Raw genomic sequence first — 44,161 nt, forward strand, 5'->3', positions numbered from 1 at the left:
CGGAGGACCAGTCGACGTGCGGCGACGGGTCGTCCGCGTGCAGGGAGGCAGGCAGCACCCCGTGCCGCAACGCCTCAACCATCTTGATCACGCCGCAGACACCGGCCGCCGCCTGGGTGTGCCCGACGTTGGACTTCACCGAACCCAGCCACAGGGGCCGCTCCGGGGCCCGTTCCTGTCCGTACGTCGCCAGCAGCGCCTCCGCCTCGATCGGGTCGCCCAGCCGGGTCCCCGTGCCGTGAGCCTCCACCACGTCCACGTCGGAGGACCTGAGCCCCGCGTCGGCCAACGCGGCGCGGATCAGGCGCTGTTGGGCCAGGCCGCTCGGGGCCGACAGACCGTTGGACGCGCCGTCCTGGTTGACCGCGCTGCCCCGTACCACCGCGAGCACCCGGTGGCCGTTGCGGCGGGCGTCCGACAGCCGCTCCAGCACCAGGACGCCCACACCCTCGGACCATCCGGTGCCGTCGGCGTCGGCGGAGAACGGCTTGCACCGGCCGTCCGCCGCCAGTCCGCCCTGCCGGCCGAACTCCCGGAACATGCCGGGCGTCGCCATGACGCTCACGCCGCCGGCCAGCGCGAGGTCACACTCCCCCGACCGCAGCGCCCGGCCGGCCAGATGCACCGCCACCAGCGACGACGAACACGCCGTGTCCACCGTCACCGCCGGCCCCTCGAACCCGAACGTGTAAGCCACCCGGCCGGAGATCACACTCGGGGTGCTGCCCGTCAGGAGGTGGCCGGTGACGTGGTCCGGGGCGTGGTGCGCACGGGGGCCGTAGTCGTGCGTGGTGGCACCGACGTAGACACCGGTGGCAGAGTTCCGCAGTCCTGCCGGATCCAGTCCGGCCTGTTCCAGTGCCTCCCAGGAGGTCTCCAGCAGCAGCCGCTGCTGCGGGTCCATCGCCAGCGCCTCACGCGGCGAGATGCCGAAGAAGTCCGCGTCGAAGTCCGCGGCTCCTGCCAGGAACCCGCCACCGGGAGCGGGCGTGCCCGCATCCGTTCCGTACCGGTCCGCGGGTGCCCAGTCCCGGTCGGTGGGCCAGGTGACGGCGGCGTGGGCGCCGTCGGCGACCATGCGCCACAGGTCGTCCGCCGAGGCGACGCCCCCGGGGTAACGGCAGGCCATGCCGACGACGGCGAGGGGTTCGTCCGCGTCGTGCCGCGGGCGGGTGCCGTGGTCCCGGCCGGTGCCGGCCGGTTCGTCGGCGAGGTGCGCGGCGGGCGCCTCCGGCGCCGGACGGTCGGTCTCCGGGTGCGCGGCGAGCGGCGGCGGCGTGCGCACCGCGAGGCCCGTGGCGGGCTGGCCGTCCGGGGCGGGTTCGGCGCCGGAGGCGTGGGGCCGCGAGCCGGTGGCCCGCCCGTGGACGGCGTTCATCAGCGCGTCGAGGTGGGCGGCGAGCGCCGTGGAAGTCGGGTGGTCGAACACCGTGCTCACCCGGAGCGCCAGTCCGGTGCGGGCGGCGAGCCTCTTGGCGAGTTCCTCGATCATGACCGAGTCGAAGCCGAGGTCTTTGAAGGTGAGCGCCGGGTCGACCGGACCGCTGTCCCGTGCGACGGCGGCGGCCTGCTCGCCCACCAGGGCGCGGAGCGCGGCGGCCCGCTTGGGGCCGGTGAGCGCGGTCAGCCGGGCGGTGTCCTCGTGCTCGCCGTCCTGCGCGGCGGAGGTGCCGGTACGGGCGGGCTCCGCTTCGGTACCGGCGGGTTCGGCAGGCGGCGCGGTGGGTTCCGCGCCCGTACCGGTGGGCAGGCCGTCGAGCCAGAACCGGCGGCGCTGGAACGGGTAGGTGGGCAGGTCCACACGCCGGGCCCCGCCCAGCAGGGGAGCCCAGTCCACGTCCGCGCCCGCCACCCAAAGCTCCGCCAGCGCCCTGACCGCGCCGTGTCCTTCGTCCTCCCCCTCACCGACCAGCGCCACGGCGACGGGTCGGGGCCTCGCGTCCCCGTCCGACACGTCCCCGTCCGACGCGCCCCCGTCCGACACGTCCCCGTACGACACGTCCCCGTCCGACGCGTCCCCGTCCGACGCGTGCGCCGCCTGCTCGACGGCGCGGGTGAGGAAGGCATCCGGGCCGATCTCCAGGAAGGCCGACACGCCGTGGTCGCGCATCACGCCGATGGCATCGGAGAACCGGACGGTCCCACAGGCCTGCCGCACCCAGTACGCCGCGTCCTGGAGGAGCCCCGGCTCCGCCGGTTCTCCCGTCACGGTCGACGTCAACAGCAAGCGCTGGACGCCGAATTCGACCGAGGACAGGACCCTGCGGTACGCCGCCGCGCCGGATTCGCTCAGGGGCAGGTGGGATCCGTGCGACCGCTCCAACCTGCGCGTGCGCACACCGGCGCGGGTCAGCCGCTCGGCCTCGGCGGACACGGCGTCGGAGGGCCCGGTGATCAGCACCGAGCCGGGCGCGTTCCGTGCGGCCACCACGACGCCGTCGTCCGTGCGGACGGTGTCCGCCGCGGCGTCCACCGCGACCGTCGCCCCGGCGGCCGGCGCCGTCTCCATCAGCCAGCCCCGTGCGAGCACCACCCGTGCGGCGTCCCGCAGCGACCAGACGCCCGCGGCGTGGGCCGCGGTCAGTTCCCCGACCGAGTGTCCCGCCACCGCCGACGGCTCGACACCCCACGACGACATCAGACGCCACGCGGCCACGCCGAAGGCGAACACCCCCGCCTGCGCGCAGCCGGTGCCGTCCGCGCCGTCGGGGTCGTCGGCCCCCGCCTCCGTCGTGCGCCGCAGGACCGCACCGAACTCCCCTCGGTCCACACCGAGCCGGTCGCGGAGCTCCGCCGGCAGGTCCACCGTGTCGGCGACCTCCACGGCCACCGCGTCGAACGCGTCGTACACCTCCGCCAGTGCCGCGGTGAACTCCGCGAAGGCGGCCAGTCCCCGGCCGGCGCCTCCGCGCTCCGGGCCGTGGCCGGAGAACACCACGCCCACGTCACCCGTCGTGGCCGAGCCGGACACCAGGACGCCGGGTGGCGGCGTTCCGTCGGCGAGTGCGCGCACTCCGGCCAGCAGCTCCTCGTGCGAGGTCGCCAGGACCGCCGCACGCCGTTCGAAGGCGTTCCGTGACGACGCGAGGGACCAGGCGACGTCCGCCGGGTCCGCCGTCCCGTGTGCCGCGTCACTGGTCGCCAGGCGGGACGCGGCGTCGCGCAGCGCGGCCTCGCCGCGTCCGGAGAGCAGCCACGGCACCGAGGGGAGTGCCGCGGTCGGGGCGGTCGGGGCGGTCGGCGAGGCGGTGGGCTCCGTCGGCCGCGGGTCCCAGTCGGACAGCACCACATGGCAGTTGGTGCCGCCCATGCCGAAGGAGCTGACGCCCGCGACGAGTTCCCCGTTCACGCGGTCGGAGGACACCGGGCCGTCGGGCCACGGGCCGAGTTCCCGCTGGACGCGCAGGTTCAGTTCTCCGAGGGGGATGCGGGGGTTGGGGTTCTCGAAGTTGAGGCTGGCGGGCAGTTGCCGGTGCTTGAGGGCGAGGACGACCTTGATGAGCCCCGCGATACCGGCGGCACCGGCGAGGTGACCGATGTTGGTCTTGACGGAGCCGACGGCGAGAGGGCGGTCGGCGGAGCGGTGACGGCCGATGGCCCGGCCGAGCGCGGCGGCCTCGACGGGGTCGCCGGTGGGGGTGCCGGTGCCGTGCAGTTCTACGTAGCCGACCGCCTCCGGGGAGATGCCTGCGCTGCGGCAGGCCCGGGTGACGACGTCGGCCTGCGAGTCGGCGGTCGGGGTGGTGAGCGTCGCACCGTCCGGGTCGTTGTTGGTCGCGCTGCCGCGGATCAGGCACAGGATCTCGTCGCCGTCGGCGAGCGCGGACTCCAGACGCTTCAGGACGACGGCGCCGCCGCCCTCGCCCGGTACGTAGCCGTCGGCGCGCTCGTCGAACGTGAAGCAGCGGCCCTGGGGGGACAGGGCGCCGAGGCGGGCGGCGAGCAGCACGCTCTGCGGGAGCAGGTGGAGGTTCACCCCGCAGACGAGCGCGGCGTCGGACTCTCCCGTGCGCAGGCTCTCGCCCGCCAGGTGAAGGGCCACGAGAGAGGAGGACTGGGAGGAGTCGACGGTGATGCTGGGGCCGCGGGTGCCCAGGAAGGCGGCCAGGCGGTTGGCGATGACACCGCGCTGCACGCCGAGCATCGCGTGCTGTGTGGCGAGGGCGTGGACGTGCGGGGAGAGCAGCTGGCCGTAGTCGTCCCCGGTGACGCCGACGAACGTGCCCAGCCGGCTCCCGCGCACCCGCTCCGGAACGATGCGGGCGTTCTCCAGCGCCTCCCATCCCAGTTCCAGGGCGAGCCTCTGCTGCGGGTCGACGAACGGCGCCTCGCGGGGCGAGATCCCGAAGAACGCGGCGTCGAACTCCGCCACGTCCTCCAGGAAGGCGCCCCGGCGGGGCGTCTGCTCGGCGGCGGGTCCCGTCCACCGGTCGGCGGGCACCTCGCCGACGCTGCTCCCGCCGGCGGCCAGCAGCCGCCACAGCGCGTCGGGGTTCTCGGCTCCGGGGAAGCGACACGAGACGCCGACGATGGCGAGTGCCGGGTCCTGGCCGTCCGATGCCCTCATGAGTGCGACTCCCTAGATCCCTGCGAGAGAAAAGCGGAAGAATGGCGGTCGATCTGCCCCGCGGCCTTCCGGAAACGCGCTTTCCAGAAACGCGCTTTCCGGAATCAGGCGATCAGCACGCCATATGAATCCCTCACGCTTCCACGGGCACGCGCGAAAGGTATCCGCGAACGCCGACGTTACGTCTCCGGAAAGGGGCGCGCCGTCGACTTCGCGGCACACGCCCTCCCGGCACCGTTTTCCTGTTCCGGGCGTCTGTTCCGGGCGGCTGTTCCCGGGCCTGACGTGAATTCCGTCGAACCGCTCCGCGCTCACTTCGGGAGGTGCGGGTGAGGGCCGGGCAGCGGGACCGCCGCCCGGGGCACGGACACCGGGGCACGCGAGGTGGGCCCTCGGGTCACGTGAGGTAGTCCTCGGGCCCGCCGTCCCGGACGGTGTCGAGGGTGAAGCAGTGGAAACCCCCGCCGAACAGCCGCCGGTGCCGGTGGCGTACGGGGACCACGGTGAACTTCGCGGCCTCCAGGGTCCGGACGAGTTCGGGGCTCGCCTCGTTGACCAGGACGGTGTCCGGGTCGACGGACAGCACGTTGAGGTCGATGAAGGGGCTCGTCAGAATGAGCGCGTCGTCCTTGTAACGCGGGAAGTTGTTCCGCTCCGGCGTCGGCGCGACGATGCGGTCCCAGCGGCGCAGTTCGGGGGGCAGCGCGTCGGCGACCTCATCGGAGCGCACCAGCAGCAGGCCGGGCCGTAGAGCCAGCACCATGCTGTCGATGTGGCTGTCGCTCAGCCGGTGGACCCGGTGGATGCGGAAGCGTCCTTCGAGGTGGCGCTCCAGCCAGGTGACCGCGAGCGCGTGGTTCTCGGTCGAGACGTTGGCGACGATGTCCCGGCCGAGCCGCAGGCACTGGGCGGCGTCGAACATCATCTCCACACCGACGTCCCACGGCGAGGGCCGGGGGTCGCCGACGGGTTCGGTCGGGCCGCCGACGGTCGCGGTGCGCACGTAGGACAGGTCGAAGGAGGCGTCCGTCATCAGCGGGCGCGGCATGGTGGTCCAGCGGGCCCCGGCGCGGAAGTACTCCTGGAAGAGCGGCTTGAGGAGCTGCGTCTCGAAGTAGCGGGAGCGGATCATCGGGGGGGTCTCGATGATCTCGTCGCCGACGACGAGCGTGTTGTCGCGGATGTTGAGCGGTGGCACGACGGACGCGGACCAGGCCGGAGTGGTGACCTCCGCGGTCTCCGTCGGCAGGGCGAGGGGCCGGTGGACGGTGACGCCGAGGCCGCGCAGGGTGTCGGCCAGGCCCTCCAGGTCCTCGTTGAGCTCGTCGACATAGGCCCGTGCGACCGGCAGCCGCCGCCGGTCGGCCCCTTCGCGCCGGGCCGTCAGCCGCGGGTAATACCACTCGGAGCGGGTGGGGTTGTCCTGGGCGAGGTTGTCGTGGAAGAAGAGGTCGAAGGAGAGTTCCCGCTCGTGCGAGACATAGTTCTCCGCGGAGCCGACGACGACCTCACGCAGTCGCGACCACTCGTCATAACTGTTCAGACGCACGCAGCGAACCGCCTACTCATCGGGGTGACCGGTGTACGGGTCCGGATCCGCCCCGGCATGCCGACCGCCCCGGTCAGGCGTGTCGGCCGCGGGTCGGCCCGGTGCTCCTCGGTGCGCACGGGGGCGGTCCGCGCGGCCACGGCCGGGGGCGGGCCGCCCCCGTGCGAGCACCTCGACGAGTGTCGGCCGCGGAGCGGGCTGCCCGGCGTCGGCCGGCACCGGGATCGTGGCGCCCGGGCCTCCGTACGGGGTCACCCCGCTCACCGCCTTCCGCGTTCTGCTTGGGACACGACAGCTCGTCCGAGCACTCGCCATCGTCATGACGGCCCGTCCCGGCGGGCATCGGCGAGGGCCGCCGTTACGGCACGGTGCCCCTTGCCGTCTCCCCGGAGCGGCAGAGGCCGACGCCGGGCGCCGGGACGCGGAGGACTCGGATACGTTCCCGCGTGCGGGCGGGGAGGAAGCGACGGGCGAAGCCGGACATGTCCGTGACGGACGGAGGAAAGAACCTCTCGCACGAGTCCGTCGAGGCTGTTCCCTTTTCCGGAATTCATTCCGTCGGGAACTGTCCGAGTCCGTTACGTCGTGAGGCCGACCGTCATCGTGTAATTGACAGCCATTCTCCGCGCACCGTAGCTTCGGCCATTACCGAACTCGTTCTATCGCGAGATGAGGAAGGGCCATGGGTGTCCCTTTGCACACCATCACGACTCTGCCGACAACGCGTCGGCCCGGCCGCCCCTTCGACCCGCCGACGGAACTCCTGGAGGCCCGCCGGCACGGACCCATCAGCCGGTACACCTTCCCCGGCGGCGTACCCGGCTGGCTCGTCACCGGGTACGACCTCCTGAAGACGGTGCTGGCCGACTCGCGGTTCAGCTCACGGCGGGACCTCATGGTCCACCCGACCGTCGACTACGGGGGTATCCGGTTCCCTCCGGTGCCGCCGGGCGAGTTCCTGCTGATGGACGAGCCCGAACACGGCCGCTACCGCAAGCCGTTGATGGGCAAGTTCACCGTGCGGCGGATGCGGCTGCTCACCGAGCGCGTCGAGCGGATCACCGCCGAGCACCTGGACGCCATGGAGCAGGCGGGCCCGCCGACCGACCTGGTGACCGCCTTCGCCAAGCCCATCCCCGCCATCATGATCTGTGAGCTGCTGGGGGTTCCTCAGCAGGACCAGGCCTCCTTCCAGCGGCAGTTCGAGTCGTTCATGGACGCCGAGGCGAACGACGAGGACACGGTCGCCGCTTACACCACCACCCAGCAGCGCCTCGCGGAGCTGGTCGCCGTCAAGCGGGCGCATCCCACGGACGATGTCCTCAGCGACCTCGCCGACAGCGATCTCACCGACGAGGAGCTGAAGGGGATGGCGCTGGTGCTGCTGGCGGCCGGACTCGACACCACCGCGAACATGCTGGCGCTGGGCGCCTTCGCGCTGCTGCGCAGCCCCGAGCAGCTCGCCGCGCTGCGGGCCGATCCCTCGCTCACCGACCCGGCCGTGGAGGAACTGCTGCGCTATCTGAGCGTCGGCAAGACGTTCATGCGGACCGCGCTGGAGGACGTCGAACTGGGCGGCCACACCATCAAGGCGGGTTCACCGCTGATCCTCTCCTACAACACGGCCAACCGTGACCCCGACCAGTTCGCCGACCCCCACGTGCTCGACCTGCACCGGCAGGAGGGCCGGCACGTGGCTTTCGGACACGGCATCCACCAGTGCCTGGGGCAACAGCTCGCCCGGGTGGAGATGCGCGTCGCGTTCCCCGCGCTGATCAACCGCTTCCCCACGCTGCGTCTGGCCGTGCCCGCCGAGGAGATCGCCCTGCGCCCGGAGATCTCGGACATCCACGGTGTCAAGAGTCTGCCGGTCGCCTGGGACGCGTGAGCGACGGGGAGTGGCCGCGTACGCCGGGCGCCGCATCGGCGTCAGGTGCGCGTTGACGGTCGACGAGGTCCTCGGCCGGCGTGAGGACGACGGCGGGGTGGCCACCCTGCGCCCCGTACCGTCCGTACCGTCCCCCGGAGACCGTGGGACGGTGGTACGGGCAGCCGTCGCGCTGTGTCCTGCCGCAGCGATCACCGTGACTGCCGAACACCGCTCCTGACGAGTTCACGCGTGGCCGCCCGTCGAGGCGTCGACACCTCGGCGGGCGTGACCCCGCCCCCGGCGTCGGACAGCGCCGCGAGGATGACGTCCTTCCTGTCGGAGAGCGGATGCCCGGCGCGTCCGTCGCCGCGGAGCCGGGACCGGCGAGTGCCCCGCCCTCAGTGGGCGGCGCTGCCGGGGCGGGCGGTGGCCCGCAGGGTCTCGGTGACGAGCGTGGCGATCTCGGGCTCGTCGTCGGCGAGGAAGAAGTGGCCGCCGGAGAACACCTTCAGGTCGAAGGCGCCCGTGGTGTGGCCACGCCAGGCGGCCGCGTCGTCGAGCGGGACATGTGGGTCCTGGTCCCCCGTGAGCACGATCACGTCACACCGTACGACGGCGTCGGGGCCGGGGGCGTAGGTCTCCGCGACGGCGTAGTCCGCGCGGACCGACGGCAGGGCGAGGCTCAGCAGTTCGGGTTCGTCGAGGATGCCGACGTCCGTGCCTCCCAGGGCCCTCATCTCCGCCACAATGCCCTCGTCGTCGCGGAGGTGTACGCCCCGGTCGCTCTTGATCGACGGAGCTCGGCGGCCGGAGACGAACAGGGTGCCCGGCGCGGCCGGCCCCTCCCGTTCGAGGAGCCGGGTCAGTTCGAAGGCGACGGCGGCGCCCATGCTGTGCCCGAACACCGCGAACGAACGTCCCGCGATCTCCGGCCCCAGGTCCTCGAAGGCACCGCGGGCGAGTTCCTGGGCGGATCCCAGACAGGTTTCGCGCAACCGGTTCTGGCGTCCGGGGTACTGGGTCGCCAGTACCTCGATGTCGTCGGGGAGCCGTTGCGACAGGGAGAAGTAGGCGTTCGCAGAGCCTCCGGCGTGCGGTAGGCACACCAGGGCGGTCCGTGCGTCCGGGCGCGGATGGAACCGCCGGAACCACGGGCTCTCGGGCGGGACGGTTGGTGCCATGGGGCTGTTCCCTTCGGCTCGGTCGGACGGGCCCGGCAGTGGCCCTTCCCCGGAGCGCCTGCCCGCACCAGCACGCACAGCCGCGGTGACCGCTGAGTGTGCCGGGTCCGACCGGGTGCGACCTCCGTACTTGCCACCGTTACGCGCTCGTCCCGACTCCCCCACCGTCCTTGTCCCGCCACCGGCGCGACAGCGGCGGGCGGGCGCGGCAGGCGGGGCAGGGCGGGGCGGCCGTGGAGACGCGCTGTCGTCGGTCGCGTCGCCGGTCACATGGTCGCCGGCCGAGGCTGCGGCTCCTCGGCGGCAAGGCCCCGGTACGGGGTGCCGCAGCGGTATCCCTCGCCGGAGAGCCACGGTCCGTCCCGGGCCGCCGCGAGGACGCGGCAGGCGTCGCGCGACCACCGCCTCGTCGATCGCGCGGCAGGACGCGTCCTGTTCGAGCGCGACGGTGGAGCGGCGCAGGGCGTCGGGAGCGGGGAAGCCGGTGCCGACCGGGCCGAGCCGGGTGTCGCACGCCAGGCCCCGCCCGCCAGTGTGAACTGGGCTCCCGGCCACGGCAGTTCCCCTGTCCTGGCCGGGTACGGTCCCCGGTCGGCAATTGATGCTGCAACGGTACTTGCCAAGGCGGGCCACCCCGTTCATCGTTGATCGGAACATGGGTGGTGACCAAGCTGACGCCTTCTGGTGGACAGGCGAGTTGGATCGGCTCCACGCGCGGTTCACACATCGCTTCGCACGCAGCGAGCCGCGCGAGTCGGCGCTCGCCTACATTCAGGGACTGCTCGCCCCGCTGGCGCGCAAGAACGGCTGGACGCTGGCCGAACAGGCCGGCCATGCCGCGCCCGACCGTATCCACCGGCTGCTGAACCGGATCGAGTGGGACGCCGACGAAGTCCTCGACGACGTACGGGGGTACATCGTCGACCACCTCGGCGACCGGGACGCCGTGCTCGTCGTGGACGACACCGACTTCCTCAAGAAGGGCGCCCGGTCGGCCGGTGTGCAGCGTCAGCACTCCGGCGCCACGGGACGGACGGAGAACTGTCAGATAGGCATCTTCCTGGCCTACGTCTGCCGACACGGCCGCACGCTGATCGACCGACGGCTGTACCTGCCGACCGCTTGGACGGACGACCGGCAGCGGTGCCGCCGGGCAGGCATCAGCGACGACACCCTCTTCCAGACCAAGCCGGCCCTCGCGCGGGCGATGGTCTGGCGCGCGATCACGGACGGCGTCCCTTTCCTGTGGGTGACCGCGGACGCCGACTACGGGTTCAGCAGGAGCTGGCGGCTGGAACTGGAGGAGGCCGATGTCTTTCACATCATGGCCACCACCCGGCACGAGACCGTCGTCACCCGCTGGGCCGTCGACCATCCCGTCCATGACCTCTTCGACGAACTGCCGCGCGACCAGTGGGAACGCCGCCCGTACGAGGACGAGGCCTGCGGCAGACGGATGGCCGACTGGGCCCGGGTCGAGATCCGTCCCTGGCACCGCGCCGACCGGACGCACTGGGCCCTGGCCCGGCGCGCGGTGGGCAGACCGGAGAACATCGTCTACTACATCGTCTACTGCCAGACCCGCACCGGCCTGGACGAGCTGATCCGCGTGGTCGACAGCCGGGGAGCGCTGGAGGAGTGCTTCCGGACCGCCCGGCAGGAATGCGGGCTGGACGACTACCAGGTGCGCCGCTATCCCGGCTGGCACCGCCACATGACGTTGGCCATGGCCGCCCATGCCTGCCTGGCCGTGCTGCGGGCCCGGGAACAGAACGCCAAGAGATCGCAAAGAATTGCCGCGTCACCGACCGACCCGGACCCACGAGAATCAGATAACTGAGCGAACTCCGTGCGTTCTCGGCACACGGTCCGGAAAAGACCCCGCCCTGCTCACACCGCCACGGCGGCCGTCGGCACCGGGGCCGCGGCCGCCCCCGGCAACAACACCGGAATAATTCTCGGCAGCCCGCGCACACACGACAAGGACCGTTGCAGTACCAAGTACTCGGCTGATGTCCGCTAGAGCGGTCGCCTCGAAGGGTATGAGAGCCTCATGCCACAACAGCACCAGCCGCAACACAGTCATCCTGACTCACGGCTCTCCCCCACAATGTGCGAAACCTGTGGCGAACCGATACCCGGCCCCAAACGGTCCGGCTCGGCAACGCCCCGCGCCCGGTACTGTTCCAACGCGTGTCGGCAGCGCTCCTACCGGCTGCGACAACGTTCCGGAAGTATGGACACCTCGTTCGGCTGCGAGCCGCTCACCCAGTTGAGCAGCTTCGTGGGCCGGACCGAAGAACTGGTCGAACTGGCGCAGATGCTGCCCAAAGTAAGGCTGCTGACCCTGACGGGGCCGGCCGGCGCGGGCAAGACCAGGCTGGCCCTGGAGTTCGCCAGCCAGCAGTCCCGCAGCCGGCGCTACGACGTCGTGGTGGTCAGGCTCAGCCCGCTCGGCGACCCCGGCGCGATACGCCGGCAGGTACTGTCCGCCCTGGACGAGACGACGGACGGGGCGGAGACGACGGACCGGGACCAGCTGCTCGTCCTCGACGACTGCGAACACGTCCTGGAGGCCTGCGGCTCGTTACTCACCACACTCCTGCCAGGTCGGCCGGGACTGCGCGTCCTGGCCACCAGCCGTGAGTCGCTGCGGCTGCCGGGCGAGGCGGTCTTCTCCGTGACCGGGCTGCCCCTGCCCGACCCGGACTCGGAGAACGTACTCGCCGAATGCCACCACTCCGAAGCCGTCACGCTCTTCATCGACCGGGCCAGGGCCCTGGCCCGCGACTTCCAGCTCACCCAGACCAACGCCCCCCACCTGAGCGAGATCTGCACCCGGCTCGACGGGCTCCCCCTGTCCATAGAGATGGCCGCCCGGCTGATCCGGGTCTTCCCTCCGGCCGAGGTACGGGGCAGGCTCGACGACCAGCTCGCCCTGCTCAGGAACGGCTGGCGCCTGGCCGACGCACGGCACCAGAGTCTGCACGCCTCCCTGAAATGGGGCTACGACCTGCTGACCCCCATGGAACAAGGCCTGCTGCGCAAACTCTCGGTGCTGCCGGGTGGCTTCGGGCCGGACGCGGCCGCCACGATCGCCGCCGACGACCCCGAGGTCGCAGCCGCGGTGCCCGAGATCCTCATCAGACTGGAGGCGAAATCCCTCATCGAACCGGTCGGTACGGGCGGCACGGCCCGGTTCCGGATCCTGGAGTCGACGCGCCGCTTCGGCCACGAACAGCTCCTGGCCGAGCACGAGGACACCGACGCCTACGAGCGGCTGGTGGCGTGGCTGACCACGACGTGTCTGCCGCTGCACGCCGATTCGGTGGTCCCCGCCGGGACGCTGACCCGCTGGGAGGAGGAACGCGTCAACCTGCGGCACGCGGTGCAGCGGCTGGCCGCCGGCGCCGACGAGCGGCAACTCCTGCTGGTCGGGGCGCTGGCGGCGGTGGAGACCGGGGAAGTGACCGAGCAGCCCCGCACTGCCGACCTCGTGGCGCGCGCTCTGACAGGCACCGCGCCCACCTCCGTGTACCGGAGCGTCGCCCTGGCGGCCGCGGCCTCCCTGGCCCGGCGGGACGCGCACGGCGAGGCGGCGGCCCGGCGCGCGGACGAGGCGGTGGAACTGGAGCGCGGCCGCGGCCGCTCCCCGCTGCTGGGCCGGCTGCTCCTGCTCCGGGGAATGATCCGGCTGACACGGGACGAAGCGGAGGCCGCCCGCACCGACGTGCGCGAGGCCCTCGACATCGGTGTCAGACTGCGCCAGGACTGGTTGACGGCACTGTGCCGGGGCATGATCGCCGGGCACCAGGTGCGCGGCGGCGAGCTGGGCGAGGCAGAGCGTGAGATCGGCCGGGCTCTTCCGGTACTGCGCCGTGCCGTTCCCCGGTGGCTGCATCCCGTGCTGGTGACGGCGGGTTCTCTGGCCCTGGAGAAGAACGACCTGCCGGCCGCGGAGGCGTACTTCGCCGAGACGCTGCGCACGCCCGCGTTCCACTGGGACGACACCGTGCAGGCGATCGAGGGCGCGGCCGTGGTCGCGGCCCGTACCGGACGCTTCGACCGGGAGCTGAGGCTGCTGGGTGCCGCGGAACGGATGCGTATCGGTCTGCGGGGAATCCGGCAGGGCGACGCGTGGTGGCGACAGCGGGTCCGCGAGGCGCGCGACATCGCGTACCAGGCCCTTCCGGCGGCCCGGGCCACCGCGTGGCTGGAGGCCGGTTACGCGCTGTCCCACCAGCAGGCGCTCGCTCTCGCGCTCGGCGACGAGGTGAGCGGGCCGAAGACCAGTCAGCCCGGTCATCCGCTGAGCAGACGCGAGCAGGATGTGGCGGCGCTGATCGTGGAGGGCCTCACCAACCGCCAGATCGCGGCCCGTATGCATGTGTCGGTGCGCACCGTCGAGACCCACATCCGGCACATCCGCACCACGCTCGGGCTGCGCTCCCGGGCCCACGTCGCGGCGTGGTCGGCGCAGCAGCAGTTGGACGCTCCCGCCGCTCCCCCGCCCACCGACTCCGTCACGCTCGCGGCCAAGCCGCTGCGGCACCGGGTGCCGGAGCCTCGTCGAGCGGGCATGGCCGTGCGCTTCCCCAGCGGGAGCACCGCCCGCGAGGTCCGCTCCACCGCGGACGGGTGAGCGAGTGCCCGTGTACGCGCCGATGCGGGATCCGGCTGGTCTCGCGACGGGTGCGTGCGTTCCGGGACCGGAAGGTGGACCAGCGCCATGACTGCGAGAAAGGGCGCGTCGGCCTCGGCATCACTGGGAGACGGAAAGGGAGTTGCGCGGCGACACCAGGTCATCACCGGCCGGAACGGCGTGGGAGGAAACGTCTTCCTCCGGGCGCCGTCGTGGGGCGGCCGGCACGCCGATGAGACAGCACGCCTCGCGTGAACCGCGCCGCATCCGCCCTGTGGGCGTGACGGCGCGCACGCGCCACGGAAGAGCGCACTGCCCCCGTACGGCGCCATCCCGCGCCCTCCACGGTGAGGGGCGCGTAGTCGCGCCGGGTGCCGTCCCGGGTCCGGCGCGCGGCGACCGTGCCGGGTGCGAGGCCCGGCCGAGGGCTCGAACCGGTGTCGGGACGGGGAGACGGCGCCCCTACTCGAAGGGTGTCGGGTCGCCCGCGCCGCGCCGCACGATCTCGACGTCGCCGCCCGAGAAGTCGATCACCGTGGTGGGTTCGGTGCCGCAGTCGCCCGAGTCGATCACGGCATCCACCACGTGGTCGAGCCGTTCCTTGATCTCCCAGCCCTGCGTCAGCGGTTCCTCCTCGCCCGGCAGCAGCAGGGTGCTGGAGAGCAGCGGCTCCGCCAGCTCGGTGAGCAGCGCCTGCGTGACGACGTGGTCGGGAATCCGGACGCCGACCGTCTTCTTCTTCGGGTGCAGCAGTTGGCGCGGCACCTCCTTGGTCGCCGGGAGGATGAACGTGTAACTGCCGGGCGTCGCCGCCCTGATCGTCCGGAACACGTCGTTGTCGATCTGCACGAACCGCCCGAGCTGCGCGAAGTTCTGGCACACCAGGGTGAAGTGGTGGCGACCGTCGAGGTCGCGGATCGACCTGATCCGGTCGATGCCGTCGCGGCTGCCGAGCCGGCACCCCAGGGCGTAACAGGAGTCCGTCGGATACGCGACGAGCGCGCCGGAACGGATATCGTCGGCCACGCTGCTGATGGCGCGCCGCTGGGGACTCTCGGGGTGCACGTCGAAGTACTTGGCCATCAGCTGAGCGTACGTCACGGCAACCGCATTCCTCACGAGGCCGCCCGGCCCTCCCCGCCGATGGCTCTGCGAACTCCCTGTCCGCTGTGGTGGCTCGGGAAGTACTCGGTGACGCCCCGGGCGATCGGGGTGACGGTGATCGAGGCCGGACAGATCTGCTGGGCCGAGGGCGCGGGCGACCGAAAGCTCCAGCAGCGTGCGGCCCGGCCCCGAGCCTTCGCCGGACGCCGGACGGTGGTCGTGTCGCTGATGAAGGACATCGGGCTGGACACCGGCCGAGCCGGAGTTCACGTACGCCCTCGGCGGGCACCGGACAGGTACACGGCGCCGTGGGAGGTCACGCGACGTCATTCGCAGCCGCTCGGCGAGGCGCGAGGTGTCCAGCCCGTCGAGTGCACGGGCGAGAAGGGCTTCGTCGGCGGAACGCAGGACCCGACGGACCTCACCCACCTCGACGAACGCACACCGGCGAACCAGCATCACGCCGGACCGGCGTCATTCAGACCGAGCGGGTCAGCTTCCGGGCCGTAGTGCAGTGAACACTCCTCTGATACCGCCACAGCTGAACCAGCGCCAGCCCGAGCAGCACGGTGAACACCGCCACCAGCACGGCGGCGATCTCCGACTGTCGGCCACCGCCCTCCCTGCCCGACTGCAGGACGAGGCCCAGTACGGACAACATCATCCCGACCAGATACACCGAACGGACTCGGCGCAGTTGCCGCACCGCACGGGGAGCAAGAGAAATACGCACACGCTTCATCGAGGCCATACCCGCCCGCTACCCCCACCCGCCCGGAACAGACATCGGGTCGACCAAGGCCTATCCGGTAATTGAGCTCGTGGCAGGCCGAGATGAGTCGGCGGATACGGCATGGGAGCGGACAGAGGCATCACCGGACGGGACTGAGACGAGTGCGCCGTGAAGGAGTCGCCGCCCTGGCAGGGATCGGTGTCGAGTACTGCATCCGCCTCGAACGCGGCGATGCGCGCGGAGTGTCCGAGAGCGTCCTGCAGAGTGTCGGCCACGCCCTGCGTCTTGACGAAGACGAACACGCCCACCTGCTGGATCTCATCCGGTCCGGCGGGGGAATACGGCCGTGCCGCCGGACCGGTGCGGCAGGGATACGCCCCTCCGTACAGCGCATCCTCGGCTCCATGACGACCACACCCGCCCTGATTCCTCAACGGGCGCCTGAACGTCATCGGCGCCAACACTTTGGGACGAGCCCTGTACCAGCCGATGTACGGCGCCTACGGGAACGCCCATACGGCCCGCTTCGTCTTCACCGACCCATCCGCACAGACCTTCTGGCGCGACGGGGACGTGATCGCGGACGATACCGCGCATGCCCTGCGGGCAGAGTCCGGGAGCACCCCCTGCGACCGGGAACTCACCGATTTGACCGATGAACTAAAGGATCTTCAGACGCTCGCGGCCAAGGCCTGCCCTCGCATCATCAGCGACGAGGCCGGGCCGGCCTCGAACCGGGTCGTTCCAGAAGACTGGAAGCAGTGGCGAGCCGACCTCAACCGCCTTCGCACAGTCCTTGCTTCGCCGTCACTGCCCAGTGCACTTTTCGATGTCGAGCTATGACAGGGCGTCACCCCCCGGAAGACCTGAGCCAGAACCACTTCATGTGCCCCGTCGCCCGGCGGCTTCACACGTCCCCCGGCCCGGTCATCTCACTTGCCGGGCAGTCGCTCCGCAATGTTCCGCGTGATGGTCGCCGCGAGAGCCTTGGCGCTGTTGCAGAGCTGGTCGATGGGTTGAGGGGAGTACACGGTCAAATGCAGCAGCTCGATGGTGCGGTCGCCGGTGGAGTTCGTGTACGTACGGTGCGGGGTTCGTACGTCGCAACTGTCGTCGCTGGACTCCTGCGGCCACAGATACCCTTTCGTCCCTGCGATGTCCGTCGGCGTGCCCTCGTCCCCCATGGAGCTGTCCCGGCTGTACTCCACCCGGACCTCGCTGTCGCCGTCGTCGCTGGTCCATCCGCAGCTCCAGGAGCCGAAGCCGCGCCGCTGGTTACGTGCGTCGACGCCGGGGATCTGCCGGAGCGTGGCGGGGTCGAGCAGTGCGCAGGCGTCGACCCGGGCCAGCGAGTTGGCGGCCGGTTGTGACGAGCGCCGGGGCACCGGGGCGTCGTCCAGCACACCGACCGCATGGTCGGTGGCGGCGTCGGCCAGTGCACACAGGTCGGGCGCCGGGGTGTCGAGCTGTTTCCCGATGACCTGGATCTGTCTGTGGTCGGCGGTCGCGAGGACGCGTACGCAGGCGTCCTCCTCCCGCTCGAACGAGGCGACCGTGATGTTGCCGACCCTGCGCGTGGGCACGGCGCTGTCGAACTCGGCCGGCTCCGCGTCCAAGTAGACCTGAGCGTCGGCGACTTCGTCGCCTCCGTCATTCCGTACCAGGACGTCGCATCTGTTGAACTCCCCGTAGTCCGAGACCAGTCGCGTGTCTCCGAAGCGGCTCAGGGAGGCGGAGTCGAGAAGCGTGCATGGGTCCGCGCCACGGGTGTCGCCGATGGTGCCGGCCAGCCCCGCGGTCGCCGGGGGCTTCTGGTCCGAGGAGGTCGTGTCGCTCCCGCTGCCGTCGCCCGCACGGACGAGGAGGCCGGCCGTGATGGCGCTCGCCAGGACCAGCACCCCCCATACGACCGCCAGCGGACGGCGCCGGCGCCGCACGGACCTCGGCAGCCGGCCCACGAGAGACTGGAGGGGAAGAGTCAGGGCCAGTGTGCGGCCGTCGTGCAGCTTCGCCCGGACCTGCGGGGGCGGTGGGGCGGCCCGCGTCAACAGCCGGTGGGCCTCGGCGGCGTTCGGGCGGCGCCGGGGGTCCACCTCCAGCAACGCCGTCAGCGGAGCGGTCAGCGGCCCCGCCCGCTCCGCCGGCTCGATGTGCTCCTCGACCGCCCGGGCCAGATACTCAAGGGCGTTCCCGGCCTCCCCGTAGGGCGAGCGGCCCTCGACGGCCGCGAACAGGCTCGCCCCCAGGGAGAACACGTCGGCCTTCTCGTCCGCCGTCCGCCCCCTGGCCAGCTCGGGTGCCAGGTACTTGGGCTTGCCGCGCACCGTGCCCGACACCGTCTGTGTCTCTGTGACGTCGCTCCACAGGGCTCGCGCGATCCCGAAGTCCATCAGCCGGGCGACACCGTCATCCGTGACGAGGATGTTCTCCGGTGTGACATCACCGTGCACCACACCCTCGGCATGGGACTTCGCCAGCGCCGCCGCGATCTGGCACCCCACGGACCCGGCTGCTTCGGGCGTGAGCAATCCGTCCTCGGTCACGACCTGCGCGAGACTGCGCGAGGGCACGAACTCCATCACGATCCAGCAGGCCTCCTCCTCGACGAAATCGAAGACCGGCACGATGTTCGCGTGATGCAGCCGCGCCGCGAGCTGTGCCTCCTTCTCAAGCCGTTTCGCGGCCTCGTTGTCGCCCGGGCGGGCGCACTTGACCGCGACGCGCCGCCTCAGCTTCTCGTCCCACGCCTGCCAGACGACCCCCATCCCGCCTTTGCCGACGAGTTCCCGCAGAAGGTAGCGGTCGGCGACCTTGTACCCGGCTTCGGGCGTCACCGGCACCCCCTCCCCCGCTCCGTTCCCCATACCGCTCCCCACTCCACGCATGGTCGCCGGACAGTTACGGAGTGTACTCATGGCGGGCCGGGCCGTGAGCTGTTTCCCGGGACTCCTTACGCCTGACCGGAGTTGCACCACCCCGTGCGGCGCAGGAGAAGGCCGGTCACTATACCGAGGAGCGGAGCGAGCGGTGAGGCGCGTGCCCATCCGCAGATGACCGGCGAGGAACAGTTCCGCGCGCACCGGGGTGTCCTGTACGACGGAACCGACCCGCCGAGGGCGCGTCACGGCCTGTCGTTCCAACGGGATCCGCCGCGCGACCGGACGCCCGCACCGGACGGAAAGCGCACCGTCCGGCAGAGGCGCACGCACTTTCAGCGGATCCTGCTTCCCCTCACGCTCTCGCTCAGGGTGGACGCCTCGCATCGGTCCCCTGGATGGGCGCAGACGGAGTCGACCTCCGGGCGGAGGGTCCCAGGGGTGGCGGCGAGCAGCTGCGCGATGCGCTCCCATACGTCGGCTTCGGCGGGGCGGTGTTCGTCGTCCGCGGAGATCGCGGCCCAGGGGGCCTGGGCTCCGAGGGCGGTGCGGATCCGTGCGAATCACCGGCTGCCGCCCCGGAGTGCTGAAGCCCGTCCGCCCGGACGGCGTGTCAGACGATGGCGAGCCGCGCCACCAGCAGCTCCACCCTCCGCGCGGTTTCCGCCGGCGGCAGCCGTCCCGCCCGGGTCAGCGTCGCCAGCCCGTGCAGGGATGCCCAGAACACCTCGGTGAACAGTCCCGGGTGGACGCCGTCCCCGGCGACCTCGCCGAGGCTTTCCAGCAGCGCGGCGAAGGCGTCCTTCAGCGGTTCCGGGGTGTCCTCGGCCGCGAAGGCCAGACCGCCGTCGAGCTGGAACATGGAGTCGTAGACCGCCGGATTGCGTTCGGCGAAGTCGAGGTAGGTACGAGCGAGGGCGGTGACCCGGGCGTGGGGGCCGTCCGCGGCCGCGGTGGCGGCCCGCAGCGCCGAGGCCATCTCGGCGGCGCCCTCCAGGGCGACGGCGCCGATGATCTCGCGCTTGCCGCGGAAGTGGCTGTACAGGACGGGCTGACTGTATTCGATGCGCTCCGCGAGCCGACGGGTGGTGACCGCGTCCCAGCCCTGCTGCTCGGCGAGTTCGCGGGCTGTCGCCACGATGAGGCACTCACGGGCCGCCCGTTCGCGTTCCTTGCGTTCCTGTACCGACATGACCCGACCCTAGCACCGCTAGACATACGAGCGAAAGCAGCGCTAGCGTTACCTCGTCATCTAGCAGCGCTAGATCCCAGGAGGGGTCATCATGCTCAACGCACTCGGGGTCTTCACCGTCGTGGTCGTAGGCCTGATGGTGGGGGTGGAGTTCGCCGTCGCCTTCGTCATCAACCGGATCCTCGATGCCCTCCCGGAGGACAGCGGCCAGCTCGGCCGCGCGCACGGGGGCCGCATGCTCGGCTCCGTCATGCCGGTCTGGTACATCAGCTCGCTCGTCCTGAGCGCCGTCTGGGCCATCGCCGGATGGCATCGCCCCGGCATCGGCCTGGTCGTCACCGCTGGTGCGTTGCTGATCCTCAGCGTGATCATGTCGGTCCTGCTGCTCGTCCCGATCAACAACCGGGGCAAGACATGGACCCCTGACAACCGGCCCGACGACTGGAAGGAGCAGATGAACCGCTGGGACCGCTACCACTACGTCCGGGTCGCCATCCTGATGGCCGCCTTCACCCTGCTCGCCGCCGCCCTCGCTTGATCCCGGGCCGGGTGAACAGAGTGCGCTCCGCACGGGCGAGGCCCTGGCCGATCTTGGTACGTGTCCGGGTCGTCTGCCGTACGTCGTCGCCGGTCATGTGATCAGCACACCGACGACAACGAGGCCGCCCAAGCGCTCTCTCACGGCTCGGGGGCAGGGGCCCGGGGCCGGCCTTGGTCGTGATGACGGCCGGCGGCCCGGAGCTGCTGGACGAGGCGGAACTGGGGCGCTGGATGAGCCACGCGATGGTGGAGCTGCTGTTGAAGTTCGCCGACAGCGCGGTGAGGAGGGACGACAGGGTGGGGGCGCTCGCCCGGTTGGAGGCGCTGAGACGTGATGTACGAGGACCAGCAGCGGGCCAAGAAGACACGCGCCGCAGAGAAGGCCGCTGCCGGCCGACCCGGCGACAGCATGTGCCAGGGGCCACGAACCGGCGTCCTGAGCCGAAGCACGGTACGTGTCACCTGCGGCGTCGACCGGGCGAAGCACGACGGTTGCCACGGGAGCGGCACGCCGTTGCCAACAGCGGCGCGCAGAGCGCAACCGGTGTCACCGCCTCCGACGCTCCGTCAATCGCCTGAGCTGCCCCATAGCCCCGACGGATGGAGGCTGCGTCAGAACCCGTGCGCCGGACCGTGGCGGAAGTCCCGTCAACCAGTCACAGACCCGTGACGTCCCTGGCCTTTTTCAGCACGGAGCCGAGCGCGTCCACCGCGGCGTCGTGCCGCCTCACGCGAGCCGCCCGGTCGGCCGGCACCAGCCGCGCGGCGACCTGCACGGCATAGTCGTCCGCAACGCCGAAAGCGGTCCGCGGGTGCTCTCCCGTTTCCGCGCAGTGCGCCGTGACCTCCTTGACCGCCTGGAGCACCACTGCCCGGTCCACGCCCGGCTGCATGGCCAGCCGTACCTGGAAACGCGCCATCCACTTCTCGCGGTCCTTCTCCCCCGCCGCTTCCGTTGTCCCGTCCTTCTTCGCCACGTGCCCTCCCGGGTGATCGGCAGCCGTCCGTCATTGAACTGGACGCCGGGTCGTCGAAGTAGGTTGCACAAACGAGCAACCGATGAGTCTCGGATGACCACTGGAGTCACACCGGCTCCACCGACCCGGTCCACTGTCGCGGAACGCCACAGCTCACGGGTTCCGGCACGGCTTTCCAGCCCTGCGCACACCCTGTCCGGAAGAGCTGGTGACAGAGAGCCGGTCGTGGTGACGGATATCGCGCTTCGACTCAGCCGGGGGCCAAGCGCTTGCTACGAGCTGGTCTGCTAGAGGTCGATCTGGATGTGCTCCACGTCGGTGAACTCCACCCCGAGGCCGCGTGCGCGGCTGTTGTCGGCGCGGAAGTACATCTGGGCGAGACCGTCGGCCGCGATCTGCTGGAGCTGCCGCTCGTTCGCGCCCTGTTCCTGGGCGGTGAACAGCCGGTCGGCGAACTCGGGGGGCAGAGCCTGGGTGATGTCGCGGACACGCGCGTCATCGGTCGTGCCCGGGGCGGCGGTGAACCCGAAGCGGGCGCGGGTGGAGACGACGATCCCGTCGGTCGAGGCCGCCTTCTTCCGCGCTTTCGCCTTGATCTGCGGCTGCCACCGCTTCCTGACCTCGCCCTCCATCCGGCCGCGGAGGTCCCGGCGGGGCCGCTTCAGCTGACCCTTGACGTACCGTTCCACGGTGCGCTGGGAGATCCCGAGCGCCTGAGCGACGGCCTTGGTGCCCTTGAGCTGCTTGACCAGGTACCTCATCTGCGCCTGGGCGGACTGCGGGACGCGGCGGGTGAACGCCCCCTCCAGCGCGCGGTCCAGGCTCTCCCCGAGCGAGTCGACCATGACCTACTCCCCCTCTCCGGCGCTCGGGTCGGTCTTGATCAGGTTGGCGATGTTGAAGACCTCACCACGCTCCTCGAACTGCTCCTCCGCCCACAGGACGGTCCGGGTGCCCTGCCATTTGACCATCCCGGGCGAGACCCCGAGCCGGAACGTGCCCGGCACGGGCCTGCCCTCCGGCGTGTGCGGCAGGATGTCCAACGGGGACGGTCCGGGCGAGGGGTAGACGATCGCGTCGGTGCCGATCGACGTCGGGTACAGATCGGCCGCGGCCGCCGTCTTCATCAGCTTGCGGTGCAGGCCCACGCGCTGGTTGGCGAGGACTGCGGCGCGGATGTCGGGGCGCCACGTCTCCCGCTTCAGCGCCGGGTAGGGCTCGTAGTACGGCACCTGGCCCCGGCTGCGCTGCCGCAGCTTGCCGATGCCGCCCTTCGCCGTCGCCTTGATCGCGGTCTCCAGCAACGCCATCGCCGGGTCGACATCCTTGCGCCGCGCCATCGCCTCCAGGAACTCGCTCCCGCCGAGGTCGGTGGTGACGCCCATGTCGGCCATCGTGACGACGTAGGCGTCGCGCAGCCGCTTGTACCAGGAGTCCAGGTAGCGGCCGGCCCGCGTACGCACGTACGCCTCGACCGGCGCGACCTCGAAGCCCAGCTCCACCGCGTAGGCGACGGTCGGCGTGGCGTACCAGGCCGGTCCGGTGGGGCGGTCGCCCTTCGGCGTGAACGGCGACGGGAGCCGGTCGCCGTCGACCGTACGACCGTTGACCGGGACACGGGACAGGTCCACGTGGGAGAGGTCGACCAGCCATGAGCCGGGCAGCGTCGCGTCGAACGTTGGATTCCCGGTCAGGTGGGTCGGTCCGTTCAGCCCGACGGTGAGCCCGTTCGCCGCCGCGGCGAACGACATGTTGATGTCCACCGCGACCAGGTACGGGACCATGCACTCCTCGTCGGTCAGCGGCCGGCACCAGTCGTAGGGCTCCTCCAGCAGCATCTCCGCCGGAGTCCGCTGGTGATGGCGGGCGAACCTCCTCTTGAGGACCGGGTGTTCGTCGGGGACCTCGCACTCCACCATGTCGTAGACCTGGGTGAGCGCGTCGGCGTTGAGGGCCCGCTTGAACTCTCCGTCGGCCGGGTCCTTCTCCGCGCGGGTCGGCGGGCGCAGCGCGACCATCAGCTCCAGACCCGTCGTCGCGGTGGTGCCACGTGGCGTCATCACGCGCTGCGCGTAGAGGCCGAGGTATTGGGCGAGGTCGGCCGGGTGCATCGACGGCAGCTGCGGGGCGTCCTTCCTGTCCCACTCTCGCGCGTCCAGGGCGTTCCAGGGCAGGACGCACAGCTGGACGCAGCGGCGCCTCGCGCCTTCTGGGTCGCGGAAGAGGCGGGCCCACGGGCCGAAGCCGCGCTGGGTGAGCTGGAGGCCGGCCTTGGCGATCTGCTTGACCACCTTGTGGCTGTCGGGAAGCCGGCTCGCTCTGCGCTCCTCCTCCGACAGGACGGTGGGCAGGCCGTAGCGTTCCAGCGCGGACGCGGTGAGGACGAGGATCGGGTCGGCGTCGCGGCCGTTGCGGTGCAGCCGCCCCTGCCCCAGCCGCGCCTCGGCCAGTGTCCAGTCGACCAGCGCCGGGATCGACTTGGCGGGCACGTCCAGGACCAGGCCCCCGACGCAGTACGCCGACACCTGCCCGCCCTCGTCGACGTCGATGACCGCGAGCGGGCCGTTCTCGAACCTCGGGTCAGCGGCGGCTGCGGCGGCCGTGGTCTTCTTCGCCACCGCCTTCTTCGCACCCGGACGCTGCGACGTCGCGTTCGACGACCTGGTGGTGGTGCTGTTCGCCGCCGGACGGGAGGACGATACGACGACGGGCGCGGCAGGGGTCGGCTCCCGGGCGGGGGCAGGGGTCGGCTCCGGGACGGGGCCAGAGGTCGGCTCCGGGGCCGGGCTGGTGAACGTCTCCGGGACGACTTGCGCCGGGGCAGCGACAGGTACGTCGGCGTCGGGGGCGGGGAAGCGGGCGGCGAGGCCCTCCAGGAGCCGGGCGTAGGCGGCGCGTTTCGGCGGCCTCGGCTCGGTCCGCCCGCTCTCCCAGTTCCCGACAGCCTCGCGGCGCGCGTCGAGCGCCGCGGCGATCTGCGCCTGACTCAGCCCCGCCACCTCGCGCAGACGCTTCCGCTCCGCAGGAGCCGGAAGATCATCCTGCGCGACCTGCTCCAGCAGCGCATCGACCGCGCTGAACAACTCGTTCTCAGTAGACACAGAGGGCACCTCCCTTCCCCACAGTACTTCAATCGCGCATTGATTCGCTCAACACACCGCTCATCAATCGCATGTCTTGAGGTAGGCGGAACACGTACGCCCGCGGTCGTAGGCTGGCCGGGCACCAGATCCCGAGGTTCCATCCGCGACCTCGGCGACACTCAGTCGAACCCGGTGGCGCCGGAGGTCGACCTCGGCGACCTTCACCCTGATCAGCTCGCCCTCGTCGACGAGCTCGTCGGGGGTGTCGACCGACTCGTCGGCCAACTCCGAGAGATGAAGGAACCCCAGAACGTCGGGAGCGAGCTGCACGAACACGCCAAAAGGAACGATCTTCGCGATGGACCCGGTGAGGACCCGGCCGACCTGATCCACAAACCGAGTGAGCGGATCATCCTGGAGAGCCTTCGGCGAGAGCGTGACCTGTCCGGTCCGAGTCTCGGCAATGATCACCTCAGCGGTGATCCGCCGACCCGCTTCGACCGCCTCGGAAGGGTGGTTGATCCAGCCCCACGTCAGGTCCGGTACCCGGATGAAGCCGGTGCAGAGGCCGTCCGGTTCGCCATCAACGTGAACGAAGACCCCGAAGTTGTGAACGGCGGCGACCGTCCCGGCCACGACCTGCCCTCGTTCGAAGGCGAGGAGGAAAGACCGCAGAGCCGGAATCTCGCAGGCCCTGGCGGAGAGGTGAAGCTGACCTTCGCGCCAACGGCCGATCTCTTCGGCGTTGATCTCCTGACCGACCTCAAACAGCTCGGACGGATGTTCCATCCGACGCATCGACGCCTCCTGTCGAGGAATCCGAGCGATCTCGGCTTTCTCGCCGTCGTTGTCGGCGTCTACGAGCCGCACCAAGACGTCGGATCCGTCAAACCCGGTGACCCTCACCGCTCTCACGGCACCCGGCCGGAGCTGGTTGATCAAGGACTGCATACGCGGGTCAGGGGCTGGATCGGACACGGTGGTGAGCCTAGTCTGCCTCGGCGGCGCTGGTTCGAACTCCCTCGACCAGGCCCCAACCAGCTTGTCACGGCGTCGGCATGAGAAAGCCCCCGGCGTGCCCGCAGGAGCAGCGCCGGAGGCGGGCCCGCTCGGCGGGCGGGGCGTACGGGAGGCGGTAACGGCGGGTCACGCCACCTCCGCGCCGGGGAGGCGACTTTGTCGGTGGCGCCGATGCCCTCGCCTCGGTCGAGCCGCTCGAAGAGGACGACGTCCACGATGGCCGTCCTTCCTCCCCCCGTACGCGGTACGCGCGCCCACACCACCGGGGCGGCCGTTCACGGCCTGTGTCCGTCTGCTGAGGCGTTGCCGTCGCCCCGGGCCAGCAGTCGCCCCGGCGTTCGGTGGACCGGTCCGTCCTGCCGACGGAATCCGATCACGGGGCCGAACGGGCGGACTGTCGGGCGGATGTCGTGCCGGGTGAGGGGCCTCCGCCGTGGGGAGTCAGCCGGGCTGGATGTCACGAGGGGTGGGTGCGCCGATCCGGCCGGGTTCCGGAATGAACCAGACGTATTGGCCGCCGGAGGCGCCGGTGAAGCCTGCGTCCTCGGGCTCGGGTGTCCCGGGGGTGTCGACGGTCGAGGCACGCCGCGAGGTGGCGGGGACGCCGTACACGGGGTGGGCCCCGATGGACGCCTGGAGGAGGCCCGAGTCGTGGATGCCGTCGGATTCGGTCAACGGGTTGGACGGCTGGGCGCGGTAGAGGCTGTGGGGCCCGCTGTTGACGATGTCACCGGCCGGGCTGACGAGGTGCCACGATGTCTCCACGACGGCGAGCGGCGTCACGGAGGTGGCGATGTCGAGTTCGCCGGCGGGAGTGCGGAAGACCGCGACCTTACGGTCGCGCACGGCCTCGGGGGCCTCTCCGAACGCCAGGTCGGTCACGCTGAGAGCCCAGCCTTCGAGTCGGGTGACCAGGCCGGGGCCTCCGTCGTAGACGAAGATCAGATCTCCGGGCTCCGGGAGCTTGATGCTGTCGTCGCGGCCGGAGCCGCGCGTGACGCGTTTACGCATTGCCGCCTCCCATAAGAGGCTTGCAACTTACAGGCTGGCGACCGCCGTTGAAAGCGGCCCAGCACCCGGACCACGTGCAGTTCGTTGCCGACGACCCGCACGGCGCCGGAGCGGCGGTCCGGGGCGACCACCGGTCCTGGATGGCCCGGGCAGAAGCGTACGTACGGGCGCGCCGCGGCGACATCCTGATCAGGGGCGTCCCAGGCAGCACGGAGGTCCGGCAGCACGGAGGTCCGGCAGCCGCGGCACGATGCGGCGGACGCGGTGCGGGTGTCCGGGGCCGAACCATGCGCGTACCGCCGTGATGCGGCATGCGTACGGCTCGCGGTCGAGCGGGGGCTCCGCATCGATCAGGGCCCGCGGGTCGTACAGGATGTGAAGGCGGCTGATTCTGCCGCGTGGTACGAACCCCATGGACTCGGGCGACGCGAGGAAGGAAAAGAAGATCGGCGTCATCATCGAATCCGGCGAACGATCAGGACGCCGAAGGTGGGTGATCGAGCGCACGATGTCCTGGCTGACCGGCTACCGAAGACTCAACCACCGCTACGAACGCCACCCCCGCGGCTACCTGGCCTTCCTCGGACTCGCCGCAGCCATCTGCTGCTACAAACGACTCGTCCGCCTCACCACATAGGACACGGTCTTCATCACTTGCCTGGTACGACCTCACCGGTGAAGATCAGCGGGTGCTTACAGATGTACCGGACGGGCGCGCGGGAATCACCGCCGCGCTCGTGAAGCGGTTGATCAGCGCCCAGTTCCCTCAGTGGAGCGGTCTGCCTGTGGTGCCGGTGGCGGTGGACGGCTGGGACAACCGCACCTACCGCCTTGGTGACGGCATGACGGTTCGCCTGCCCACCGCAGCCGGCTACGCCCCTGCGGTCGACAAGGAATGCGACTGGCTGCCTCGTCTGGCCCCCGCGCTGCCGGTGGCTGTCCCCACTGTCCTGGCCAAGGGAGCGCCCGGTGTGGGATATCCCTACCCCTGGTCCGTGCGCGGCTGGCTGCCCGGCGAGACGGCTGTTCCTGAACGCATCGACGACATGACCCAGTTCGCCACTGGCATCGCCGAGTTCATCCTCGCCCTTCAGCGCTGTGACCCCGAGGGTGGACCTCTCGCCGGGGCGCACAGCGGGTATCGTGGCGCGTCACCCACGCACTACGACGACGAGACGCGTCGCTGCATCACGGCCCTGAGCGGCCGGATCGACACCATGAGGGCCACCGAGACCTGGCAAGCGGCACTCGATTCCCAGTGGCGTGGAACGCCGGTGTGGTTCCACGGCGACATCGGCGGCAACAACCTCCTTGTCACCGATGGCAAGCTGTCGGCCGTCATCGACTTCGGCACCTCGGGCATCGGCGACCCCGCCTGCGATCTCGTCATCGCCTGGACAATGCTCCGCAAGGAGAGCCGCGAGGCATTCCGGCACACGCTCGGCCAGGATGACGGCACCTGGGCCAGGGCCAGGGGCTGGGCGCTGTGGAAGTCCCTGCTGACGCTGACCCAGTGCTCCGATCCGAAGGACGAGCGAGCCGCCCTTCATCTCCGTGTGATCGACGCGGTACTGGCCGACCACGAACGGTTCGCGTAACCCGGAGCGACATCGGAGCACTCCCCCACCGCCCAAGGACACCAGTCAGGTCACTTCGGTCTCCTGAGACTCACCGGCATCTGGAGAGCGACGAACACCGGACAGTGCTGTGCCGTACCGGGGACGGTGTACGCCTGCAGTCGCGGGCAGACGGCGATGTCACGGAGGTCTGAATGGACCTGGCCGTGGCCGCGATCCGTCAGTCGGCCGGAGTGGTCCTGGACGGCGTTATGTGACCTGTGAAGGTGTCTCAGACCCACGGTGTCCCAAGCGGTGCACCTCCGTAGACGACGAGACGCACTCGACGCCGATGGTTCGGAGAGCCGGGGAAGGAAGTAGGGCCGCGTGGCCGTCGGCGCGGCACGGATAGCCTTCGCGAATGAAGCGTAGTCAGCGAGCGGCCGGCGCGGTCGTCGGCTCAGCGGTGGGCGACGCCCTGGGCGCACCCTTCGAGTTTGGCCCCCCGGGAGCGTTCTCCGCGCGGTTTCCCGCGGCTGGAGCCGGTGGCGAGATGTGCGGAGGCGGCGGCTGGGACCCCGGCGAGGCCACTGACGACACGCAGATGGCCGTCCTGGTCGGGGAGTCCCTGCTGGAGCGGAGCGGACTGGATCTGCCGGACATCTTCGCCCGCTTCCAGCGGTGGGCGGCATCAGACCCCAAGGACATCGGCTTGCAGACCGAAGACGTCCTGACCAACGGCATGCCCTGGGACCTCGCCGCTGCGCATCATTTCCAGGTCAACCAACGAGCAGCGGGCAACGGCTCTTTGATGCGGGCATCTACCTCCGCGGTTCACTTCGCACCCGCCGGCCGGGAAGCGACCATGGACGCGGCGCACCGTATCGCCGCCCTCACCCACGGAGACCGCGCGGCCTGGGAAGGCACCGCGATCTTCCACGAACTCATCCGCCTCATGTTCGAGGACACCGACCCGCTCGCCGCGCTCCCGGACATCCTGGCCCTTGTCCACCCCGACCACCGCAGCCGCTACGCCACCGTCCTCGCGCCCGACTGGCACCCCGATCAGGCGACCGAGTTCAACGGTGCCGTCTGGCCCTGTCTGGGCTCCGCCGTCTGGGCCCTGCGCACCACCGCCGGCTTCGAAGACGCGATACGCGCGGCGATCGACCTCGGCGGCGACACGGACACCGTCGCCGCGGTGACCGGAGGCCTCGCGGGGGCGTACTACGGGCTGGATGCCATCCCCGCACGCTGGACCCGAACCCTCCACGTTCCCCTCCCAGGATTCGAGGGACGGGTGCTGCACCTGGCAGATCTGTTCCGCCTTGCGCACCGCCTCGGATGCTGAACGGGTGCTGCTCCGTACTCTCCACGAACCCGGGCGCTCAGCCGCAGTCACCTGGCCAGTGACTCCGCTTTGAGCACGACTCGATCAGCTTCGACATCGAACCCGAGCACCGGATGACCATGTGCACCTCCGGATGCATCACCACCGGCTTAGCCGACCGCCGCCTGCTTTCCCACTGGAAGCCGCAGAGAACATCAGGTCGCTCCTTCCCCTGCAACTCGCGCAGATCAACGTCGAAATCGATCTCCTCGTCTGAGTAGAAGCGGAAGATCGCCAGCACATCAGCTCTCTGCCGGACACGCAGGCTCGGGCGCTCGGTAGCCGCTGGTGGAGACAGCACAACGTCCGCCCGGGGCAGGGCAAGCACCCTCTCTCCTTCGAAGTTCCCGGTCAGCCGCCAGGGACACGCCTCACTCGACCAGGGCCGGCTCCCTGCACCGCATAATCGAAGCCCATCTCGACTTCACCCCCGCCTGGATCAAACCCGTCATGCTCGCCCTGTTCTGCACAGCCGGGGAACAGGATCAAGGTCTACGTCGGGGGCGCGGGCGGCGACGGAGCGAGCGCCGGCGGAGGCGAGGCCCACAGGTCGTCTTGATCCTCGGGATCGGGCTGGTCAGGGTGGAGCATCGTTCGGACGCAGCGTTGCAGTCCGCTCTCGTGGGATCCCCCGGCGTTGGCCATCCAGGGCAAGTCGTCCATGGTGTGGGCGTGTTCGTCGGTGGCGAGGTCGTCGACGGCGGTGCGCATGTCGTCGGGGACGGGCTCGTCGGTGAGGCAGAGCCAGCCGATCGCAGCGGCCAGCCGGACCTCGGGCGCTTGTGTCCGGTCCCGCCACAGCTCCCGCATCCACGCGATGGCCGGCGCGTGGGGGTGGGCGCGGGTGGCTTCGGCGGTGGCGAGGACCAGGGCGGCGCTGACCACCGGGTGCTGCTCGGCGCCGAGCCGGGCGCGGAAGGAGGAACGGACCGTACGGTCGGGGTCTGAGGCAGTGGCCAGTGTGTAGGCGGCGTAGATACGTATCGACGGGTCGGGGTCGCCGAGAAGTGGGTGCAGGAGGGCGGTGTCGGCGGTGATCGCGGCCCGGGCAGCGGCGACCGACCAGCCAGCAGGGTAGCCGGTCACCTCGACGCCGTAGTCGTCGTATTCGTCATGCAGATCGCCGTCCTGGAGGTCCGCCCGGTGGAGCAGCAGTTCGTCGCGGGAGGCAATGCCCAAATGGCGGGCACGGGCTGGGCAGGAGGCCATGGCAAGAGCGTTGGCACGACATGGGTGGCCGGTGTCGGCGGCGATGCGGATCAGGAACGGTACAGCGAGAACGGCGGCGGCCCGCATGTCGTTGGCACACATGCCGCCCACAACGCCCGTTCCGCCGCAGCGGGAGCCCTCGCTGTACAGCAGGTGAACGGCATCCCTGACGTCTCCCCCTGCGGGAAGCGCTCCCAGGGGACTTGACCGAGCAGGAATCCGCTCTTGGTCTCGGGCCGCATGGCGGCCATCACCGCCCGCACGTCGAACGGCCCGCCCGCGAACGAGGCCAGTTCCGCCCCGTCCACCAACGCCCGGCACATCGCGAACGTCGGATCGGTCTGCCAATCGCCCACGTCACACCACCCCACAAACGAGTCGAACCGGAGCCGATCATGCCACTCCCAGGTCCGCCTGTTCGAAGCGGAACGTTAAAGGACAAGCTCAGGCCCGCACGCACTGATGGACGGTCATGCTGCCGTGCGCGTCGAAGTGCCGGATACGCAGCCCGGCCTTCTCGTTGTAGTCCACCTCCAGCCGCTCGCTGGAAGCGGTGCCCGAAGCGCCGGGCGGCTGCCAGGGCAGGCCCACGGACACGGAGTCGCCGATCGTCGCGGGTACGTTGTCGGCGGCGGTGTCGTGCAGTTCATCCTCGCCCGGATGCTTGGGCACCCGCATCTCCAGCCGCGTGCCCTGGAGCGACCATGTGCCCTTCGAGGGCTCCCCGCCGCCGGAGTCCATGCTCCACGTCCCGCCGTCGACGGTCACGGAGGACGAGTACGACTCGCCGCTCGCGCCCGGCATCGTCGAGGTGACCTTCCAGGTACCGCGCACGAAGGCCGCGAACGCCCTGCCCGTCACCCCGGAGGGCCCCGGCGAGCTGCCGCCGCCCCCGGTTCCGCCCCCCGTTCCGTCCCCGCTCCTGTCCTCGCTACCGTCGCTCTGTGCCTTGTCGTTCCCCTTGCACGCCGCGAGCAGCGAGGCCCCGACGCCGACGGCGAGATAGCGCAAAGTGGTACGTCGGCCCACCAGCCGAGAGGCCGCTCGCACCGCGTCCATACTCATGAATTCCCCGTTCATGCACAGTTGATGACTAACCGGCAGCCTATAGGGATTGATCGATCCCGACCGCGTGAAGGACAAGGTTCTGCCGTCGCAAAAGCGGACCATAACAGGCCACATGGCGGCAATTACCAAAAGTCACCAGACAGAGAGACCAGCATCGTTGACCTTCACAAACAGGTACTGATTTTGTCGTTCAACGTCTGGTTTCGGTGGAGGGGCAGCCAGCAAAGCGCCTTCAGATCCAGTTGCCCCAGCCGAACGTGGCGATGTAGGCCCGCCGGACGACGTCCCAGCCACGGCCGTTGCCGATGTGAATCACCGCCAGTGCAAGAAGGAACCAGGCCGTGAAGGCGCCAGCAACGATCACGGTCCATCGGGGGCCGGAGAAACTGACGACCACGACCAAGGCGATGACGGTCACGCCGAGGCCCATGTGGGCGGCGGGGAGATCCGAGCGCAGTGCCTCGCGCACAGTACGGCGTTCTTCCCGCATATCCCGGGTGTACTGAGAAGCTGAGCCTTCGCCGTTCTTCTGCTCAGTGTTGTGTTCCATGAGTGGCCCCCCGTACATCCGGCTGCGTCTGCAACCCGATCAGCCTATTCATGACCGCTCCTACGGCCATCATCGACCGTCTGCGTGGGCTTTGTCCCCTTCTTGTGGTGTGCGGGTCAAGACGGGACTCGCCGGTGGCCAGGACACGCCCGACGTCGTAGCGGATGGCGGGCTGCCGGCTCTTCGATCCGAGCGGTCGGCCGGGGCCAGGGCGGTTGAGTCCGGTGCACTGGCTGGCATGCCCGTCTTCGCGCGCAGATTGTTGACGTCGCCCGTGGCGGCGCCGGTGCCCGACCACCACAGCCAGACGGGCTTGTTCACCCCGCCCCTGGACAGTTTCTCAACCGCCGGCCGGGTTGCGGTGCCCTCGATGATCGGAAGCGGGCCACCGTGGTCGATCCATGCGGCCGGGCGAGTCAGTCGGGATGGAGCCGGGCTCATGCCTGCGCGGTCGCCGTCCCGTAACTGTTGGTGTTGCTAACGGTCACCGCGGTGAGCGATCCGAGCATGTGTCGGCAGCCGGCTACGGCCACGGCGAGGCGTCCACGGCCAGCCCCAGGCGCCCGTCGCCCACCCGGGGCAGCGGCGCGCCCGCCAGTACACGACGGAGCTGAGGGACGTCGCTACGGCCCGCTTGATCCTGGAGCGCAAGGCCCCACGCCCTCGTCGGCCTTCCGGCGCGAGCGCCGGGCCCACAAGAGTGCGAACCGGTTTGTCGGTGCACAGCACCGCGTCACACAGGTCGAACAAGGCGTCCGCTCGCGACGTCTGGCACACGTACAGCTCCGTCCGGAACTCTGACATCTTTGCCAACGCGTCTCGTTGGAGGCTGTGCTCGACCAGTCCCGCGGTCACGGCCCCGTACCGCATCGACCCTGAGCGCAGGATCGGTGCCCGGCCTCTCACACGTCCGGTGAACTGGGGACCCCGACAAGTTCGAGCCCAGTTCGCCGCCGGTGGATAAGCGGCAAGGTAGGTGCGTATCTCACGTCTGCTCAGGCTGCGGGCATCACAGGATGCCCGGAAAGCAGGAGGCGCCGCTGCCCGTGCGTCTCGTACCATCGGCCCGCACCGACCTGTCGAGTACACCAAGGACTTTGTGAATCACCCCGATCTCTACGCCAAGGCCCCCTCGATCGCAGCCGGCATGGCCGCCGCCGATCACGGCCCGGACATCCAGCTGTTCCAGACTCGCCACCGCGCCGCGCTCGTAGCGAGCTGGCAGATCTCACCTGGCTCATCGGTCCTCGAACTAGGCTGCGGCCAGGGCGACATGACGGCTGTCCTCGCAGAGGCGGTTGGGCCCGAAGGGAGCGTGGTGGCCGTTGACGTGGCCGAACCCTCCTATGGGGCGCCGGTCACGCTCGGAGAATCGGCAGCCCGGCTCGCGGCGGGCCCTCTCGGGCCGCGCATCGACTTCCGCTTCGGCACCGACGTCCTCGACCCATCAGTCGACTTCCCCGAAAGCACCTTCGACCATGTGGTGCTCGCACATTGCTCCTGGTACTTCGCTTCGCTCGGACAACTGCGAGACACACTGGCCCGGGTGCGGCCGTGGGCTCGAAGACTATGGTTCACCGAGTGGGACTTGACGCCTGCATCCGGCGACCAGATGGCGCACCTCCTCGCTGTGCTGATCCAGGGCCAGGTCGAGGCCGCAGGTTCGCATGGCCAGGGCAACGTTCGCACGCTTTTCTCGCGTGAGGGGCTGCTGCGGCTCCTGCCCGAGGCGGGCTGGACGGCCGACGGCAGCAAGTCGGTCGATACCGAAGAGCTTCAGGACGGCGACTGGGAAGTCGCTGCTTGCCTCGACCTGGCCGGACAGGAGGAACGTCTGGCCGCGCTGCCCGAGCCGGTGCGACAGCTCGTCCTGAACCAGGCCGACGTTCTCCGGGCCATCGCCAAGCCGCGCGGCAACCGCGCGCTCGCCGCGTATTCAGTGACCGCGCGCTGACATACGACCCCAGCGGCCGGCCGGCCCAAGCCCAGTGAAAGCGGCTGTCTGAGCACCGTTCACCACCGAGACGAGGCCGCCGCGGGCCAGGCCTCGCCGACCCGCATGCTGGACGGCCGTGTGAGGCGCACGCTGGAGACGTGAAGCTCCCCGTCGACATCGCGCTCGCCCAGGCCGTCCCCGCTCTGCCGACGGAGGACGGCCAGTCGTTCGAGCCGATGTTCTACGACCATTGAACTGTGTTGGTGAGAGCAAACGACCACGATCGGCGAAGCGGGCGGCATGGCCGGCCGGCGCTGGCCAGGGTAGCGGCGCAGCCGTTCGCCGGCCCGCCGACCCGCATCCCGCGACATCGGTGACGAGCAGACCCGACCGGCTCACACGCATCTCGCGCACCATGTCCATGCCCTCCCGTCGTGGAGTCGTCCTGTGGAGTGCCGCGGTGGATCTGTTCGGGGGCGCTGGTCCCGGCGCTGCGGAGATTCGTACCGCCCCCTGTCGGCAGGCGTGGCACGCCTGGCGGGCAGGAGAGCCGGCGATGCGGCGCCTCGTCGGGTGCGCGAGGCGGTCGCGAGGTGGTCGCGAGGTGGTGCTGACGTGCTGTCAGCCCGGCAGTTCTCCGAAACCGCCGCTACGAGCCGCCTCGTGGACGAGGCGGCGCAGCCATTCATTGGCGGGGTCGCCGGTGACGGTGCTGTGCCAGATCGAGCTGACGGTGTACGTGGGCATCGGCAGGGGCGGTGGGGACGTCGTCAGGCTCAAGGTGCCGGCGTAGACGGTGGCCGCGTGGGTGGGGAGGGTGGCCAGGGCGGGCAAGGTGGCGAGTTGGAGGGCGGCTCCGGCGAAGTGGGTGGTGGAGGCGATTACTCGGCGGTCGAGTCCGCGGGCTTCGAGGAGGTCGTCGACGATGCCGCGGCGGCCGTCGTAGGAGATCAGCAGGTGCGGGTGGGCCAGGTACTCCTCCAGCGCGAGCGGGGTTCCAAGAGGCAGGAGGCGGGGGTTGAACAGGGTGGTGTAGCCGGAGGCGAACAGTTCCTGCCCGCGGTGATCGGCTCCGTACGCGGGGGCGGCGGCCACACCGAGGTCCACCTCCGCGCGGTCGATCATGCCGGCGACGGTGTTACGGCTGGACTGCCGTACGGCGAGCCGGATGCCCGGCAGTGCGGCCGTCGCAGCGAGCAGGCGGGGCAGCAACGCCGCTTCCAGATCGTCGGACATGCCCAGGGTGAAGGTGTGCCGGGCGGTGGCCGGGTCGAAGCGGTCCCGGTCGGTCACAGCGCCGTGGATCAGGCCGAGGGCGGGCTCGATACGGCGGGCCAGCTCGACGGCACGGGGCGTGGGCTCGACGCCGGTGCGGGTACGGGTGAACAACTCGTCGCCGAAGAGCCCGCGCAGCCGGCCGAGGGCGGCGCTGGCCGCGCCCTGGCTGAGATGGAGGGCAGCAGCGGCGCGGGTGACGCTGCGCTCGCGCATCAGTGCGGCGAAGACGACCAGCAGGTTGAGGTCGGCCTTCCGGAATTCGGTTTCATAGATGTCGATCATCGCAAGGATCAGTTTGCCGGATGAGCAACGGGTTCCTACCGTCGACACATGACCTCCACCGCTGCACGGCCTCTTCGTTCCGTGACCGTCGCCGTCGTCCAGGCGGCCGCCCCGCTCTTCGACACCCGGGCCGCTGTGGCCCGGGCCGAGGAACTCATCCGTGAGGCCGCCGCCCGCCGCGGTGCCGAGGTCGTCGTACTCCCCGAAGCGTTCCTCGGCGGCTACCCCAAGGGCCTGGACTTCGGCGTCACGGTCGGCAGCCGCACCCCGGCCGGCCGCGACCTGTTCCGCCGCTACCACGACGCGGCCGTCGAGATCCCCGGACCGGAGACCGACGCCTTGGCCGCCGTCACCCGCGAACTGGGCTGCCACGCCGTCGTCGGCGCCGTCGAGCGCCGGGGCGGCACGCTGTACTGCGTCGCGCTCTTCTTCGGCCCCGACGGCTACCTGGGCCTGCACCGAAAGCTGATGCCCACAGCCGCCGAGCGCTGCCTGTGGGGCCAGGGAGACGGTTCCACCCTGCCCGTCATCGACACCGGCACCGCCCGGATCGGCGCGGCCATCTGCTGGGAGAACTACATGCCGCTCTTCCGCACCGCGATGTACGCCAAGGGGGTCGACCTGTGGTGTGCGCCGACCGTCGACGACCGCGACGCCTGGCAGGCCACCATGCGGCACATCGCTCTGGAAGGCCGCTGCTTCGTCCTCAGCGCCAACCAGTACCTGCGCCGCGACGCCCTGCCCGCCGATCTCCACCCCGTCCAGGGAAACGAACCCGACACGGTCCTCATCGGCGGCGGCTCGGTCATCGTCTCCCCGCTCGGCGAGGTCCTGGCCGGCCCGCTGCGTGACGGCGAGGGCATCCTGACCGCCGTACTCGACCTCGACGACCTCGCCCGCGCCCGCTTCGACCTCGACGCCACCGGCCACTACGCCCGCCCCGACATCTTCACCCTCCATGTCGACCAATCTCCCCGCACCACCGTCACCACCTTCACCAGCGGCCGGTCGATCCCGGAACAACTGTGAAGAGCGCCGCTCCGCTCGTGGCCACGGTGGCGGATCTGTTCCGGCCACGGATCTGTTCCGGGCCCTCGCCCGCAACGCGGCCCGGCCGGCCGACGCCGGGCTGCCCAGCCCGGTGATCGCAGGCGCGGCGACGGCATTCTCACCGGTCCTCGTCCTCGGCAGCCTTCGTCGACGGCGGTCCTGCCGTCAGCGGCCTTCGTCGGCGTCACGCAGCCCTGCGTCCGCGTGGCGACGTGGCGGCGTGGCCGCGTGAAATCCCTTTGGCAGGAGGGCCATTCGCCACGAAGGGGCTATGCCGGACGGCACTGGTGAGGGCCGGTACGGCGATGGCGTCCTGGATCCGTTTTGCGCGCGGTCGCGTTGGGCGATGGAGGCACGGGCGATCCCATGCGGAAGATCCTGGCGGCGCTCGCCGTACCGGCTGTCGTAGGAGTGACCACGGGTGCGTACGGACCCCGTGGGCGACGCCGACCGCGGTGGCCGCCTCGCCGGCACCACCACGGTGGACCGCGTGCCCCACCGACACCGAGACCGACCTCCGGTGCTCGACGGTGAGGTTCCGCTGGACCACCGCCACCCCGGAAAGCACACGACCGAGATCTCGATCTCCCGCCTGGCGAGCAAGAATCCGCAGAAGCGCCGGAGCAGAACGCAGTGATCGCCATCCGGCCGTACCCCCCACAGCCCGGCCGAGGCAGCTCGGGGCCCAGGGTTCGAGACCCCGTTCCCTGACTTCGCGGAGTTCGCCGCGGCCGGCCCGGCCGGCTACGGCCTGGGCAGCTCACCGGTGGCAGTCTCGACGCGTCCTTCCCCGCGGAGAACCCGCAGGGCCGGGGAGCCGGGGGCCGGAGGGGACATGAGTGCGCAGAAGGACCAGTGGTTTCTGGGCCGTTGAGTATGCCGTGGCGAGATCAACGGCTGTCCCGGGGGCAACCTTGTGGCCCCGAGCATGGTCATACCGGCGTGACCTCCCCCCTGATCCTGCGAGGCCGTGGCACCACGGCCCACTTCGAAGACCGGTCCGTCCTGCTGGAGCAGAACGGCATCCACCGGCGCATTCCTGTACGGGCCATTCGGGAGGTACGGGCGTCCGGGGCCGGCGGCGACACTGCCGAGATCGAACTGACCAGTGCTGGACGCGATCCCGTCGTCTTCGTGGTGACCCGCTCTTCCCCCGCCGCCGTGTCGGCCTTCGTCTCCGCGGTGACCTCCGTCCTGCCCGAGCACCGTTCCCCGCGCGACGGTATGGAGCTGGTGAGCGAGGAGACGCCTACGGCCCCGGAGTGGCGGGTGTTCCTGGCACGGCACTCCGCAGCGGTCACGGTGGCCGTGTTCGCGATCGGCCTCTGGGCCGCCCTCGTGGTGTACGTCGCGGCAGCCGGAGAGCCCGGCCAGTGGCTCATGCCGATCCCCGGGGCGCTGCTCCTGCTCGCAGCGGGCCGCTATCTGCAACTGGCCGGCGGCATCGTGCGTGAGCACTGGTCCACCCGCCGCCACGGCATCGCGGTGGCCGCGACCTCCGCGGGGCGCAACAGCGCGAACAAGGAGATCTGGGAGTTCACCGATGCGGAGGGCCGGGCGCGCACCTACGTCGGCAGCGGGAAGATCATCGGCCGCGAGCCGCGCAGGATCGAGGTGCGCTACGACCCACGCGACCCCGACGAGCTGTACGCCCCTCAGCCGGTGCTCGCGTACGTGGTGATCGGGGTCGCCGTGGCGCCCATGCTGGCAGGGCTCCTCACCGCGGGGCTGTGGCTCACACTCTGGCAGTTCATCGACGTACTGCTCATGGACTGACCGAGACGGGTCACACCACAAGGACATACTCACCACCGGCAGTACGCCGATGCTCTACCCCACGGCAATCATCATGAGGATGAAACACCACACGGACCGCGGAGCCCGAGACCGATGATCCCGGCGGCGGGCCGTTGGGTACCGGAGCACCCATGACGGTGTTCGAGCATGAGCCCGCGCACATCTGGACATGGCACCGGGATGGCGATGCAACCGGAGGTCGCCTACCTGCTCCGGCAGACCATGTCCGTGGCCCGGTCTTCCGGGCGTTCGAGGGCTCAGTGAGGGTGGGGGGCCCACTACCGTCCCGGGGACACGCTGGATGCCGGCGGCGATACCGGCGTCCGCTGTGAAGATCAGCTGGAGGAGCACCGCGCTCGCGGCCACCGGCCGTTGCGATCCCGCCAGCGGGCATTGACGGTTGTGCCGCCCACGCCTACGTTGCCCTCACCCCTACGCCGGACGTGTGCCGGTCATGACGGATCCCAGGGACATGGGAGGCAGGGCGATGAAGGCAGTGCTCCAGGAGCGGTTCGGGCCGCCGGACATCCTGCGGCTGCGGGAGGTCGACCGGCCCCGGGCCGGGGCCGGTCAGGTGCTGGTACGTGTGCACGCCGCCGCGCTCAACCCCTACGACTGGCACATGATGCGCGGCGACCCTTACGCGGCGCGGCTGCTGGGCGGCATGGGAGTGAGCCGTCCGAAGCACCGTGTGGCGGGCATCGACGCGGCCGGAGTGGTGGAGGCTGTCGGCGCCGGCGTGGGAGGACTCCGGCCCGGCACCCCGGTGATGGGCTTCTGCCCGGGGGCGTTCGCCGAATACGCGTGCACTTTCCGGAAGTTGATGGTGCCCAAGCCGGAGCGCCTGTCCTTCGAAGAGGCGGCGGCCGTGCCGATGGGAGCGGTGACCGCCCTGCGCGGCATCCAGAGGGTGGGCGGGGTCCGGGCCGGGCAACGGGTGCTGGTCAACGGGGCTGGCGGAGGCGTGGGCACCTTCGCCGTACAGATCGCGGCCGCCCTGGACGCAGAGGTCACCGGGGTGTGCAGCGCCGGCGGCACCGAGATGGTGCGCTCACTGGGCGCGGCGCACGTCATCGACTACGCCCGCGAGGACTTCGCCCAAGGACACATCCGCTACGACGTGATCCTGGACAACGTGGGCAACCTGCCGCTCGGGAGATTACGCCGGGCGCTCACCCCGACCGGAATCCTGGTGGCCAACGGCGGCGGCTCACCTGGCCGGGTGTTCGGGGCAATCGGCTCCACGCTGGCACTGGCCGCCGTCAACACCATCACCCGGCAGAGCCTGCGCCCGATCATCCCGGCGACCCCGGGCGGTCCGGCCCAAGACGATCTGCTCACCGTGATCGCGCTCATCGAGGCCGGTCAAGTCACCCCCGTAATCGGCCGGACCTACCCGCTGGCCGACACGGCCGAGGCCATACGCCATCTGGAGGAGGGCCACTCCCGCGGCAAGACCGTCATCACGGTGCGCTGATGTACGGCCCGCTGACCCAGCTCCCCCCCTCCCAGGAGATGAGCCGATCCGCCCCGTCGTTCACCGACACCAGCCCCCTAACCGGGACCACTTCGCCCGCCGCGCTCAGTGCCCCCGACGGACTGCTGCCGTGCCGCTCTCCGCTTGCCGGCGGCTCGGTCCGGCCGCGTATGTCAGCGGTGGGGCGATTGTCTGGGCATCCGCTCCTTCGCCGACCCACGGTGCGATGAACAACGCGGCGGTCGCTTCCAGGAGTCCCGCACGTTCGAGACCGCCGCCGGCCACGGGTTCACAGCCCAGGTCGCCCACCAACTCGTGTGCACCCGCGAGAGCCACCTCGTCGTCCCCACACACGGGTACGGCGAGGGGCCGCCCGTCGAGGACCGGCGGCCGCATGCGCCACACCCCCTCGTGGCAGAGATTGAACGCGTTGACCACATGGGCTACCGGCACCGGAGATTGACCGCGAGCCTCGGTTGACCGGCAGATCCTCGTCGTCCTGCGTCGTACACCCCTCACACGCGCCAGACGGGACCTCGCGTCGCGGCCCGTACCGCCTGCGGCCATCGGTCGGTGCAGGTGGCCAAACCATGACCGCGGAGGCGCTGCCGAGGAGAGCGACGCCACGCCTGTCGCGCAATGCGGGCCGACAAGGGCGAGGACAGCCGCGCCAGCCCCGATACGGGCGGCGGGCGGCGGGGATCCTGCGGAGCATCCCCGTCCGGGTGCTGCCCACTCCGCTCCGCCTCCACCTGCCCCTCCCCCTGCCCCTGCCCGGCTTCCGTGACACCGGGAGTGCCCGGAGTCCCTAGCCCGCGCGCTTCAGGCGAAGGGCCGAGACGAGGAAAAAGACCCCGCCGAGGAAGGCATAGCCGGCCAGGCTGGTCAGAGTGGCGTCGCCCGTGCCTGCCTGCGCGAAGAACGAGGTACCGGCGACGACGGAGATGGAACCGCTGGCGATCATCGCCCACTGACCGCCCAGTCGGCGGCGGGCGGCGCCGACGACGAGTTGGACGAGTCCCGCGGTGACGGCCCAGGCTCCCCAGACGCGCAGGACGGCCGGGATGCCGGAGGTGGCGGCGACAGCGAGTCCGACGCCGGTAAGGGCGCTGAGCGCGATGTTCACGTACAGGCCACGGACCGGGCCGTCGTCCGCCCGGGCCGACCGGATGTCGACGACCGCGCACGCCACGTCGAACAGGGGGTAGAGCACCAGCAGCACCGCACTCGCCGGACCGAGGCTCCCGGCGGTGACGAACAGCAGAGCGGCCCACACGGTGGCGAACGCGAAGCGCAGGAGGTACAGCCTGCGCAGTGCCGCAGAGGTGCCGGTGGAAGTGGCGGTGGAAGTGGCCCCGACAAGGGTGTCCATGGAAGTGCCTTTCGAAGAGCGCGAAGAGAGATGAACCAGCTCGGGCATCGGGTGCTCGCGTCTGCCTCCTCGACCGTGCGGGTGCCCCGTACCGACCCGGCGCGGTGCCGCGGAGTCCGCCGCGGTGATCGGAGCCGTACCCGGGCACGGCTCACACGACGAGGAGCCGTACGAGCACCCCGACCAACGAAGAGGTAGAACGTTCTGTCTCGCTAAGAGAAGAGCACTGATGCCCCTGCTGTCAAGACCGAACGTTCTCCCCCGTCGGATTGATAGGCTGGCCACCATGAGTCGGAGCACAGAGGGCGCCAGCACGTCCGCCGCGCGAGCGCGGCTGCTCGCCACGGCGACCCGGATCTTCTACGCGGAGGGCATCCACGCCGTCGGCATCGATCGGATCATCGCGGAGGCCCAGGTCACCCGGGCCACCATGTACCGCCACTTCTCGGGCAAGGAAGACCTTGTCCTCGCCTATCTCGGCCAGGCCGACCAGGGCATCCGCGGCCAAGTCGCGGATGCCCGGGCGAGCGGCGGCCCCGCGGCCGACCGGATCCGGGCCGTCGGCCGCTCCATCGTCGAGGGAATCCGGTCCCCGGGATTCCGCGGCTGCGCCTTCCTCAACGCGGTGGCCGAATACCCCGATCCCGCCCACCCGGTCCACCGCGCCGTACTGGCCCACCGGCAGTGGTTCCTGGACACCGTCACAGAGCTGCTGGCACAGGCCGGCGCGGCGCCCGCCGACACGGAAGGCCGACACCTCGTCATGCTCCGGGACGGCGCCATGTCCGCCGGCTGCCTCCACGACCCGGCTCTCGTCTCGGAGACCTTTCTCCACGGCGTCGAAGGAATCCTGCGAGCGCACACAACCGCCCCTCCCGCCACACCCGCAGGACAGTGAACCGAGGGCCGGCCGGCCTGCGCACCGCATGGCGTGCGAGTTGCTCGGGAGTGACCCATGTGGTGGCGAGCCGATGCAGGTGGCCTGTGGTGACCTCCTCCTCGAACGCAAAGTGGGTGGCGTGCAGATGTACTTCCAGCGGCGCGGTGACACGCGGTCGGGCTGACCGAGGCGTCGGTTCATGCGCCAGGCCGGGGGTGTCCTCCCAAGGCAGCGCTGCCGAGGGCAGGATCGTGCAGGCCGGAGTCATACTGCCGGCGCCGCCGCGCCCCAAGCCGGATACGCCGACGCCGGGACTGAGCGTCCCCCCGCGGCATCGATCCGCTACCAGGCGTCCTGCGGGCGCAGGCATCCACCGCCTTGATGCAGCGCTTCCTCGACGGCGTCCGTCAGTTCCTCTCGCCGGTGGCGCGATCCCGCGAAGTCCCGGCGGCTCGCGCGGGGTTCACTCCCCCACGGAGACATAGCGCTGAACGGTACCGCTGTCCCCCTCGTCCTGCTCTGCGTCGCCATGGTCGACGTCCACCTCGACGCCCGCGGGTTCGAGCGTCTCGCGTATCCGGTGCCGGAAGCGTTCGCTCAGGAAGTTGTGGTGCAGGTCGAGCTTCTTGAGGTGGGTGAGTGGCTGGCCGGAGAGAAGGGCGGTGGCGCCGTCGTCGCTCAGGGTGCCCATCGACAGGTCCAGGACCTCCAGTCGGGCAACCACCGGGGCGGAGGCCATGGCGGCGGCGATCTCATCCTGGCGCTCGCTGTTACGCAGGGCCAGGTGCCGCAGACGGGGGAACCGGGCGCCGGACAGGAACGGCTCCAGGTCCGCGACCTCACAGTCGGCTCCGTACTCCGAGATGCCCAGCCACAGGTCGAGGTGCTCCAGCGCTGGCAGTTCACTCGCCCCCACACCGCGGACGACGTCCGCCGGCAGGCCGCCGCTTTGCACGGTCAGGCTGCGCAGCACGTCGTGGCGCAGGGCGGGAAACTCCAGGCGCAGCGCTTCTCCCATAAGGTTGCCCTCTCCCGCGCGTACGCCGAACTCCTCCAGCGCGGGAAAACCGGCCAACAGCGGTGTGACATCGGTCTGGCTGATCCGGGAGATCTCGCACTCCTCAGCCACGATGTCCCCGAGGAACAGCGACCGCAGGGCGGGCAGCCGGTCACGCGCGGCCAGCAGTGCTGTGATTGCGTCGGAGGGATCCATGTCATCGGGATCGCCCCAGTTACCGACGATCAGGGCACGGACCCGTGTGGTGTCGACCTCGGTGCAGAAACGGTCGAAGACCTCGTCCCAGCACTCTTCCTCGGGCAGGGGCTCTCCTTCGGAGAACCGCCAGGCCACGGCATCGGGTTGGCCGGTGATCCGCCAGGCCACAGCATCGGGCGCGGGCAGCGCCGCCGACGAACCCTGCGCGGGAAACGTCAGGGCGGGGAGACCGTACAACTCCTCCAAACGGTCGTAGAAACCCATCCGGGCTGCTCCTGTCCTACGGTGCGACGAGGGGAAAAACTGCCAGGCCCCACTCTGGCATGAGGGTCCGTCAGTGTGCTGGCAGAACCTTCGCTCAGGCGTTCTCCCCGCGCTCACCGCGCCCCGGCGCCGTCGCGACTCCCCGGCACGCCCAATTCGGCAGATCAACCGACGTACTGGCCCTCTTGCCGGGCGACGGCGTGGGCCCTATGCGGCAGTCGGCCGTGAGTTGCGCTCGGTGTCGTAACGGCGTCAATTCGGCTGGCCGACCGTGTGCCATGTGTCGTTCCCTGTGGTGATCGTCGTTGCCGGGGTAGCCGGGTGGCTGATCACCCACCTGGCAGTGGGGCCTGTACGGCGGCACAAGACGTTGTCGACGGCCGCCAGAGCGACGTCGACCGCGGCCGGGCTCCGCGCCCCCCCCCGCCCCCCCCCCTCAACCCACCGCGTGTGGGGGGGACACCACTAACCCCGGATAAAAACAGGAGGAG

The 44,161-nt window shown here is 70.5% G+C and carries 35 protein-coding genes and 2 pseudogenes; 15 read left to right on the forward strand and 22 right to left on the reverse strand.

Annotated features, from left to right (window positions below; all coding sequences use genetic code 11):
- Positions 1-4,567 (reverse strand): beta-ketoacyl synthase N-terminal-like domain-containing protein (locus ACFXPK_RS09645; RefSeq protein ID WP_385073478.1); only part of this gene is annotated, 4,567 nt, incomplete at its 3' end.
- 397 nt (positions 4,568-4,964) lie between these two features.
- Positions 4,965-6,116 carry a glycine amidinotransferase gene (locus ACFXPK_RS09650; RefSeq protein WP_385073481.1) on the reverse strand — a complete coding sequence of 384 codons (1,152 nt, stop codon included), beginning with the start codon at positions 6,114-6,116 and terminating at the stop codon, positions 4,965-4,967.
- Between the two features lie 682 nt (positions 6,117-6,798).
- Here ACFXPK_RS09650 and ACFXPK_RS09655 point away from each other — a divergent pair.
- Together ACFXPK_RS09655 and ACFXPK_RS09660 are read left to right on the forward strand one after the other, a co-directional pair.
- Positions 6,799-8,004, forward strand: a complete 1,206-nt coding sequence (locus ACFXPK_RS09655; protein ID WP_384994477.1) for a cytochrome P450 — start codon at positions 6,799-6,801, stop codon at positions 8,002-8,004.
- A 52-nt stretch (positions 8,005-8,056) separates the two neighbouring features.
- On the forward strand, positions 8,057-8,224 hold the full coding sequence (locus ACFXPK_RS09660; protein ID WP_385073484.1) for a ferredoxin: 168 nt from the start codon (positions 8,057-8,059) through the stop codon (positions 8,222-8,224).
- Positions 8,225-8,384: 160 nt separating this feature from the next.
- Here the strand turns inward: ACFXPK_RS09660 and ACFXPK_RS09665 are convergent, their stop codons facing one another.
- On the reverse strand, positions 8,385-9,167 hold the full coding sequence (locus ACFXPK_RS09665) for a thioesterase II family protein (RefSeq protein ID WP_385073487.1): 783 nt from the start codon (positions 9,165-9,167) through the stop codon (positions 8,385-8,387).
- 655 nt (positions 9,168-9,822) lie between these two features.
- Here ACFXPK_RS09665 and ACFXPK_RS09670 point away from each other — a divergent pair.
- The gene (locus ACFXPK_RS09670; protein ID WP_385073489.1) at positions 9,823-11,007 is read left to right on the forward strand and encodes an IS701 family transposase; all 1,185 of its coding nucleotides are present in this window, start codon (positions 9,823-9,825) and stop codon (positions 11,005-11,007) included.
- Positions 11,008-11,403: 396 nt separating this feature from the next.
- Complete coding sequence (locus ACFXPK_RS09675) at positions 11,404-13,809, forward strand: ATP-binding protein (protein ID WP_385073492.1); 2,406 nt, start codon at positions 11,404-11,406, stop codon at positions 13,807-13,809.
- Between the two features lie 462 nt (positions 13,810-14,271).
- Here the strand turns inward: ACFXPK_RS09675 and ACFXPK_RS09680 are convergent, their stop codons facing one another.
- The 3 genes from ACFXPK_RS09680 to ACFXPK_RS09690 all read right to left on the reverse strand — a co-directional run bounded on the left by ACFXPK_RS09680 (position 14,272) and on the right by ACFXPK_RS09690 (position 15,664).
- On the reverse strand, positions 14,272-14,892 hold the full coding sequence (locus ACFXPK_RS09680; RefSeq protein ID WP_385073665.1) for an L-threonylcarbamoyladenylate synthase: 621 nt from the start codon (positions 14,890-14,892) through the stop codon (positions 14,272-14,274).
- Positions 14,893-14,924: 32 nt separating this feature from the next.
- Positions 14,925-15,164: a hypothetical protein gene (locus tag ACFXPK_RS09685; protein ID WP_385073495.1), complete on the reverse strand. Its 240-nt coding sequence runs from the start codon at positions 15,162-15,164 to the stop codon at positions 14,925-14,927.
- Between the two features lie 227 nt (positions 15,165-15,391).
- Positions 15,392-15,664 (reverse strand): hypothetical protein, encoded by a 273-nt coding sequence (locus tag ACFXPK_RS09690; protein ID WP_384994463.1) that lies wholly within the window; start codon positions 15,662-15,664, stop codon positions 15,392-15,394.
- Positions 15,665-16,087: 423 nt separating this feature from the next.
- Between ACFXPK_RS09690 and ACFXPK_RS09695 the strand changes: the two genes are divergently transcribed.
- Positions 16,088-16,489, forward strand: a complete 402-nt coding sequence (locus ACFXPK_RS09695) for a hypothetical protein (RefSeq protein WP_385073668.1) — start codon at positions 16,088-16,090, stop codon at positions 16,487-16,489.
- Positions 16,490-16,578: 89 nt separating this feature from the next.
- Here the strand turns inward: ACFXPK_RS09695 and ACFXPK_RS09700 are convergent, their stop codons facing one another.
- Complete coding sequence (locus ACFXPK_RS09700) at positions 16,579-18,480, reverse strand: serine/threonine-protein kinase (RefSeq protein WP_385073497.1); 1,902 nt, start codon at positions 18,478-18,480, stop codon at positions 16,579-16,581.
- Positions 18,481-19,135: 655 nt separating this feature from the next.
- Positions 19,136-19,714 (reverse strand): TetR/AcrR family transcriptional regulator, encoded by a 579-nt coding sequence (locus ACFXPK_RS09705; protein ID WP_385073499.1) that lies wholly within the window; start codon positions 19,712-19,714, stop codon positions 19,136-19,138.
- Positions 19,715-19,805: 91 nt separating this feature from the next.
- On the opposite strand from ACFXPK_RS09705, the gene ACFXPK_RS09710 reads away from it, so the two are divergent.
- The gene (locus ACFXPK_RS09710) at positions 19,806-20,252 is read left to right on the forward strand and encodes an anthrone oxygenase family protein (protein WP_385073501.1); all 447 of its coding nucleotides are present in this window, start codon (positions 19,806-19,808) and stop codon (positions 20,250-20,252) included.
- Positions 20,253-20,910: 658 nt separating this feature from the next.
- Here ACFXPK_RS09710 and ACFXPK_RS09715 read toward each other — a convergent pair.
- From ACFXPK_RS09715 to ACFXPK_RS09735, 5 genes are all read right to left on the reverse strand, one after another.
- The gene (locus ACFXPK_RS09715; protein ID WP_385073504.1) at positions 20,911-21,231 is read right to left on the reverse strand and encodes a hypothetical protein; all 321 of its coding nucleotides are present in this window, start codon (positions 21,229-21,231) and stop codon (positions 20,911-20,913) included.
- Positions 21,232-21,518: 287 nt separating this feature from the next.
- Complete coding sequence (gene tpg, locus ACFXPK_RS09720; protein ID WP_384994453.1) at positions 21,519-22,076, reverse strand: telomere-protecting terminal protein Tpg; 558 nt, start codon at positions 22,074-22,076, stop codon at positions 21,519-21,521.
- 3 nt (positions 22,077-22,079) lie between these two features.
- A complete protein-coding gene (gene tap, locus ACFXPK_RS09725; protein WP_385073508.1) occupies positions 22,080-24,332 on the reverse strand; it encodes a telomere-associated protein Tap in 2,253 nt (750 codons plus the stop codon).
- A 63-nt stretch (positions 24,333-24,395) separates the two neighbouring features.
- Positions 24,396-25,292, reverse strand: coding sequence for a S1 RNA-binding domain-containing protein (locus ACFXPK_RS09730; protein ID WP_385073511.1), 897 nt, complete (start codon positions 25,290-25,292; stop codon positions 24,396-24,398).
- Positions 25,293-25,775: 483 nt separating this feature from the next.
- Positions 25,776-26,345 carry a hypothetical protein gene (locus ACFXPK_RS09735; RefSeq protein WP_385073514.1) on the reverse strand — a complete coding sequence of 190 codons (570 nt, stop codon included), beginning with the start codon at positions 26,343-26,345 and terminating at the stop codon, positions 25,776-25,778.
- A gap of 415 nt (positions 26,346-26,760) precedes the next feature.
- Here ACFXPK_RS09735 and ACFXPK_RS09740 point away from each other — a divergent pair.
- The 3 genes and pseudogenes from ACFXPK_RS09740 to ACFXPK_RS09750 form a co-directional block, all read left to right on the forward strand.
- A pseudogene (locus ACFXPK_RS09740) lies at positions 26,761-26,982 on the forward strand (transposase); the annotation flags it as partial.
- Positions 26,983-27,034: 52 nt separating this feature from the next.
- Positions 27,035-27,943: an aminoglycoside phosphotransferase family protein gene (locus ACFXPK_RS09745; RefSeq protein ID WP_385073517.1), complete on the forward strand. Its 909-nt coding sequence runs from the start codon at positions 27,035-27,037 to the stop codon at positions 27,941-27,943.
- Between the two features lie 379 nt (positions 27,944-28,322).
- Positions 28,323-29,252: an ADP-ribosylglycohydrolase family protein gene (locus ACFXPK_RS09750; protein ID WP_385073520.1), complete on the forward strand. Its 930-nt coding sequence runs from the start codon at positions 28,323-28,325 to the stop codon at positions 29,250-29,252.
- Between the two features lie 47 nt (positions 29,253-29,299).
- Here the strand turns inward: ACFXPK_RS09750 and ACFXPK_RS09755 are convergent.
- From ACFXPK_RS09755 to ACFXPK_RS09775, 5 genes and pseudogenes are all read right to left on the reverse strand, one after another.
- Positions 29,300-29,631: pseudogene (locus ACFXPK_RS09755) on the reverse strand (hypothetical protein); the annotation flags it as partial.
- Between the two features lie 152 nt (positions 29,632-29,783).
- Positions 29,784-30,500, reverse strand: a complete 717-nt coding sequence (locus ACFXPK_RS09760; RefSeq protein ID WP_385073523.1) for a hypothetical protein — start codon at positions 30,498-30,500, stop codon at positions 29,784-29,786.
- Positions 30,501-30,550: 50 nt separating this feature from the next.
- On the reverse strand, positions 30,551-30,856 hold the full coding sequence (locus tag ACFXPK_RS09765; protein WP_385073526.1) for a hypothetical protein: 306 nt from the start codon (positions 30,854-30,856) through the stop codon (positions 30,551-30,553).
- Between the two features lie 88 nt (positions 30,857-30,944).
- On the reverse strand, positions 30,945-31,550 hold the full coding sequence (locus ACFXPK_RS09770; protein WP_385073529.1) for a hypothetical protein: 606 nt from the start codon (positions 31,548-31,550) through the stop codon (positions 30,945-30,947).
- Positions 31,551-31,800: 250 nt separating this feature from the next.
- Entirely contained in the window at positions 31,801-32,118 is a 318-nt protein-coding gene (locus tag ACFXPK_RS09775; RefSeq protein WP_385073531.1) for a hypothetical protein, read from the reverse strand.
- A gap of 1,099 nt (positions 32,119-33,217) precedes the next feature.
- On the opposite strand from ACFXPK_RS09775, the gene ACFXPK_RS09780 reads away from it, so the two are divergent.
- On the forward strand, positions 33,218-34,072 hold the full coding sequence (locus ACFXPK_RS09780) for a methyltransferase domain-containing protein (RefSeq protein WP_385073534.1): 855 nt from the start codon (positions 33,218-33,220) through the stop codon (positions 34,070-34,072).
- 603 nt (positions 34,073-34,675) lie between these two features.
- Here ACFXPK_RS09780 and ACFXPK_RS09785 read toward each other — a convergent pair.
- Positions 34,676-35,614, reverse strand: coding sequence for a LysR substrate-binding domain-containing protein (locus ACFXPK_RS09785; RefSeq protein WP_385073536.1), 939 nt, complete (start codon positions 35,612-35,614; stop codon positions 34,676-34,678).
- 48 nt (positions 35,615-35,662) lie between these two features.
- Here ACFXPK_RS09785 and ACFXPK_RS09790 point away from each other — a divergent pair, with 48 nt between their 5' ends.
- From ACFXPK_RS09790 to ACFXPK_RS09805, 4 genes are all read left to right on the forward strand, one after another.
- Positions 35,663-36,643, forward strand: coding sequence for a nitrilase-related carbon-nitrogen hydrolase (locus tag ACFXPK_RS09790; RefSeq protein ID WP_385073539.1), 981 nt, complete (start codon positions 35,663-35,665; stop codon positions 36,641-36,643).
- A 442-nt stretch (positions 36,644-37,085) separates the two neighbouring features.
- Positions 37,086-37,301: a hypothetical protein gene (locus ACFXPK_RS09795; protein WP_385073542.1), complete on the forward strand. Its 216-nt coding sequence runs from the start codon at positions 37,086-37,088 to the stop codon at positions 37,299-37,301.
- Positions 37,302-37,606: 305 nt separating this feature from the next.
- Positions 37,607-38,440 carry a hypothetical protein gene (locus tag ACFXPK_RS09800; protein WP_385073544.1) on the forward strand — a complete coding sequence of 278 codons (834 nt, stop codon included), beginning with the start codon at positions 37,607-37,609 and terminating at the stop codon, positions 38,438-38,440.
- 508 nt (positions 38,441-38,948) lie between these two features.
- Complete coding sequence (locus ACFXPK_RS09805; RefSeq protein ID WP_385073547.1) at positions 38,949-39,938, forward strand: NAD(P)-dependent alcohol dehydrogenase; 990 nt, start codon at positions 38,949-38,951, stop codon at positions 39,936-39,938.
- Between the two features lie 105 nt (positions 39,939-40,043).
- Here the strand turns inward: ACFXPK_RS09805 and ACFXPK_RS09810 are convergent, their stop codons facing one another.
- Entirely contained in the window at positions 40,044-40,565 is a 522-nt protein-coding gene (locus tag ACFXPK_RS09810; protein ID WP_385073550.1) for a hypothetical protein, read from the reverse strand.
- Positions 40,566-40,746: 181 nt separating this feature from the next.
- Positions 40,747-41,310 (reverse strand): hypothetical protein, encoded by a 564-nt coding sequence (locus ACFXPK_RS09815; RefSeq protein WP_385073553.1) that lies wholly within the window; start codon positions 41,308-41,310, stop codon positions 40,747-40,749.
- Between the two features lie 286 nt (positions 41,311-41,596).
- On the opposite strand from ACFXPK_RS09815, the gene ACFXPK_RS09820 reads away from it, so the two are divergent.
- Entirely contained in the window at positions 41,597-42,208 is a 612-nt protein-coding gene (locus ACFXPK_RS09820) for a TetR/AcrR family transcriptional regulator (protein WP_385073556.1), read from the forward strand.
- 445 nt (positions 42,209-42,653) lie between these two features.
- On the opposite strand, the gene ACFXPK_RS09825 is transcribed toward ACFXPK_RS09820, so the two are convergent.
- A complete protein-coding gene (locus ACFXPK_RS09825) occupies positions 42,654-43,670 on the reverse strand; it encodes an STM4015 family protein (RefSeq protein ID WP_385073559.1) in 1,017 nt (338 codons plus the stop codon).
- Positions 43,671-44,161 lie beyond the last annotated feature (491 nt).

Source organism: Streptomyces sp. NPDC059142, assembly GCF_042755665.1.
Lineage (GTDB): Bacteria > Actinomycetota > Actinomycetes > Streptomycetales > Streptomycetaceae > Streptomyces.

Coding starts and splice junctions, on each gene's coding strand:
- ACFXPK_RS09655 (WP_384994477.1), top strand. CDS start 6,799: ATGGGTGTCCCTTTGCACACCATCACGACTCTGCCGACAACGCGTCGG.
- ACFXPK_RS09665 (WP_385073487.1), bottom strand. CDS start 9,167: ATGGCACCAACCGTCCCGCCCGAGAGCCCGTGGTTCCGGCGGTTCCAT.
- ACFXPK_RS09670 (WP_385073489.1), top strand. CDS start 9,823: ATGGGTGGTGACCAAGCTGACGCCTTCTGGTGGACAGGCGAGTTGGAT.
- ACFXPK_RS09675 (WP_385073492.1), top strand. CDS start 11,404: ATGGACACCTCGTTCGGCTGCGAGCCGCTCACCCAGTTGAGCAGCTTC.
- ACFXPK_RS09680 (WP_385073665.1), bottom strand. CDS start 14,892: ATGGCCAAGTACTTCGACGTGCACCCCGAGAGTCCCCAGCGGCGCGCC.
- ACFXPK_RS09690 (WP_384994463.1), bottom strand. CDS start 15,664: ATGGCCTCGATGAAGCGTGTGCGTATTTCTCTTGCTCCCCGTGCGGTG.
- ACFXPK_RS09705 (WP_385073499.1), bottom strand. CDS start 19,714: ATGTCGGTACAGGAACGCAAGGAACGCGAACGGGCGGCCCGTGAGTGC.
- ACFXPK_RS09710 (WP_385073501.1), top strand. CDS start 19,806: ATGCTCAACGCACTCGGGGTCTTCACCGTCGTGGTCGTAGGCCTGATG.
- tpg (WP_384994453.1), bottom strand. CDS start 22,076: ATGGTCGACTCGCTCGGGGAGAGCCTGGACCGCGCGCTGGAGGGGGCG.
- ACFXPK_RS09735 (WP_385073514.1), bottom strand. CDS start 26,345: ATGCGTAAACGCGTCACGCGCGGCTCCGGCCGCGACGACAGCATCAAG.
- ACFXPK_RS09750 (WP_385073520.1), top strand. CDS start 28,323: ATGAAGCGTAGTCAGCGAGCGGCCGGCGCGGTCGTCGGCTCAGCGGTG.
- ACFXPK_RS09760 (WP_385073523.1), bottom strand. CDS start 30,500: ATGGCCTCCTGCCCAGCCCGTGCCCGCCATTTGGGCATTGCCTCCCGC.
- ACFXPK_RS09775 (WP_385073531.1), bottom strand. CDS start 32,118: ATGGAACACAACACTGAGCAGAAGAACGGCGAAGGCTCAGCTTCTCAG.
- ACFXPK_RS09785 (WP_385073536.1), bottom strand. CDS start 35,614: ATGATCGACATCTATGAAACCGAATTCCGGAAGGCCGACCTCAACCTG.
- ACFXPK_RS09790 (WP_385073539.1), top strand. CDS start 35,663: ATGACCTCCACCGCTGCACGGCCTCTTCGTTCCGTGACCGTCGCCGTC.
- ACFXPK_RS09805 (WP_385073547.1), top strand. CDS start 38,949: ATGAAGGCAGTGCTCCAGGAGCGGTTCGGGCCGCCGGACATCCTGCGG.
- ACFXPK_RS09815 (WP_385073553.1), bottom strand. CDS start 41,310: ATGGACACCCTTGTCGGGGCCACTTCCACCGCCACTTCCACCGGCACC.
- ACFXPK_RS09820 (WP_385073556.1), top strand. CDS start 41,597: ATGAGTCGGAGCACAGAGGGCGCCAGCACGTCCGCCGCGCGAGCGCGG.
- ACFXPK_RS09825 (WP_385073559.1), bottom strand. CDS start 43,670: ATGGGTTTCTACGACCGTTTGGAGGAGTTGTACGGTCTCCCCGCCCTG.